The 55,418-nt window shown below is 71.9% G+C and carries 51 protein-coding genes and 1 riboswitch (1 of these 52 running past the window's edge); of the genes, 16 read left to right on the top strand and 35 right to left on the bottom strand.

Going from position 1 to position 55,418, the window contains the following annotated elements:
• The 4 genes from ACFQ7Q_RS09515 to ACFQ7Q_RS09500 form a co-directional block, all read right to left on the bottom strand.
• Positions 1 to 25: the 5' end (the start) of a DUF742 domain-containing protein gene (locus ACFQ7Q_RS09515; RefSeq protein WP_383551731.1), read on the bottom strand. The gene continues 353 nt to the left of window position 1, outside the view; the window shows 25 of its 378 coding nt (coding positions 1-25); its start codon is at positions 23 to 25; the stop codon falls past the left edge of the window.
• Positions 22 to 423 (bottom strand): roadblock/LC7 domain-containing protein, encoded by a 402-nt coding sequence (locus ACFQ7Q_RS09510; RefSeq protein WP_329113631.1) that lies wholly within the window; start codon positions 421 to 423, stop codon positions 22 to 24. The genes ACFQ7Q_RS09515 and ACFQ7Q_RS09510 overlap by 4 nt, the downstream gene beginning before the upstream one ends.
• A complete protein-coding gene (locus ACFQ7Q_RS09505) occupies positions 420 to 1,586 on the bottom strand; it encodes an ATP-binding protein (RefSeq protein ID WP_383551728.1) in 1,167 nt (388 codons plus the stop codon). Before ACFQ7Q_RS09505 ends, ACFQ7Q_RS09510 begins: the two co-directional genes overlap by 4 nt.
• Before the next feature lie 643 nt (positions 1,587 to 2,229).
• Entirely contained in the window at positions 2,230 to 3,459 is a 1,230-nt protein-coding gene (locus ACFQ7Q_RS09500) for an MBL fold metallo-hydrolase (protein ID WP_383551726.1), read from the bottom strand.
• 88 nt (positions 3,460 to 3,547) lie between these two features.
• Between ACFQ7Q_RS09500 and ACFQ7Q_RS09495 the strand changes: the two genes are divergently transcribed.
• Entirely contained in the window at positions 3,548 to 4,726 is a 1,179-nt protein-coding gene (locus ACFQ7Q_RS09495) for a Glu/Leu/Phe/Val dehydrogenase dimerization domain-containing protein (protein WP_383551725.1), read from the top strand.
• A gap of 76 nt (positions 4,727 to 4,802) precedes the next feature.
• A complete protein-coding gene (locus tag ACFQ7Q_RS09490; protein ID WP_383551723.1) occupies positions 4,803 to 5,432 on the top strand; it encodes a TetR/AcrR family transcriptional regulator in 630 nt (209 codons plus the stop codon).
• A gap of 47 nt (positions 5,433 to 5,479) precedes the next feature.
• Here ACFQ7Q_RS09490 and ACFQ7Q_RS09485 read toward each other — a convergent pair whose 3' ends face one another.
• On the bottom strand, positions 5,480 to 6,751 hold the full coding sequence (locus tag ACFQ7Q_RS09485) for a transglycosylase family protein (RefSeq protein ID WP_383551721.1): 1,272 nt from the start codon (positions 6,749 to 6,751) through the stop codon (positions 5,480 to 5,482).
• Positions 6,752 to 6,861: 110 nt separating this feature from the next.
• A complete protein-coding gene (locus ACFQ7Q_RS09480; protein WP_383551719.1) occupies positions 6,862 to 8,406 on the bottom strand; it encodes a hypothetical protein in 1,545 nt (514 codons plus the stop codon).
• Positions 8,407 to 8,742: 336 nt separating this feature from the next.
• On the opposite strand from ACFQ7Q_RS09480, the gene ACFQ7Q_RS09475 reads away from it, so the two are divergent.
• The 6 genes from ACFQ7Q_RS09475 (at position 8,743) to ACFQ7Q_RS09450 (ending at position 15,161) form a co-directional block, all read left to right on the top strand.
• Positions 8,743 to 9,840 carry a hypothetical protein gene (locus ACFQ7Q_RS09475; protein ID WP_383551717.1) on the top strand — a complete coding sequence of 366 codons (1,098 nt, stop codon included), beginning with the start codon at positions 8,743 to 8,745 and terminating at the stop codon, positions 9,838 to 9,840.
• 160 nt (positions 9,841 to 10,000) lie between these two features.
• Positions 10,001 to 10,960, top strand: coding sequence for an STM4015 family protein (locus ACFQ7Q_RS09470; RefSeq protein WP_383551715.1), 960 nt, complete (start codon positions 10,001 to 10,003; stop codon positions 10,958 to 10,960).
• Positions 10,957 to 12,123 carry an STM4014 family protein gene (locus ACFQ7Q_RS09465; RefSeq protein ID WP_383551713.1) on the top strand — a complete coding sequence of 389 codons (1,167 nt, stop codon included), beginning with the start codon at positions 10,957 to 10,959 and terminating at the stop codon, positions 12,121 to 12,123. Before ACFQ7Q_RS09470 ends, ACFQ7Q_RS09465 begins: the two co-directional genes overlap by 4 nt.
• A 20-nt stretch (positions 12,124 to 12,143) precedes the next feature.
• Complete coding sequence (locus ACFQ7Q_RS09460; RefSeq protein WP_383551837.1) at positions 12,144 to 12,965, top strand: STM4013/SEN3800 family hydrolase; 822 nt, start codon at positions 12,144 to 12,146, stop codon at positions 12,963 to 12,965.
• Positions 12,962 to 14,293, top strand: a complete 1,332-nt coding sequence (locus ACFQ7Q_RS09455) for an STM4012 family radical SAM protein (RefSeq protein ID WP_383551711.1) — start codon at positions 12,962 to 12,964, stop codon at positions 14,291 to 14,293. Before ACFQ7Q_RS09460 ends, ACFQ7Q_RS09455 begins: the two co-directional genes overlap by 4 nt.
• A gap of 13 nt (positions 14,294 to 14,306) precedes the next feature.
• On the top strand, positions 14,307 to 15,161 hold the full coding sequence (locus ACFQ7Q_RS09450; protein WP_383551709.1) for an STM4011 family radical SAM protein: 855 nt from the start codon (positions 14,307 to 14,309) through the stop codon (positions 15,159 to 15,161).
• On the opposite strand, the gene ACFQ7Q_RS09445 is transcribed toward ACFQ7Q_RS09450, so the two are convergent.
• Both ACFQ7Q_RS09445 and ACFQ7Q_RS09440 read right to left on the bottom strand, forming a co-directional pair.
• Positions 15,148 to 15,942: an SGNH/GDSL hydrolase family protein gene (locus ACFQ7Q_RS09445; protein ID WP_383551707.1), complete on the bottom strand. Its 795-nt coding sequence runs from the start codon at positions 15,940 to 15,942 to the stop codon at positions 15,148 to 15,150. The two genes, ACFQ7Q_RS09450 and ACFQ7Q_RS09445, sit on opposite strands and share 14 nt — an antisense overlap.
• Positions 15,943 to 16,105: 163 nt before the next feature.
• On the bottom strand, positions 16,106 to 17,065 hold the full coding sequence (locus ACFQ7Q_RS09440) for a peptidoglycan DD-metalloendopeptidase family protein (RefSeq protein ID WP_383551706.1): 960 nt from the start codon (positions 17,063 to 17,065) through the stop codon (positions 16,106 to 16,108).
• Between the two features lie 4 nt (positions 17,066 to 17,069).
• A riboswitch (cyclic di-AMP (ydaO/yuaA leader) is annotated at positions 17,070 to 17,258 on the bottom strand.
• A 350-nt stretch (positions 17,259 to 17,608) separates the two neighbouring features.
• Between ACFQ7Q_RS09440 and ACFQ7Q_RS09435 the strand changes: the two genes are divergently transcribed.
• Positions 17,609 to 18,421: a tyrosine-protein phosphatase gene (locus ACFQ7Q_RS09435; RefSeq protein WP_383551704.1), complete on the top strand. Its 813-nt coding sequence runs from the start codon at positions 17,609 to 17,611 to the stop codon at positions 18,419 to 18,421.
• A gap of 9 nt (positions 18,422 to 18,430) precedes the next feature.
• Here ACFQ7Q_RS09435 and ACFQ7Q_RS09430 read toward each other — a convergent pair whose 3' ends face one another.
• From ACFQ7Q_RS09430 to ACFQ7Q_RS09340, 19 genes are all read right to left on the bottom strand, one after another.
• Positions 18,431 to 18,586, bottom strand: coding sequence for a DUF6126 family protein (locus tag ACFQ7Q_RS09430; RefSeq protein WP_376435691.1), 156 nt, complete (start codon positions 18,584 to 18,586; stop codon positions 18,431 to 18,433).
• 20 nt (positions 18,587 to 18,606) lie between these two features.
• On the bottom strand, positions 18,607 to 19,245 hold the full coding sequence (locus ACFQ7Q_RS09425) for an XRE family transcriptional regulator (protein ID WP_383551702.1): 639 nt from the start codon (positions 19,243 to 19,245) through the stop codon (positions 18,607 to 18,609).
• Between the two features lie 75 nt (positions 19,246 to 19,320).
• Positions 19,321 to 20,706 carry an aspartate aminotransferase family protein gene (locus ACFQ7Q_RS09420; protein ID WP_383551700.1) on the bottom strand — a complete coding sequence of 462 codons (1,386 nt, stop codon included), beginning with the start codon at positions 20,704 to 20,706 and terminating at the stop codon, positions 19,321 to 19,323.
• Positions 20,703 to 22,616 carry a 1-deoxy-D-xylulose-5-phosphate synthase gene (gene dxs, locus ACFQ7Q_RS09415; protein WP_383551698.1) on the bottom strand — a complete coding sequence of 638 codons (1,914 nt, stop codon included), beginning with the start codon at positions 22,614 to 22,616 and terminating at the stop codon, positions 20,703 to 20,705. The genes ACFQ7Q_RS09420 and dxs overlap by 4 nt, the downstream gene beginning before the upstream one ends.
• Positions 22,617 to 22,698: 82 nt before the next feature.
• The gene (hpnH, locus tag ACFQ7Q_RS09410) at positions 22,699 to 23,721 is read right to left on the bottom strand and encodes an adenosyl-hopene transferase HpnH (RefSeq protein ID WP_383551696.1); all 1,023 of its coding nucleotides are present in this window, start codon (positions 23,719 to 23,721) and stop codon (positions 22,699 to 22,701) included.
• Positions 23,722 to 23,728: 7 nt separating this feature from the next.
• Positions 23,729 to 24,385: a 1-hydroxy-2-methyl-2-butenyl 4-diphosphate reductase gene (locus ACFQ7Q_RS09405; RefSeq protein WP_383551694.1), complete on the bottom strand. Its 657-nt coding sequence runs from the start codon at positions 24,383 to 24,385 to the stop codon at positions 23,729 to 23,731.
• Positions 24,385 to 26,367 (bottom strand): squalene--hopene cyclase, encoded by a 1,983-nt coding sequence (shc, locus tag ACFQ7Q_RS09400; RefSeq protein ID WP_383551692.1) that lies wholly within the window; start codon positions 26,365 to 26,367, stop codon positions 24,385 to 24,387. The genes ACFQ7Q_RS09405 and shc overlap by 1 nt, the downstream gene beginning before the upstream one ends.
• 107 nt (positions 26,368 to 26,474) lie before the next feature.
• Positions 26,475 to 27,575 carry a polyprenyl synthetase family protein gene (locus ACFQ7Q_RS09395; protein WP_383551690.1) on the bottom strand — a complete coding sequence of 367 codons (1,101 nt, stop codon included), beginning with the start codon at positions 27,573 to 27,575 and terminating at the stop codon, positions 26,475 to 26,477.
• Positions 27,572 to 29,014: a hydroxysqualene dehydroxylase HpnE gene (gene hpnE, locus ACFQ7Q_RS09390; protein WP_383551688.1), complete on the bottom strand. Its 1,443-nt coding sequence runs from the start codon at positions 29,012 to 29,014 to the stop codon at positions 27,572 to 27,574. The genes ACFQ7Q_RS09395 and hpnE overlap by 4 nt, the downstream gene beginning before the upstream one ends.
• 82 nt (positions 29,015 to 29,096) lie before the next feature.
• Positions 29,097 to 30,047, bottom strand: coding sequence for a presqualene diphosphate synthase HpnD (gene hpnD, locus ACFQ7Q_RS09385; protein ID WP_383551686.1), 951 nt, complete (start codon positions 30,045 to 30,047; stop codon positions 29,097 to 29,099).
• Positions 30,044 to 30,961: a squalene synthase HpnC gene (gene hpnC, locus ACFQ7Q_RS09380; protein WP_383551684.1), complete on the bottom strand. Its 918-nt coding sequence runs from the start codon at positions 30,959 to 30,961 to the stop codon at positions 30,044 to 30,046. Before hpnC ends, hpnD begins: the two co-directional genes overlap by 4 nt.
• 314 nt (positions 30,962 to 31,275) lie before the next feature.
• Complete coding sequence (locus ACFQ7Q_RS09375; protein ID WP_383551682.1) at positions 31,276 to 31,929, bottom strand: TetR/AcrR family transcriptional regulator; 654 nt, start codon at positions 31,927 to 31,929, stop codon at positions 31,276 to 31,278.
• Positions 31,930 to 32,046: 117 nt separating this feature from the next.
• Positions 32,047 to 32,832, bottom strand: a complete 786-nt coding sequence (locus ACFQ7Q_RS09370) for an ABC transporter ATP-binding protein (RefSeq protein ID WP_362355700.1) — start codon at positions 32,830 to 32,832, stop codon at positions 32,047 to 32,049.
• A complete protein-coding gene (locus tag ACFQ7Q_RS09365) occupies positions 32,825 to 33,754 on the bottom strand; it encodes an ABC transporter permease (protein ID WP_383551679.1) in 930 nt (309 codons plus the stop codon). The genes ACFQ7Q_RS09370 and ACFQ7Q_RS09365 overlap by 8 nt, the downstream gene beginning before the upstream one ends.
• Positions 33,755 to 33,803: 49 nt before the next feature.
• A complete protein-coding gene (locus ACFQ7Q_RS09360; protein ID WP_383551835.1) occupies positions 33,804 to 34,682 on the bottom strand; it encodes a glycosyltransferase family 2 protein in 879 nt (292 codons plus the stop codon).
• Positions 34,683 to 34,702: 20 nt separating this feature from the next.
• Positions 34,703 to 35,482, bottom strand: a complete 780-nt coding sequence (locus tag ACFQ7Q_RS09355; protein WP_383551677.1) for a CDP-alcohol phosphatidyltransferase family protein — start codon at positions 35,480 to 35,482, stop codon at positions 34,703 to 34,705.
• On the bottom strand, positions 35,460 to 36,521 hold the full coding sequence (locus ACFQ7Q_RS09350) for an iron-containing alcohol dehydrogenase family protein (RefSeq protein ID WP_383551675.1): 1,062 nt from the start codon (positions 36,519 to 36,521) through the stop codon (positions 35,460 to 35,462). Before ACFQ7Q_RS09350 ends, ACFQ7Q_RS09355 begins: the two co-directional genes overlap by 23 nt.
• A complete protein-coding gene (locus ACFQ7Q_RS09345) occupies positions 36,509 to 37,246 on the bottom strand; it encodes a sugar phosphate nucleotidyltransferase (RefSeq protein WP_383551673.1) in 738 nt (245 codons plus the stop codon). The genes ACFQ7Q_RS09350 and ACFQ7Q_RS09345 overlap by 13 nt, the downstream gene beginning before the upstream one ends.
• A complete protein-coding gene (locus ACFQ7Q_RS09340) occupies positions 37,243 to 39,063 on the bottom strand; it encodes a DUF5941 domain-containing protein (protein ID WP_383551833.1) in 1,821 nt (606 codons plus the stop codon). Before ACFQ7Q_RS09340 ends, ACFQ7Q_RS09345 begins: the two co-directional genes overlap by 4 nt.
• Positions 39,064 to 39,469: 406 nt before the next feature.
• Between ACFQ7Q_RS09340 and ACFQ7Q_RS09335 the strand changes: the two genes are divergently transcribed.
• The 3 genes from ACFQ7Q_RS09335 (at position 39,470) to idi (ending at position 42,616) form a co-directional block, all read left to right on the top strand.
• Positions 39,470 to 40,411: a cation diffusion facilitator family transporter gene (locus ACFQ7Q_RS09335; RefSeq protein ID WP_383551671.1), complete on the top strand. Its 942-nt coding sequence runs from the start codon at positions 39,470 to 39,472 to the stop codon at positions 40,409 to 40,411.
• Positions 40,412 to 40,616: 205 nt separating this feature from the next.
• Complete coding sequence (locus ACFQ7Q_RS09330) at positions 40,617 to 41,864, top strand: GNAT family N-acetyltransferase (RefSeq protein WP_383551669.1); 1,248 nt, start codon at positions 40,617 to 40,619, stop codon at positions 41,862 to 41,864.
• 143 nt (positions 41,865 to 42,007) lie between these two features.
• Positions 42,008 to 42,616 carry an isopentenyl-diphosphate Delta-isomerase gene (idi, locus tag ACFQ7Q_RS09325; RefSeq protein WP_383551667.1) on the top strand — a complete coding sequence of 203 codons (609 nt, stop codon included), beginning with the start codon at positions 42,008 to 42,010 and terminating at the stop codon, positions 42,614 to 42,616.
• Here idi and ACFQ7Q_RS09320 read toward each other — a convergent pair.
• Both ACFQ7Q_RS09320 and ACFQ7Q_RS09315 read right to left on the bottom strand, forming a co-directional pair.
• Positions 42,582 to 43,145 carry an ATP-binding protein gene (locus ACFQ7Q_RS09320; RefSeq protein WP_383551665.1) on the bottom strand — a complete coding sequence of 188 codons (564 nt, stop codon included), beginning with the start codon at positions 43,143 to 43,145 and terminating at the stop codon, positions 42,582 to 42,584. The genes idi and ACFQ7Q_RS09320 overlap by 35 nt on opposite strands.
• Positions 43,146 to 43,276: 131 nt before the next feature.
• A complete protein-coding gene (locus ACFQ7Q_RS09315; protein WP_383551663.1) occupies positions 43,277 to 43,960 on the bottom strand; it encodes an HdeD family acid-resistance protein in 684 nt (227 codons plus the stop codon).
• A 66-nt stretch (positions 43,961 to 44,026) separates the two neighbouring features.
• On the opposite strand from ACFQ7Q_RS09315, the gene ACFQ7Q_RS09310 reads away from it, so the two are divergent.
• The gene (locus ACFQ7Q_RS09310; protein WP_383551661.1) at positions 44,027 to 44,770 is read left to right on the top strand and encodes an enoyl-CoA hydratase/isomerase family protein; all 744 of its coding nucleotides are present in this window, start codon (positions 44,027 to 44,029) and stop codon (positions 44,768 to 44,770) included.
• A 7-nt stretch (positions 44,771 to 44,777) separates the two neighbouring features.
• Here ACFQ7Q_RS09310 and ACFQ7Q_RS09305 read toward each other — a convergent pair whose 3' ends face one another.
• Together ACFQ7Q_RS09305 and ACFQ7Q_RS09300 are read right to left on the bottom strand one after the other, a co-directional pair.
• The gene (locus ACFQ7Q_RS09305) at positions 44,778 to 45,422 is read right to left on the bottom strand and encodes a DJ-1/PfpI family protein (protein ID WP_383551659.1); all 645 of its coding nucleotides are present in this window, start codon (positions 45,420 to 45,422) and stop codon (positions 44,778 to 44,780) included.
• A 217-nt stretch (positions 45,423 to 45,639) separates the two neighbouring features.
• On the bottom strand, positions 45,640 to 46,611 hold the full coding sequence (locus tag ACFQ7Q_RS09300) for a GlxA family transcriptional regulator (RefSeq protein ID WP_383551657.1): 972 nt from the start codon (positions 46,609 to 46,611) through the stop codon (positions 45,640 to 45,642).
• A gap of 135 nt (positions 46,612 to 46,746) precedes the next feature.
• On the opposite strand from ACFQ7Q_RS09300, the gene ACFQ7Q_RS09295 reads away from it, so the two are divergent.
• Both ACFQ7Q_RS09295 and ACFQ7Q_RS09290 read left to right on the top strand, forming a co-directional pair.
• Positions 46,747 to 47,610, top strand: coding sequence for a hypothetical protein (locus tag ACFQ7Q_RS09295; protein WP_383551655.1), 864 nt, complete (start codon positions 46,747 to 46,749; stop codon positions 47,608 to 47,610).
• Positions 47,611 to 47,709: 99 nt separating this feature from the next.
• Positions 47,710 to 50,109, top strand: a complete 2,400-nt coding sequence (locus ACFQ7Q_RS09290; RefSeq protein ID WP_383551653.1) for a Tex family protein — start codon at positions 47,710 to 47,712, stop codon at positions 50,107 to 50,109.
• Positions 50,110 to 50,429: 320 nt separating this feature from the next.
• Here ACFQ7Q_RS09290 and ACFQ7Q_RS09285 read toward each other — a convergent pair whose 3' ends face one another.
• The 4 genes from ACFQ7Q_RS09285 to ACFQ7Q_RS09270 are packed head-to-tail and all read right to left on the bottom strand — an operon-like array spanning position 50,430 to position 54,294.
• On the bottom strand, positions 50,430 to 50,837 hold the full coding sequence (locus ACFQ7Q_RS09285; protein WP_383551651.1) for a hypothetical protein: 408 nt from the start codon (positions 50,835 to 50,837) through the stop codon (positions 50,430 to 50,432).
• The gene (locus tag ACFQ7Q_RS09280) at positions 50,834 to 51,562 is read right to left on the bottom strand and encodes a 2-phosphosulfolactate phosphatase (RefSeq protein ID WP_383551649.1); all 729 of its coding nucleotides are present in this window, start codon (positions 51,560 to 51,562) and stop codon (positions 50,834 to 50,836) included. Before ACFQ7Q_RS09280 ends, ACFQ7Q_RS09285 begins: the two co-directional genes overlap by 4 nt.
• The gene (locus tag ACFQ7Q_RS09275; protein ID WP_383551647.1) at positions 51,562 to 53,199 is read right to left on the bottom strand and encodes an ABC-F family ATP-binding cassette domain-containing protein; all 1,638 of its coding nucleotides are present in this window, start codon (positions 53,197 to 53,199) and stop codon (positions 51,562 to 51,564) included. The genes ACFQ7Q_RS09280 and ACFQ7Q_RS09275 overlap by 1 nt, the downstream gene beginning before the upstream one ends.
• A gap of 18 nt (positions 53,200 to 53,217) precedes the next feature.
• Positions 53,218 to 54,294, bottom strand: coding sequence for an oxidoreductase (locus tag ACFQ7Q_RS09270; protein WP_383551645.1), 1,077 nt, complete (start codon positions 54,292 to 54,294; stop codon positions 53,218 to 53,220).
• Positions 54,295 to 54,396: 102 nt separating this feature from the next.
• Between ACFQ7Q_RS09270 and ACFQ7Q_RS09265 the strand changes: the two genes are divergently transcribed.
• Complete coding sequence (locus ACFQ7Q_RS09265; RefSeq protein ID WP_383551643.1) at positions 54,397 to 55,353, top strand: NAD(P)/FAD-dependent oxidoreductase; 957 nt, start codon at positions 54,397 to 54,399, stop codon at positions 55,351 to 55,353.
• Positions 55,354 to 55,418: the final 65 nt, after the last annotated feature.

Below are 55,418 nucleotides of genomic sequence, written 5' to 3'. Positions count from 1 at the left end.
GCTCCAGCTCTCCGAAGCCGCTCATGAGCGGACGCCGAGGTTCTCGCGCGGCGGCGTCGTCAGGGCCTTGCCCAACTGCCCGACGAGCTGCTGCATCCGGAAGGTGATGTCCTGCATGTCGACGTCCGGCGAGGCCGAGACGCCGAGATACGCCCCCTCCCCCGCGGAGATCAGGAAGACCCAGCCCCCGTCGAACTCGACCAGCGTCTGCCGCCACCGCAGCTGACCGCCGTCGACGAAGAACCCGAGCGAGCGGCTGAGCGACTGGACGCCGCTCATCGCGGCGGCGACGGTGTCCGCGTTGTCCTTGTCGAAGTCCTTCGTCCGGGCCATCAGCAGACCGTCGGCGGAGACGAGGACCGCATGCAACGCCCCGGGTATCTCCAAGGCGCTGTCAAGCATCCATGACAGATCGTCGTTCACGAGATCTCATGCCCTTCGCTGCTCGCATCACGTGTGCTGCTGGTTCGATCCGCGGAGTCCGGGCGGGTGGCCCGGCCGGATTGCGTGCCTCGCTGGAAGGCCCCCATGATCGCTGCGGTCTCGGCTCCCGAGCGCGTCGCCGCGGGAGCGGTCGTGCTGCCCGGGACGATGGCCATCGGCCGCTTGCGGCGGCGCTTCGGCAGGCCGTCGGCGGTCGAGACGCCGGGCACGGCGGCTTCGGGGCCGCCCGGTTCCGCCGCGGAGACCGGGGGGACGGCCGGCGTCGGGGCCTTCTTCTCCGGCATGTTGGTGAGCAGCTCGTGCGGCAGGAGGAGAACGGCGCGGACACCTCCGTACGGAGAACTGGAGTCCACGGACACCTCGAAGCCGAAGCGCTCGCAGAGCACGCCGATCACCGCGAAGCCGAACTGCGGGGGGCTGCCGAGCCCCGAGACACCGGAGACGCGCTCACTCAGGAGGAGCTTCGTGGCCTTGGCCCGCTCCTCGTCGTTCATACCGACACCGGCGTCGTCGACGACGATGCAGATGCCCTTGGGCACGGTGCGGATGTTGATCTCGACCACGGTGTCCGGGCTGGAGTAGCTGGTGGCGTTGTCGAGGATCTCGGCGAGAGCCAGCGCCACCGGTTCGACGGAGCGACTGGTGATCGCGAAGTCCACCTGCGAAAGGATCTCCACGCGCCGGAAGTGGCGGATCCGGCCCTGGGCGCTGCGGACCACGTCGTAGACCGAGGCGACGTCACGCTGTCGCCCCAGCCAGCCGTCGCACAGCACCGCGATGGACTGGGCGCGCCGGCCGAACTGCGAGTTCGTGTGGTCGATCTCCAGGAGGTCCTGGAGGATCACGGACTCGCCGTACTTGCTCTGCAGTCCGGAGATGACCGACTGCTGTTCGGCGGCAAGGCCCTGCAGCGTCCGCATCGCGGACTTGAGGACCGACTTCGTCGCGTCCTGGGCCCGCTCCTTCTCGACCTCGACGGATTTCGAGAAGCTGCTCTCCAGCTCGGTGTAATGGGCCTTGATCTCTTCGATCTCACCCCGCAGAGCCCTTGTCCCCCTGCGCTGGCGGACAATGACGGCGACTGCGCCGATGACGGCGACGAGAAGGACCCAGAGCACTGGGTTCTGTGCGTAATGCGTCATAAGACTCTCTTCAGGCGACTGACGGCCAGCTGCTGAATTCCGTCAATGCGGGTGGACCGGCGGACCCGTCCGTGCCGGTCATTGCGCGGATGGTCACCGCGGTCGGAGATGTCGTCTTCGTCCATCCCCCGCCCCGCAAGCGCGATGATCGTATCACCGGGCAACGAACAGGTGACCGATCGTCAACAGGGGGGTGCCCGGTGGGCATTGAGTGCTTTCGACGGACCTAAGCGGAACGTGCAGGCCGGACGGCTCGGAGAGTTCACGGCCGGGCGGGGCGCGCATCGCGGAGAATTCACGAAGTTGTACGAGACGGCCGGGAATTGCCGTCGTACGGCGAGGTGCGTACGGGGTGCTTCGTGTCCCTTGGTGGGGGTCTGGCCGACGGGGGCGGGCGGGTCACCGCCCGCGGAACCGGACGGACGACCGACGGCCGGTGCGGGCAGACGGGTCCGGGCGCATCGAGGCGGTCGGGGCCGGCCGACGGAGGTCCGGGCCGATGGGGCTGGTCGGGGGCCGTCCGGGCGGTCGACGGCCTGGCGCGGGACCGGTCCGTCGGTCGCGGGACCGGGCCGGGCGGCCGGGAAATCGGCCGAACCGGCCCGGTGGCCACGAGTTCGTCAGGTCGGTACGTGCTCCGGGGTCAGCGCTCGCCCGCGAGGTCCAGGTCTCCGCGGGCCGCGGCGGCCGGAGCCTGACCCTTGGGGTGGCGCCAGGGGCGCGCGATCGGGACGGAGACGCCTCGCCACCACGGGTCGGCGGGGAGCTTTCCGGAAGGCTCGAAGGGCTCGCCCGGGCGGGGGGACGCGACGGCCTGGCCGGCCTCCGCTCCCGCGTCGGTCGTCCACTCGCCGGGCTCCGCCCAGGCGTGCGGGGCCAGGTTGAAGGTGCCCCAGTGGATCGGCAGCAGGACGCCGTGCGGGCGGCCGCCCTGGAGGTCGAGATGGGCCTGGACGCCCTCGGCGGGCGTCATGTGGATGTCGGGCCAGTACTCGGTCGAGTACGCCCCGATCTGGATCATGGTCGCGTCGAAGGGGCCGTGCGCGGCGCCGATCTCGGAGAAGCCGGGGAAGTAGCCGGTGTCACCGCTGTGGAAGATCCGGTGGTCGGGGCCCGAGACGACCCAGGACGCCCAGAGGGTGTGCTGGGTGTTGCGCAGACCGCGGCCGCAGAAGTGGCGCGCGGGGGTCGCGGTGAGCCGCAGCTCGCCGATCTCGGTGGACTCGTTCCAGTCGAGCTCGCGCAGACGCGACGGGGACACGCCCCAGCGCTCCAGATGGGCGCCGACCCCCAGCGGGACCGCGAAGACCGTGTCCGTGGAGGCCAGGGCCTTGATCGTGGGCAGATCGAGGTGGTCGTAGTGGTCGTGCGAGATCACGACGACGTCGACCGGGCCGAGCGCGGCGAGCGGCAGCGGCACGGGGTGCAGCCGCTTCGGCCCGGCGAAGGTGTAGGGCGAGCAGCGGTCGCCCCAGACCGGGTCGAAGAGCACCCGGTGACCGTCGATCTCGGCGAGGACGCTGGAGTGCCCCATCCAGGTGAGGCGGAGCCCCGACACCGGGGGTCTGGCGAGGTCGGCCAGGGTGGTGGCGTGGACGGGGATCGTGCCCGTGGGGGCTCGACGCGCCCGCGCCTCCTTCTGGAAGTAGATCTTGGCGAACTCTACGGTGGAACCGGAGGGCCGGGTCCGGGCGGCCACCGGGTTCTGGAAGACCCCGTCGGCGAAGTTCGGCGAGCGCCTGATGCGCTCCCAGCGCTCGCCCGCCGGGTCGGCGCCGAAGGCCTCGGGCCGCAGGGCGCGCAGGCGGGCCCGCAGCGAGTGGTCGGAGCCGGTGCCGGTCACGAGGCCTCCTGATGGTCGGTGTCGTTCCATTATGGGCAACCCGCGCCGCTTACGGCCGGGACGATGGGCGATACTGAATCGCTGTTCAGTAATGCTCGCCGAACCCCGGAGTGTTCCCATGGGCCCCGCACCCCTGCTGTCCGTCGGCTGGACCGACCACGTGACCGGCCGTCGCGGCCATCTGGTCGTGGACCGGCTGGTGCGCGGGGTGGCCAGCGGAGGGCTGCGGATGCGCGAGGGGTGTACGGCCGAGGAGGTCGCCGGACTCGCCAGGGGCATGACCATGAAGGAGGCCCTGCACTACGACCCGACCAGTCGGTACGTGCCGCTGGGCGGCGCCAAGGGCGGCATCGACTGCGACCCGCGCTCTCCCGAGGCGTACGGCGTGCTGGTCCGCTACCTGCGGGCGATGCGGCCGTACATCGAGCGCTTCTGGACCACAGGGGAGGATCTCGGACTGACGCAGGACCTGATCGACCGGGCGGCGGCGGAAGCCGGGCTCGTCTCCTCGATCCAGGCCGTGTACCCCCTCCTGGAGGACGAGGCGGCGGCTCGGCGGCGGCTGGCGGACGCCTTCGAGGTCGAGGTGGACGGGATCGGGCTCGACGAGCTCGTGGGCGGCTGCGGGGTCGCCGAGTCGGTCCTCGTGGCGCTCGACCGGGCCGACCGGCCGTACGCGGGCACGCGGGTCTCGATCCAGGGGCTGGGAACCATGGGCGGGGCCACCGCCCGCTTCCTGGAGCGCGCCGGACTCGTCGTGGTGGCGGTCGCCGATGTGAAGGGCACGATCGTCAACCCGGAGGGGCTCGACGTCGAGGCCCTCCTCGCGGCCCGCGACGGGCACGGGACCGTGGATCGCGCGGCGCTGCGGCCCGGAGACCGGGACGAGCCGGGCGACGCCTGGATGTCGGTCGACGCGGAGGTCCTGGTCCCGGCCGCCGTCTCGTACGCGATCGACGCCCGCGCCCAGGAGCGGATCCGGGCCCGGTGGGTCGTCGAGGCGGCCAATATGCCGGTCCTCCCCGAGGCGGAGGAGCTGCTCGCCGCGCGCGGGGTCGTGGTGCTCCCGGACGTCGTCGTCAATTCGGGCACGAACGCCTGGTGGTGGTGGACGCTCTTCGGCGACATCGGGGCGGACGCGGACGAGGCGTTCGCGTACACCCGACGGGCCATGCGGTCCCTGGTGGACCGGATGCTGGACCGCGCGGAGACGGACGGCGGCACGCCACGCGCGGCGGCGCATGCGCTGGTGGAGGAGCGGCTGCCGGAGATCGCCGAGCGCTACGGCTGGTACTGACGCCGCCGGCCGCCGCGGCGCGCCGCACCCGCGTAAATGATCATGCCCGTGTCATGTGCTGTGTAGGCTGACGGACGTGGCAAGAGTGCGCTTGAGCGTGGCGGAACGGCAGGAGGAACTGCTCCGTGCCGCCGTCGAGCAGATCGAGGTACGGGGCGTGGCGGCCGTCAGGATCGCCGACGTCGCCTCCGCGCTCGGCGTCAGCAACGCGTTGGTGCTCTACCACTTCTCGACCAAGGAGAAGCTCGTCGCAGCGGCCTTCGCCTACGCCGCCGAGGGCGACCTCGCCCATCTGCGCCGCCTCCTCGGGCGGCGTACCAGCGCCCTGCGCCGGCTGCGCGCGGCCGTCCGCTGGTACGCCCCGACCGGGACTGCCAAGGGCTGGCGGCTGTGGATCGAGGGCTGGGCGGCCTGCCTGCGGGAACCCGCGCTGCGCGAGGTCGCCGGGGCGCTCGACCAGCAGTGGAAGGCCGCCCTCACCCAGGTGATCGCCGAGGGCGCGGCGGACGGCGAGTTCCCCTGCCCGGACCCGGCCGCCGCGGCCTGGCGGCTGACGGCCTTCCTGGACGGGCTCGCGGTGCAGATGACCTCGTACGCCGGCTCGCTCTCACGCGCGGCCATGCTGGAGTGGGCCGACGCGGCGCTGGCCCGTGAGCTCGGCCTCCCCTCCGTGGACGGCTCCGGGGCGCCGCCCACTCGGCCCTAGCGGATCGTGCCTCTCGGCGCCCCGGCCCCGAGTCGGCCGCGCAAGCGTCAGCCGCTGGTGGTGAGGATGTGGGCGTCGCCGGTACCCGCCCCGGCGATGCCGACCTTGCGGGCGTTGGCCCCGATGGGGTTCCAGCCCTGCCAGGAACCGCCCGCGTGGAGCACGTTGTGATACACGGTGGTGCCGTTGGCGATGGCGAGCAGCTGGGCGCCGCCGTCCGGCGTACCGGTGAGAGCGATGTCCGAGGGCGAGGAGATGCCTGGCACCCTGGCCCACGCCTGCCAACCGCCGTTCGCCTGCCGCGTGGCGTGGTAGAGCCCGCCGTCGTTGCCGACGGCGATCAGCCGGGCCGCGCCGCCCGACAGACCCGCGACGGCGACGCCGGACGCGGCGAACCCGGCGGCACCTCCGTAGCCGGCGACGCCGCGCCAGCCCTGCCAGGACCCGTTCACGTACCGGATGTTGTGGTACACCATGCCGTCGTTGCCCACGATGGCGAGTTGGAGATCACCGTTGGGAAGCCCGGTGGCCGCGACCTTCTTGGCGCCCCAGTCCGTCACCGGTGCCCAGCCCTGCCAGGAACCGTTGGCGAAACGGGCGTTGTGGTACAGCTTGCCGTCGTTGCCGACGGCGATCAGCTGGGCGTCACCGTTCGGCATCCCCGCGATGGTCACCTCCCCCGCGGCGAACCGTGCGGCGCCGTCGTACCCGTCGACCGGTGCCCAGCCCTGCCAGGAACCGTTGGTGAAGCGGGCGTTGTGGTACAGGTTGCCGTCCGTGCCCACGCCGACGACCTGGACCGAGCCGTCAGGCGTGGTGGTGATCGACTGCCGGTTCCCCGCGAAGCGGGAGGCTCCGTCGTAACCGTCCAACGGCGCCAACGGGGTCCAGTGGCCCTGCGCCGTGCGGACGGCGTGATGGAAGTCGCCGCTGTCGGACGGGACGGCGGGCGGGTAGGGATCCGCGTGGTCGGCGCCCAGGCCGGCCGCCGGACCGCAGTTCGGCCAGGCACGCTCGCCCTGAACCGCCAGCACCCGCTCGGCCGTGAGGATCTGCTGCTTCTTCGTGGCCTGGTGAGCGTAGGCGGCGTACTGCGTGCCGCCGAACTCACGCCAGGTGGAAGCGCTGAACTGAAGGCCGCCGTAGTAGCCGTTGCCCGTGTTGATGGACCAGTTGCCGCCGCTCTCGCACTGGGCCACCTTGTCCCAGGTACTGACCGAGGCGGCCTCGGCGGTGGTACCCGCCAGGGCTGAGAGCAACAGTGCGCCGACGACGGGGACGGCGGACATGACGCGATGCAGGGAACGAGTTCGGGGCATGGGTGAACGGCTCCTGTCGACAGAGCGGTGAGGGAAGAGGGGAGAGGCCCGCGCACCGCCGGACGGCGGTGCGCGGGCATCCGGACCGGCGGTCCGGGCGGATGAGCGGATCAGCGGGCGGTGGCGAGCACCTGCGCCGTGCCGTCCGGCATTCCGGCGATCGCGACCCGCTGCGCGCCGAACCTGGCCGCGCCGCCGTACCCGGCCAGCGGAGCCAGACCCTGCCAATGGCCCGCCGGGGTGCGCACGTCGTGGTAGACGTGTCCGTCGTTGCCGATGGCGAGCACCTGGGAGGAGCCGTCGGGCAGACCGGCGATGGCGATGTCACTGGCCGCCAGGCGGGAGGCTCCGCCGAACCCGGCGAGCGGAGCGAACGCCGTCCAGGTGCCGTCCGCACGGCGGACGCGGTGGTAGGTGTATCCGTCGTTGCCGACCGCGAGGACCTGCGCGGAGCCGTCGCCGACTCCGGCGATGGCGACGCTGGTGGCGGACATCCGGCTCGTGCCGACGCCGTCGAGCGGGGCGAACCCGGACCAGGAGCCGGAGGCGTGGCGGACGTTGTGGTACACGTTCCTGTCGTTGCCGACGGCAAGGACGTGGGCGTCGCCGTTCGGGGTGGTACCGACGGCCACGTCGGCCGCCGCGAAACGCGTCGCCCCGTCGTAGCCGTCGAGCCAGGCGAAGCCCGTCCACGAACCGCTCTTGAGGCGGACGGTGTGGTAGACGTTGCCGTCGTTTCCGACCGCGAGGACATGGGAGGAGCCGTCGGGGGCACCGGCGATCGCGGCGTTGCTCGCCGCGAAGCGGGACGCGCCTCCGAATCCGTTGAGCGGGGCGAATCCGGTCCACGAGCCGCTGGTGTATCGGGAGTTGTGGTAGAGGTTGCCGTCCGTACCGATGCCGACGACCTGGGCCGATCCGTCGGGGGTGCCGCTGATGCCCACACCGTGGCCGTGGAAGTACGGAGCCCCGCCGAAGCCGTTCAGCGGGGCGAACCCGGTCCAGCTGCCGTCGGCGCGGCGGTACTCGTGGAAGAAGCGCCCCTGCCACGATTCCTGGGTGGGGCCGTCCGTGATCCGGTGGTAGCGGTACGCGAGCATGCCACGGGAGTTGAGCTCCGAACGGGACACGTTGCGCTGCCGGGTCGGCCCGCTGCGTCCGTACTCCTCCATGATGACGGCGGTCTGCCTGCTGCCGTCCGTCCACCCGACGAACAGCATCACGTGGGTGTCGATGTTGTTGAGCGCGTCGCCCGGGAGCAGCGCGTCAAGTCCGCTGAGACGCGTGGAGACACCGCGCAGCGTCCAGGTGTTGAGGCTCTCGGGGAGCTGCCAGGCCATCGAGACGAAGCCGGAGCAGTCCTGGCGGTAGCGACCGCCGGTCTGGCCGTCGTACCACCAACCCCACGGGCTCTCCAGTCCGTTGGGGCTGTACGGCACCCGCAGGTCGACCCAGACGCGGCCGCGCGCGAGGACCTGCTGGCGGGTGACGGGGTCGCCGAGGTCGCCGTTGCCGAGCGAACCGTTGGACGTGGGCCGGATCCACTGACCCGAGACCAGGGTGTCGGCGTGGGCCTGTGACGCGGCCGCGACGGGAACGACAGCGGCGGCCGCGACGGCGGTGGCACCGCGAAGGATTGAGCGCCTGCTGGGCATGAGTCTCCCCTTGAGGAATTGGCTGCATGACGGAAGGCGCCCTGGGTCTCACGGACCTCCGGGGCACCTGGAGCGCCGCGCCATCCTCATCGAAGGGTTGAGCGATTGTCAATCTATAGTGAAACTACAAGGCTTCACATTTCACGTTCTCCCACGTGAGAGATCTAAACTCGCCATCTTCCGTTCAATACACTGAACTCACAAGGGTGTCCGATCACCCCGGCGGATCAGCTGCCGCCGACTGTCAGCGGGAAGGGCGGGCCGCGCGGAGCGACCCGTCGGCAGCCCTCGCGGGTGCATCATCGAACGTGGGGAGACCATCGACGAGGAGCGGCGATGAGGCTGTCCTTCCTTGAGCCCCTCTACGCGGAGCCGGGGCCGTACGCCTCCGTGTATCTGGACACCTCCCGGGACGCCGAGCATCCCGAGCGGGCGATCGCCCTGCGCTGGCAGCGATTGCGCGAGAGCCTGTCCCGTCAGGGCGCGGACGGAACGCTGCTGGACGTGCTGGAGGAGGCGGTCGGCGCCGACGCGGAGGTGCCAGGCGTGCACGGGCAGGCGGTCTTCGCCGCCCACGGCATGCTCGTCCTGGACGGGGAGCTGCCCTCGCCGCCTGAGCGTGATTCCGCGCGCTACAGCACGCTGCCGGACGCGATGCCCCTGGTCACGCAGCATGTCCCGGAGATCCCGTACATGGCCGTGGTCGTCCACTACCGCGGTCTGCCGACGGCCGAGGCCCACGGCTGGGTGACGCTGGAGGCGGAGACCGGCACCTGGCCCGCCTCCACCGTCACACCGGGTGAGCGGCTGCACCGCAGGGTCCCCGTGGCGACCTGGCACCGCACCTCCCTGCGGCTCGGCCACCGGCTGGACGAACAGGCGCGGCGCGCCCATGCCGAGGCCGTCGTCGTGGGCGGGGACGAGTGGGCGTGCAACGTGCTCGTCCGCCGCCTGCCACGCACACTGCGGGACCGGGTCGTACGCGTGGGCGGCCGCACCCCCACCGAAACCGGACGGGCCCTGCTGGAGCCGCAGCTCGACACCGTCTTCCGCGGTCACATGGCCGCGCACGACTGGGAGCTGGTGCAGATCTTCATCGGCCGGCGCGCCGTCGGCGGGCCCACGACGGAGGGTCTTGCCGCCACCGTCGCCGCCCTGCAACGCGGCCAGGTCGCGGCGCTGCTCCTCAACCGACCGCCCGGTTCCTCACCGCGGCTCTGGGTAGGCCCGCACCCCACCCAGCTCGCCCTGACGGAGCCCGAGTTGCTCTCCTTCGGCGTGCGGGCCCCGCACGAGGAACGCGCCGACGAGGCCCTCGTCCGCGCCCTCGTCGGCACCGGTGCCGAGCTGGTCGCCGTGCCCGAGAGCGAACTGGCCCTGCACGACGGCGTGGGCGCCCTCCTGCGGTACGCCGACCCCGGAACCCCGTCCTGACGCCCCTCCGCGGTGGCCGCCCCGTGTCGACCACCGGTCCGACCTCACGGATGGGGACTGACAAGGGCCCCCGGACGCCCCCGGCGCGCGGAGTTGTCGGTGCCGCTTGGTACAACTGCTCGCGTCATCCGATCAACGCCGTCCGGTGTCTGGAGCACTCATGACCATTTCGGGATATCTGCAGGAGTTCCACGGCCTGCCCGTGTTCCACTTCCCGGATCGTGACACCGTCGTCGAACTGCCGGACGCCGCTTCCGTGGCCTGGCGCGTCTCCGGCCCGACCTACTGTGAAGCCGAGGACGAGCAGTGGGAGCAGGTCTTCGCCCGCTTCCTCGCGGACGTCGACACGGAGCGGGTCCGCGCGTTGATCGTCGGCGGCTGGGACGAGGCGTACGAGAACTCGTCCGCCGCGATCGTCGCCGCGATCGTCGCGGCCAAGGACAGGCTGCCCGGTCTCGAGGCTCTCTTCCTCGGCGACATGGGCTTCGAGGACTGCGAGATCTCCTGGATCCAGCAGTCCGATGTGACGCCGCTGCTCGCGGCCTACCCCGCCCTTCGGGAGTTCGGGGTGCGCGGCGGTTCGGAGCTCGCCTTCCCGGCGATCCGGCACTCCGGACTGCGCACGCTCGTGGTGGAGTCGGGCGGTCTCGGTGCCGACGTCGTCCGTGGCATCGCCGGGAGCGACCTGCCCGCGCTGGAGAAGCTGGACCTGTGGCTCGGCACGGACGCGTACGGCGGTGACTCCTCGGTCGCCGATCTGGAGCCGCTGCTCGCCGGCGCCCGCCTCCCCGCCCTGCGCCATCTGGGGCTGCGCAACAGCGTCATCCAGGACGAGATCGCCGCCGCCGTGGCGAGCGCCCCGGTGGTCGCCCGGCTGACCCGCCTCGACCTGTCGATGGGCACGCTCACGGACGAGGGCGCCGAGGCACTGCTCGCCGGGCAGCCGCTGACCCACCTCACCCACCTCGACCTCTTCCACCACTATCTGTCGGAGAAGACGATCGAGCGGATCGTCGACACCCTCACCCCGCACGGCGTGACCGTCGACGTCGACGACGCGCAGGATCCGGAGGACGACGGCGACGGCGAGATCTACCGGTACGTCGCGGTCGCCGAATGACGCACTCCCCGCCCCTCGCGCACCCCCGCCTCGTCGTCGTCGGCAACCCGGCCAACCGACGGGTCGCGTTCTTCCGCGACGCGGTGCGGGCCGCCGGGCTGCCAAAGGTGCGGGTCGAGCCCTGGCTCGACGTCCTGCGGGGCGGGGCACGGTTCCACCCGGGCGAGATCGTCCGGCTCGAATCGCCCGGCGAGGAGCCGGAGGTCGACCGGTTGCTGCGCGGCACGGACGACCCGACCCGGGTCGAGGGCACGGGCCGCTGGTACGAGTCGTTCACCGCGGCCACGACGGAGCTCGCCCGGAGCGTGGACGACGCCGGCGCGATCCTCGTCGACGACCCCGCCGAGCTGGCGGTGCTGTTCGACAAACGGCTCGCCCACGCCCGGCTGCGCGAAGCCGGAGTCCCGGTGCCGGAGTCGCCGACATCGGGGGCGGACGCCCCCGCCGTACGGGGCTGGGCGGACGTCCGCGCCCTGATGGCGGCGTCAGGGCTGCGCCGGGTCTTCGTGAAGCTCGCCCACGGCTCGTCCGCCTCGGGGGTCCTGGCCGTGGAGACGAACAGCGCCGGCCGGGTGCAGGCCACCACCTCCGTGGAACGCGCCCCGGACGGGCGACTCTTCAACTCCCTGCGGGTGCGCCGCTATACGAGGGAGCGCGAGGTCGCAGCCGTCGTGGACACGCTCGCCCCCGACGGGCTGCACCTGGAGCGCTGGTTGCCGAAGGCGGCGCAGGGGGGCCGGGTGGCCGATCTGCGCGTGGTGGTGATCGCCGGCCGGGCCACCCACGCCGTCGTACGGACCAGCCGCTCCCCCATGACCAATCTCCATCTGGGCGGCACCCGGGGCGACCTGGGCACCGTGCGCGCGGCGATCGCAGGCGCAGGCGGCCGGTGGGCGGACGCGCTCGGCGTGTGCGAGCGGGCCGCCGAAGCATTCCCCGGGACACAGTGCGTCGGCGTCGATCTGCTTCCGGCCGTCGGCTGGCGGCGCTTCGCCGTCGGCGAGGTCAACGCCTTCGGCGATCTCCTCCCCGGCCTCACCGGCCTCCCGGGCAGCGGCGCGGAGGGCCAGGACACCTACGCGGCCCAGGTCTCCGCACTCCTCCGCAAGAGTCCTTCTCGCACCACACGTACCACCCGCACCACAGGAACGAGCACCGCGTGAACCAGCCTCCCGCACCCGACATGAACGAGATCGTGGGCAGCCACGATCTCCTCCTGGTCACGCTCGACACCCTCCGTTACGACGTCGCGGCCGAGCTCGCCGCCGCCGGCCGCATCCCGAATCTGGCCCGGCACCTCCCCGGCGGCCGATGGGAGCGCCGGCACGCCCCCGGCAGCTTCACCTACGCCTCCCACCAGGCGATCTTCGCGGGCTTCCTGCCGACCCCGGACACCCAGGGCCCGCATCCCCGCCTCTTCGCCGCACGGTTCGCGGGCAGTGAGAGCACCGCCGGCGGCACCTTCGTCCACGACACCCCCGATCTGGTCTCCGGTCTGGCGAAGGAGGGATACCGCACCGCCTGTGTCGGCGGCGTCGGCTTCTTCAACGGCCAGGGCCCCCTCGGCTCCGTGCTGCCCGGTCTCTTCCACGAGAGCCACTGGGAGCCCGACTTCGGCGTCGCCTCCCCCACCTCCTTCGAGTCCCAGGTGACCCGAGCCGAGGAGATCGTCGCCGCGCTCCCGCACGAGGCGCGCCTCTTCCTCTTCGTCAACGTCTCCGCGCTGCACCAGCCCAACTGGTTCCATCTGCCCGGCGCGACCCGGGAGTCCGGCGACACCCGCGCCTCGCACGCGGCGGCGCTCGAGTACGTCGACCGGCACATCGGCCGGCTCTTCACCGCCATGAGCAGCCGTCGAAGCTGCTTCGCGATCGTCTGCTCCGACCACGGCACGGCCTACGGGGAGGACGGCTTCACCGGTCATCGCTTGGGCCACGAGGTCGTGTGGACCGTCCCGTACACCCACTTCTTCCTGGCCGGCCCGGAGCGGGAGGCCGTCGCATGACCGGGACCCCGCGTCCGTACGAGAGCTATGTCTACGCCTACCCGCACAAGACCGCGTACCGGAAGCTCCCCGACCCCACGCCCTCCCTCGCGGCTCTGTGGGCGGACGAGCCGAAGGACGCCCTCTCCCTCTATGCGCACATTCCGTTCTGCGAGGTCCGCTGCGGCTTCTGCAACCTCTTCACCCGGATCGGCGCCCCGGACGAACTGACCAGCCGCTATCTCGACGCGCTCGACCGGCAGGCGACAGCCGTACGGGAGGCGCTCGGCGACGCCGAGCCGGTCCGCTTCGCCACGGCCGCCTTCGGCGGCGGCACCCCCACCTTCCTCACCGCGGGCGAGCTGGAGCGGCTCTGCGACATCGCGGAGAAGCGGATGGGCGCGGATCTGCGGGCCGTCCCGCTCTCCGTGGAGACCTCGCCCTCGACGGCGACGGCCGACCGGCTCGCGGTCCTGTCCGAGCGGGGCGCCACCCGGCTGAGCATCGGGGTGCAGAGCTTCGTCGAGGCCGAGGCCCGCGCGGCCGTTCGTCCCCAGCGCCGCGCCGATGTCGAGGCCGCGCTCAGTCGCATCCGGGACACCGGCGTCCCCGTCCTCAACATCGATCTGATCTACGGCATCGACGGCCAGACCGAGGAGTCCTGGGTTCGTTCCCTCGACGCGGCACTCGCCTGGGCGCCCGAGGAGCTCTACCTCTATCCCCTCTACGTCCGTCCGCTCACCGGCCTCGGCCGGCTCTCCCCCACCGCGGACCGGGAGTGGGACGAGCAGCGTCTGCGGCTGTACCGCCACGGCCGGGACCATCTGCTCGCGCGGGGATACGAGCAGGAGTCGATGCGGATGTTCCGGCGCGCCGACGCCACGCCGCAGGGCGCCGACGACTACGCCTGCCAGACCGACGGGATGATCGGACTGGGCTGCGGGGCGCGCTCGTACACCTCCTCGCTGCACTACTCCTTCGACTACGCCGTCGACATGAGAGAGGTCCGCTCGATCATCGACGCCTACACCGGGACGGGGGACTTCACGCGCGCCCAGGTCGGCCGGTGGGTCGACGCGGACGAGGCGCGCCGTCGCCATCTGCTCCAGTCCCTCCTGCAGGCCCGGGGCATGTCCACGGCCGCCTACGAGGAGCGGTTCGGCACGTCTCCGATCGCGGACTTCCCGGCCGAACTGGGCCGGTTCGAGACGCTCGGCTGGCTGGATCCGACGGCGCCCGCCGGGCTGCTGCGGCTGTCGCCCGAGGGTCTGGCCCACTCGGACGCGCTCGGTCCCGCGCTCTTCTCGCCGGCCGTCCGGGCGGCGATGGCCGCCTACGAGCCGAAGTAACGGGGGTGACGGCATGGACCTGACGATCCTCTACCGGGGCCCTCTCGCCTCCTGCGACTACGACTGCCCCTACTGTCCCTTCGCCAAGCGCCGCGACAGCCGTGAGCAGCTGCGCGCCGACCGCGCCGCGCTGGAGCGCTTCTCCGCCTGGGCGGCCGGGCAGACCGGCGACCGGCTGAGGATTCTCTTCACCCCGTGGGGCGAGGGCCTGGTCCGGTCCTGGTACCGGCGCGCCCTCACCGAGCTGTCGCGCCTCCCGCACATCGAGCGGGTGGCGATCCAGACGAATCTCAGCTGTCGCACCGACTGGCTGGCCGAGGCCGATCCCGAGACCCTCGCGCTCTGGTGCACGTACCACCCGGGGCAGACGCCCTACGACCGCTTCCTCGCCAAGTGCCGTGACCTGGCCGCCCGGGGCACGCGTTTCAGCGTCGGGATCGTCGGCCTGCCCGATCACCGGGAGCACGCCCGGCGGCTGCGGGACGATCTCCCACCCGAGGTCTACCTCTGGGTGAACGCCGCCGAGGGGCACACGTACACCGATGGGGAGGCCGAGGGCTGGACGGCCCTCGACCCCCTCTTCCCGTACAGCCGTCGTCCGCACCCCTCGGCCGGTCTCCCCTGCCGGACCGGCGAGTCGGTGATCTCGGTGGACGGTGACGGGACGGTGCGACGCTGCCACTTCGTGAAGGCCGAGCTCGGCAACCTCTACGACGGTTCGTACCGCGCGGCCCTGCGGCCACGCGCCTGCCCCCTCGCCGTCTGCGACTGCCACATCGGATATGTCCATCTGGAGACGCTGCCGCTGTACGACGTGTTCGCGGGCGGCGTCCTGGAACGCGTCCCCGCCGCGCTCACAGAGGCATGAGGTCCGGCCGCTTGGCCTCCACGTAGTCCCCCGAGCTCTCACCCCGCAGCCGCCTGCCGATCCACGGCACGAGGTACTCCCTGGCCCAGTTGATGTCGTCGCGGCGCACCTCCAGCGTGCCGCGCGGCGGCAGCGGCGGCCACGGCTGGTCCGGGTCGGCCGGCACCTCCAGACCGAGGACCTGGGCGGCGCGCAGCGCGACCCGGGTGTGGCCCTCGGGCGAGAGGTGCAGCCGGTCGTCGTCCCAAGCCCGCCTGTCCTGCACCGACTTGAGCGACCACAGGTCCAGGACCGGGCAGCCGTAGCGGTCGGCGACGGCCCGGACATGGGCCGTGTAGGTGGCGATCTTGCCGCGCAGATGGCGCAGCACGGGTACGTCGCGGGTGTCGAAGCCGGTCGTCACCATGACCGTGCCGACGGCCGAGGTCAGATCGGCGACGGCGCGCTCGAAGCGCTCGGCGACGTCGTCCGGGTCGGTGCCCGGGCGGATGATGTCGTTGCCCCCCGCGCAGAAGGTCACCAGGTCGGGGGCGAGCTCCTTCGCCCTGGGGACCTGCTCCTCGACGATCTGGTCGAGGAGGCGGCCGCGTACGGCCAGGTTGGCGTATCGGAATGCGTCGTGCTCCGGCAGCTGGTCGGCGAGCAGGACCGCGAAACGGTCCGCCCATCCGACGTACTTCCCGTCGGGGCCGGGGTCTCCGACGCCCTCGGTGAAGCTGTCACCGATCGCCGCGTACGACCCGAATACGTCCATGTCTCTTGATCTCGAATCGTCTGCCACGGGAACTCATCTTTCCCTTATGGGTGTGACCTACGCGACCGTAAGGAGGGGTTGACGCCGGGTGAGATACGCCACCGGTCAAGATTCCGCCAAGCCGGAATACGGCGGTACGCGAAGGGGCCCGGCACACAGGTGCCGGGCCCCTTCGGATGCTGGGTGTACGTCAGATGCTGACGCCGTGCGAGCGCAGGTAGGCCAGCGGGTCGATGTCCGAGCCGTAGCTCGGTCCGGTGCGGATCTCGAAGTGCAGGTGCGGACCGGTGGAGTTGCCGGTCGAGCCGGAGAGACCTATCTCCTGGCCGCCGGTGACGGTCTGGCCGGCGGAGACGCCCAGGGAGGAGAGGTGGGCGTACTGCGAGAACGTGCCGTCGGCGTGCTGGATGACGACCTCGTTGCCGTACGAGCCGCTGTTGCCCGCGGAGTAGACGGTGCCCGCGCCGACGGCCTTGACCGAGGTGCCGGAGGAGGCGATGAAGTCGACACCGGTGTGGTAGCCGGAGGACCACATGGCGCCGGAGGCGCGGTACGGGGTGGAGATGCCGCCGCTGACCGGGGCGACCCAGCCGGAGGACGCGGCCTTGGCGGGGGCGGCCTGCGCCGGCGTGGACGCCGGGGCCTGGGTGGACTCGACCGTGCCGCGGTCGCTGCTGCGCGAGCTGCGCTCGCCCGAACCGGTGGAGGACTTCTCCGCCTTGGGCGCGGCCTTCGGGGCGGCCTTGGGCGCGGCGGCCTTGGCCGTCGACTTGGCGCCGAGGGTGAGCTTCATGCCGGGAAGGATCAGCGAGGGGTTCCCGCCGACGACCTGGCGGTTGTCCTCGTAGAGCTTCTTCCAGCCACCCGCCAGGTGGTGCTCGGAGGCGATCTTCGACAGGTAGTCGCCACGCACGACGGAGTACGTCTTCGGCTTGGCGGCCTTGTCGGCGGCCGGGGCCTTCGCGGGAGCGGCGGCGACGGCGGCGACGGCCTGCTCGGGCGTCACGGTCGGGGCGCCCTTGTCGGCGGCGTGGGCTCCGGTCGCACCGAGGAGCGGCAGGGCGACGACGGCGCCACCGGTGCCGGCGGCGACGAATCCGCGCGTGATCGGGTTGGCCTTGGGACGGCGATGCTTACCCTTTGCGGGCATGGCGAATTCCTCTCCGTCGCCTGCGAGGTGAGCTGTCGGGTTCGGACTGGAGATGTCCGGCCGCGTTCTCACGCGGCTTAACCCCAAGCCGTCCGGATCGACCGGTTCGGCGTACTTACCTGGGTCCCCCGCTCCTGCCTTACGTGGATGGGTGCGGATTCCGGGCGGTGGCAGGATTCGGCGGTCCGACCGGATTGACGGTGACCGTAGACGAGCGGGGTCGGCGCGAACAAGCCACCACTTTTCTCTCGCATTCAGGGCCGGGATATCCGCGCCGAATTCCGGTCACCCTCCGTGGAGGGCGGAACCTCGATCCCCTTTTCCGGTACGGAGTTTGCCCGGAACGATCAGGCACGGTCCGTCACTTTTATGACGCTGCTCACGCATGGGAACCCATCTCCCCTATTAACAGGGCGCGTTATGCCTAAGGGCCCAATTCGGACAGAACACCCATTCCCATGCCCCGGGGGTGTGCGCAGCCGACGCCACCCGGGATGATTGGCCGAGGAACCGATCTCGATCAGCCAACCTTCAGGAGCACTCGTGACGCAGCAGCTGCCTCAGGTCCCGTCGACCGAACCCGAGCTCACGGGGGTACGCAACTTCCGGGACGTGGGCGGCCTGCCGACCGTGAACGGCGGATCGGTGCGGTTCGGACGCCTCTTCCGCAGCGGCCACCTCGCGCACGCCACCGAGGAGGACGCGGCCTTCCTCTCCACCCTCGGACTGCACACGATCTTCGACTTCCGCAACCAGGCGGACCGGAAGGTCGAGGGCCCGGACGTCGATCTTCCGGGTGTACGAAATGTGAACATACCGCTCAACGACCCGGCCGACGGCAAGGAGTTCTGGAAGCTGGTCAGCACGGGCGAGCTGGAGCAGCTCCGCGCCATCCTGGGCGACGGCAAGGCGGCCGCCCGAATGTCTGATTCGTACCGGAAGATGATTGTCGAGCGGACCGCGGAGCACAGCCGCATCCTGCATGCGATGGCCGAGGACAGCGTTCCCGCGCTGATGCACTGCGCGGCCGGCAAGGACCGCGCGGGCCTGTCGATCGCCATCTCGCTGCTCGCGGTGGGCGTCGAGCGCGAGGCGATCGAGGCCGACTACGTGAAGTCGAACGACCCGCACCGCCGGTACAAGGTGCGCCGCAGCTCCACCGCCGCGGACGCCATGTCGCCCGAGGTGATGGAGCTGCTCAGCCCGCTCTTCGACGCGCGCGTCGAGTACCTGCGGGCCGCGTTCGAGACGATCGAGCAGAACTGGGGCACGGTCGAGAGCTACCTCACGGACGGCCTCACGCTCGCCCCCGAGACTCGGGAGCGGCTGCGCGAGCGGCTCGTCGCCGAGGCGTGACCCTGCCCGCTACTGGTTCTGCCCGCCGAGCATGAACAGCAGGTAGAGGAAACCGGCGAAGAGGTGCCCGGCCACCAGATAGGCGAAGAGCCGGAGCACAAGACCCTTGGGGAACTTGCCCCCGTCGCGCTCTTCACCGGTGACAGGTGCGGACTTCTCGGACATATCCGACCCTTCCGAAGGGCTCAGCGCAGATGCGGGGTTCCGTCGCCGAGGCACAGCTCGGCGGCGGGGCTCTGCATCAGCGTGTGGACGAAGAGCAGCTCGGCCCCGCCGCGGCCGGCGGCTCCGATGCGGTGCGGGGTGAGCGAGTCGAAGTGCGCGCTGTCCCCGGGATCCAGGACGTGCACGGTGTCGCCGAGTGCGAGGCGCACCTGACCTTCGAGGACGTGGAGCCATTCCTCCCCGGGATGGACGCGCACGATGTCGCTCCGGGTGGCGTACGGCACATGGACCCGAAGCGCCTGCATCGCACGACCGGGTCCGCCGGCCTGGCGGTAGATCCAGCCGTCGGCCTCGACGGGCTCTGACCGGCCCGCCCTGACGACCGGATCACGCTCCGGCGGAACCTCGCCCAGGAGCTCGGCGACCGTCGTACCGTAGATGCGGGCGAGAGCGAGCAGCATGGGCAGCGAGGGTTGCCTGCGGCCCGTCTCCAGCCGGGAGAGATGGGCCGGGGAGAGACCGGCCCGCTGGGCGGCGGCCTCCAGGGTCAGCCCGCGCCGTCGGCGCAGGGCTCGCAGCTGGGGCGCGACGTCCGGCAGGGCCTCGGGCGCGTCCGGTGCGGCGGGGTCCGGGGACGGCTCCCCGGGGAGGTGCTCCATGCCTCCATTCCGCCAGGATCTTTCCTCTGAGGCAAGTTTCTTGCCTCAGAGGCAAAACTCCGGCGGAGCGGGAGATCAGCGCTGCGCCACCGCCTGCTTGACCAGCGTCTTCCCGAAGTCCCACATCAGTCCGCCACCCCCATGGGCGTCGTCCATCGCGGCCGTGAACGCGGTCACGAAGCGGTCCACGTCCTCCTCGTCGATGATCAGCGGCGGGATCAGCTTGATCACCTCCAGATGGTCCCCCGACACCTGGGTGAGGATCCGGTGCCGCTGGAGCAGCGGGACGACGACCATCTGGGCGAAGAGCCCCTTGCGGGCCGCCTGCAGCATCGTCCACCGGCTGCGCAGCCCGAGCGAGGACGGCCGCCCGAACTCGATCCCGATCATCAGCCCGCGTCCGCGGATCTCCTTCAGCAGCTCGTAGCGCGGCACGAGCTCCTTCAGCCGCGAGGACAGCAGCTCGCCGATCCGGCGCACATGGGCCACCGTGCCCTCGTTCTCCATGACCGAGAGCACCGCGAGCCCGGCGGCCATGGCCTGCGCGTTGGAACCGAAGCTGGCCGAGTGGACGAGCACCCGGTCCATGGACGAGTAGACCTTCTTGAAGATCCAGTCCTTGCCGAGCGTCGCGCCGACCGGCACGTAGCCGCCGGAGAGCGCCTTGGCGACGCAGACCAGGTCCGGTTCGACACCGTCCTCGTGCTGGTACGCGTAGAAGTCCCCGGTCCTGCCGAGCCCCGTCTGTACCTCGTCGACGATCAGCAGCGCGCCACGTGCGTGCAGCAGCTCCTGCGCGGCGCGCAGGAAGCCGGGCGGCGCCTCGTGGACCCCCTTGCCCTGGATGGGTTCGACGACGAACGCGGCGACATCGCCCTTGCGCAGCTCCCGCTCCAGGGCGTCCAGGTCCCCCAGCTCGATCGCCGTGTCGGGCAGCAGCGGGGCGAAGCCGTCCCGGAAGCCGTCCTCTCCGTTGACCGAGAGGGAACCGGTGGTCAGCCCGTGGAAGGCGTGGGAGCAGTACAGGACCCTGGGCTTCCCGGTGGCGTACCGGGCGAACTTCAGCGCGGTCTCCACCGCCTCCGTGCCGCTGTTCCCGAAGAAGACGCGGTCCAGGTGCGGGCTGTGGGCGAGCAGCTTCTCGGCGAGCAGCCCGGGCAGGGGCTGGCAGTCGAAGCGGGTGAGGTCGGCGAGCGAGGCGTCCAGGACGTCGTGGAGGGCCTGACGGACGACGGGGTGGTGCCGCCCGAGGCCCATGACACCGAAACCGGCGAGCATGTCGAGGTGGTCGCCGCCGTCGGCGTCCCAGAAGTGGGCGCCCTCGGCCCGTACATAGACCTTGTCGAAGCCGATGGTGTGCAGCATCCGCGGAAGCTGGTGGTTGAGATACCGGGTGTGCAGCTCGTAGCGCTCGGCGCCGCGTTCGGCGAGCAGCGCCGCGAGGTCGAACTCCTTGGTCATCGCCCCTTCTTCCGGGTCAGTGCCGCGCTGATGTCCCCGGCGATCTCCACCGGGGTGAGGCCGAGATCCGCCAGCACCTCCCCGCGCTTGGCATGCGCGAGGAACTGCTCGGGGATTCCGTACGTCCGCAGGGGCACGTCGACGCCCGCGTCGCGCAGGGCCTGGCCCACCGCCGCCCCGACGCCTCCCGTACGACTGTTGTCCTCGACGACCGCGACCAGGCGGTGCAGTGCGGCGAGCGGGGCGAGGGCCTCGTCGACGGGCTTGACCCAGCGCGGGTCGACGACGGTGCACCGGATGCCGCGCCCGGCCAGCAGCTCGGCGGCCTGGAGGCAGACCTCCGCCATCACGCCGACGGTGACCAGCAGCACCTCCGCGTCCGGCTCCGAGGGTCGATCCCGGGCGGCGGGAGCCGGCCGCGGGGCGAGCAGGACGTCCATGGCGCCGATCCGCCCGACGGCCGGTACCGGAGCGCCCACGGTCTCCTTGGGGAACCGCAGCACGGTCGGGGCGTCGTCGACCTCGACGGCCTCGCGCAGCTGGGCCCGCAGCTGCTCGGCGTCGCGCGGGGCGGCGATCCGCAGGCCGGGCACGACCTGGAGGAGCGACAGGTCCCACATGCCGTTGTGGGAGGCGCCGTCCGTCCCGGTGACGCCGGCCCGGTCCAGCACGAAGGTGACACCGCACCTGTGCAGGGCGACGTCCATGAGCAGCTGGTCGAAGGCGCGGTTGAGGAAGGTCGCGTAGACGGCGACGACCGGGTGGAGGCCGCCGGCCGCGAGGCCCGCTGCCGAGACGACGGCGTGCTGCTCGGCGATGCCGACGTCCCAGACCCGGTCGGGGAAGCGCTCGGCGAACTTCGTCAGCCCGACGGGGTGCAGCATGGCGGCGGTGATCGTGACCACGTCCGGTCGCTCGGCCCCGATCTCGGCGATCGCGTCACCGAAGACGGAGGTCCAGGACGGGCCGCCGGACGGGGTCAGCGGCTCACAGGTGAGCGGGTCCATGGCGCCGACGGCGTGGAAGCGGTCGGCCTCGTCCTCCAGCGCCGGGCCGTAGCCGCGGCCCTTCTCGGTGAGGCAGTGGACGAGCACCGGCCCGTGGAAGCGCTGGGCGCGGCGCAGCGCGGACTCGACGGCTGCCACGTCGTGGCCGTCGACGGGGCCGACGTACTTCAGGCCGAGGTCCTCGAACATGCCCTGCGGCGCGAACGCGTCCTTGAACCCCTTCTTGGCACCGTGGAGCGAGCCGTACAACGGCTGGCCGATGACGGGTGTGTGCTGGAGGACGTCCTTGCCCCAGGCGAGGAAGCGCTCGTAGTCGTCGGTGGTCCGCAGGGCGGCCAGGTGGTGGGCGAGACCGCCGATCGTGGGCGCGTAGGAGCGTTCGTTGTCGTTGACGACGATGATCAGGGGCCGGTCCTTGGCGGCGGCGATGTTGTTGAGCGCCTCCCAGGCCATGCCGCCGGTGAGGGCTCCGTCGCCGATGACGGCGACCACGTGGTCCGGGCGGCCGGACACCTCGTTGGCCTTGGCGAGGCCGTCGGCCCAGCCGAGGACGGTCGAGGCGTGCGAGTTCTCGATGACGTCGTGCGGCGACTCCTCGCGCGAGGGATAGCCGGAGAGTCCGCCCTTGCCGCGCAGCTTGGAGAAGTCCTGGCGGCCGGTGAGCAGTTTGTGGACGTAGGTCTGGTGGCCGGTGTCCCACAGGATGCGGTCGGCGGGCGAGTCGAAGACCCGGTGCAGGGCGAGCGTGAGCTCCACCACGCCGAGGTTGGGGCCCAGATGGCCGCCGGTCCTGGCGACGGCGTGGATCAGGAACTGTCTGATCTCCTCGGCCAGTTCGTCGAGCTCGGCGTCGCCGAGCGGCCGGAGGTCCCGCGGCCCCCGAATGTTCTCCAGAATCGTCATGCTCGGCCCCCTTCGACCTGTCGACCCGGCGTCGTGCTGAGCGCTCGGGGAGTCCCGGACGGGGCTCCCCGAGCGCCTCTTCTCACCCTCGGTTGCCGGAGACGGTCTCGCGGGCCGCCCGCAGGGACTCCTTGAGCGAGCCCATGGTGGCGAGGACGGCGGTCGGCTCGTATCCGCAGTGCGCCATGCAGTTGGCGCAGCGCGGGTCCTTGCCGCGGCCGTACTTGTCCCAGTCGGTCTCCTCGATCAGCTCCCGGTACGTGGGGACGTAGCCGTCGCTCATCAGGTAGCAGGGGCGCTGCCAGCCGAAGAGCGAGTAGTTCGGGATCGCCCACGCGGTGCAGGGGAAGTCGGCCTTGCCCTCCAGGAAGTCCAGGAAGAGCGGCGAGTGGTTCAGCCGCCAGCGGCTGCGGTTGCCGCCGGCGAAGGCCTTCTTGAACAGCTCCCGGGTCTGCTCGACGCCGAGGAAGTGCTCCTGGTCGGGAGCCTTCTCGTAGGCGTACGCGGGCGAGATCATCATCTCGTCGACCTGGAGGTCGTCGTTGAGGTAGTTGAGCACCTCGATGATGGTCTGCGGGGTGTCGGTGTTGAAGAAGGTCGAGTTGGTGGTGACGCGGAAGCCGCGCCGCTTGGCCTCCTTGATCGCCGCCACGGCCTCGTCGAACACGCCTTCCTTGGCGACGGATTCGTCGTGGCGCTCGCGCAGCCCGTCGATGTGCACCGCGAAGGCGAAGTACGGGGAGGGGGTGAAGTTCTCCAGCTTCTTGCGCATCAGCATCGCGTTGGTGCAGAGGAAGACGTACTTCTTCTTCGCCACCAACTGGCGCACGATCTCGTCGATCTGAGGGTGCATCAAGGGCTCACCGCCCGCGATGGAGACCATCGGCGCCCCGGACTCCAGGACCGCGCCGACGGCCTGCGCGACCGGCATCCGCTGCTTGAGCACACCCGCCGGGTGCTGGATCTTTCCGCAGCCCTCGCACTTGAGGTTGCAGGCGAACAGTGGCTCCAGTTCGACGATCAGAGGGAACTTGTCGCGCTTGCGGAGCTTCTGTTCGAGGAGATAGGTCCCGACCCGGATGGACTGACGGAGCGGCATGGCCATAACTCGCTCACCTCCTGGGGAGCAGCAAAGAACGGTGCCATTCGAAGAATGCGGGAAGGACGGCATGAAGAACACGGAAAGCCGATATTCCACCGCGTACCGTGCCGATCCGGACCAGTTCATGTTCTGGAGCGTCCACGACCACCCGTACGGCCGCAACCGGGCGCGCTCCGGCGGCCAGCGCGGTGCCGAGCGTGGCGGCGGACTCCATGTCCACCGCGATGGCTCCGGTGGCCCGCAGCTCGGCCCGCTCGTGGCCGCGGACGACATGTCCGGAGCCGGTCAGCGGGCCGGTGTGGACCGTGCTGCCGGGCAGGGCCCGGGTCAGGGCCTTGACCAGCAGTTCCGTACCGGTGCAGGTGGTGGCGCCGTCGGGGCCTCGGGTCTCGTCGGCCACGATCAGGTCCCCGGGGTGCATCCCGGGGGCGAGACCGGCGCAGAAGCCCGAGGCGATGACGACGGCGTCCCGCCAGGGCTCGCGGTCGAGCGCCCGGGACACGGCGCGGCGGGCACGGTCGGGGCCCATTCCGGTGCGCACCACGGTGAACGGTCCGGGCGCGCCGGCCCGGTCACCGCTGCGCAGGGCGAGCTGCTCGATGCCGAGCGCGCATGCGATCAACAACGGCGGCACGCCACCGGACGAAGGCCCCGGCTCCTCGGCCATCACCCCTCCCGGGAGACGGCCGGTTCGCCGTTCACATAGCGCCCGAGCGCCGTGAGCGGGAACACCTGCCGGTAGAGGTGGTAGTTGATGGAGAAGTCCCAGGGGAAGCCGGTGCCGGTGAAGTACGGCTCGTCCCAGGACCCGTCCGTGCGCTGCGTCTCGGCCAGCCAGGCGATGCCGCGCTCCACGGCCTTGGAGTCGCGTCCGCCGGCGGCGAGCAGGGCGAGCAGCGCCCAGGCGGTCTGCGAGGCGGTCGAGGCGCCGTGCCCGATCCAGGGCTGCTCCGTGTACGAGCGCAGGTCCTCGCCCCAGCCGCCGTCCTCGTTCTGCACGGACTCCAGCCAGGCGACGGCGCGGCGGATCGCGGGGTGGGAGCGGGGCAGCCCGGCCGCGGTAAGCGCGGGGACCACCGAGCCCGTCCCGTACACGTAGTTGACGCCCCAGCGTCCGAACCAGGCGCCGTTCGGCTCCTGTTCGGCGAGCAGCCACTCGACTCCCCTGCGTGTACGGGGGTGCTGGGCCTTGCCCTCGTAGGCCAGCATCTCCACGACATGGGCGGTGACGTCGGCCGACGGCGGGTCGATGACCTCGCCGAAGTCGCAGAAGGGCAGCCGGTTGGGGAAGGGGCTGGTGTTGTCCGCGTCGAAGGCGGCCCAGGCCCCGTTCTTCGACTGCATCCCGGCGGTCCAGCGGGCGCCGCGGGCGATGGCCGCCTCGACCCCGGCGGGGTCGGGGTGCTTCACCCGGCGCAGGGCGAGGATGACCTCGGCGGTGTCGTCGATGTCCGGGTAGTTGTCGTTGTGGAACTCGAAGGCCCATCCACCCGGGGGCAGTCCCGGCCTGCGCACGGCCCAGTCACCGGGCTTGACGATCTCCTCGCCCAGCATCCAGTCGGCGGCCTTCACCAGCGCCGGATGGTCGGCCGGCAGCCCGGCGTCCGCGAGGGCGATGGTGGCGAGGCAGGTGTCCCAGACGGGCGACTGGCATGCCTCGATCATGCGTGCGCCGTCCTCGCGCCGCACGGCGAAGCGGTCGAGCGACTCGAGCCCGGCCCGCATGACGGGGTGCTCCAGGTCGTAGCCGAGCAGATGCAGGGCGATCACCGAGTAGACGGCCGGGGGCTGGATGCCGCCCCAGCAGCCGTCGTTCTCCTGGCGTTCGACGATCCAGCGGGCGGCGACGTTCATGGCCGCCTTGCGCAGTCGGCGCGGGGCCACCTTGCGGTAGACGTGCAGCCCCTTGTCGATCCGCTGGAAGGCGCCCTTCCAACTGGCCACGGAGGCCGACGGCTTCACCGGATTCGGCCGGGCCGGATCGGTGTGCAGCTCGTCCAGCGGGAAGGGCGCGGGGCGTACGGGCCGCTTCGCGGAGACCACGGTGAGCGGCACGATGGTCTGCCGGGCCCAGCAGCCGAAGTCGTAGATGTTGAGCGGGAACCACTTCGGCAGGAAGATCAGCTCGGGTGGCAGCTCGGGGAGGTCGTCCCACTTCCACCAGCCGAAGAGGGCGAGCCAGATCCGGGTGAAGACGCGGGCGGCGGCGATCCCGCCCCGGTCCCGGATCCAGGCGGAGGCGCGGGCCATGTGCGGGTCCTCGGGCAGGTCCCCGGCGAGGCGCAGCGCCACATACGCCTCGATGGTGGTGGAGAGCTCACCCGGCCCGCCGTGGAAGGTCGCCCAGGTACCGTCCTCGCGCTGCTCGCCCCGGATGAAGAGGGCGGCCGCGCGCGTGGTCTCGGCGTCCCGGATGCCGAGGAACTGACGCAGCAGGAGGTCCTCCGCGTCCATGGTGACGTTGGTCTCCAGGTCGCCCTTCCACCAGCCTTCGGCGTCCTGGCGTCCGAGCAGATGCTCGACGGAGCGTTCCGCCGCCCGTTTCGCGGCCTCTTCGAGGCCGGTCGCGAGCGCGGTGTCGACGGTGTCGCTGGCCGCGGCCGCCCGGGGTCCCACGGCCCCGGCGCTTCCGTCGGTCGTCGCTGTCATGGCTTCCCCTTCGTGCAGTCGAATACTTCTGCTTCCTCGGGTCTGCCGTCGGCCGATGCCCGGTGGCACCGGCCGGCGACTGCGCACTCATATCAGGGTGATGGTGATCATCTCTTCCGTACGACCACGAAGTCGGCGAGCGCGGTGAGCTGCGCCCTCACCCGCTCGGGCATGTCGACCTCGTGCAGGGCCTGGATGGCGATGGTGTGCTGACGGCGGGCCTCCTCGGAGGTCCACGCACGGCCGCCGGCCTCCTCGATGAGGGCCGCGCGGGTGGCGAACTCCTCCTCGGAGAAGGAGTCGAAGTCGGTGCTCTTGGCATCGGCGGCGAGCAGCTCGCCGAGCTTCTCGGACGCCGGTCCGCCGGCCGCCAGGGCGGCGACGACGGGCAGGGACTTCTTGCGCTGGCGCAGGTCGCTCCAGGTCTGCTTGCCGGTGGCCTCGGGGTCGCCCCAGATGCCGAGCAGGTCGTCGACGGCCTGGAAGGCGAGGCCGAGGTGGTAGCCGTACTCCTCCAGCTTGTCGGCGGTGCGGTCGTCGGCTCCGCCGAGGACCGCACCGATGGAGACCGCGCAGGCGAGCAGGGCGCCGGTCTTGTTGCCCTCCATCTCCAGGCACTCCTCGACGGTGACCCGGTCGCGGTGCTCGTAGGAGATGTCCTGGGCCTGCCCGTCGATGAGCTTGCGGCTGGCGGTGGTCAGCCGGCGGGTGGCGCGGCCGGCCTCGACGGTGCCGAGTTCCAGCAGCAGCTCGTTGGCCAGCGCGAAGAGGGCGTCGCCGACCAGGATCGCCTGCGCGGGACCGTGCACCTTCCAGACGGTGTCGCGGTGACGTCGCTGCTCGTCGCCGTCCATCAGGTCGTCGTGCAGCAGCGAGAAGTTGTGGACGAGCTCCACGGCGACGGCTCCGGGGACGCCGACCTCGGGAGCGACGCCGGCCGCCTCGGCCGACAGCAGGGCGAGCGCGGGCCGGACGGCCTTGCCGCTGTCCCCCTCCGTGGGGTTTCCCTGCGCGTCGATCCAGCCGAAGTGGTAGGCGGCCACGGTGTCCATGGGCGGTGCGAGCCGGTCGACGGCCGCCCGCAGGACGGGGGTGGACAGGGTCCGCCCCCGCTCCAGCAGAGCGGTCACGTCCGCGGTGTCGACGGCCGGTTTCACCGGGGGCACAGTCGGCACGGTCTCTCCTCTTGTTCCAGTACTCACACTCATACCGCCTCCTGCAGCGGATGTTCATGGCGGCGGCCGAGGGCGGAGAGCGCGGCGCCCGCGGCGCTGAAGCCGCTGCGAACGGCGCCCTCCATGGTCGCGGGCCAGCCGGTGGCGGTCCACGCGCCGGCCAGATACAGGCCGGGGGCGTGGGTGCGGGCGGCGGGGCGGAGCCGGCCGACGCCCGGTGTGGGGGCGAACGTCGCCGTCCGCTCCCTGGTGACGAAGAAGTCCCTGACCTCGGCGGTGCGGGCGGCGGGCAGCAGCCGCTCCAGCTCCGGGAGGTAGCGCTCGCGGAGCACGGAGACGGGCTCGTCGATCTCGCTCTGTGCGGCGGACTGGGAGACGGCCAGATACTGTCCTCCCGCCCGTCGCCCACCACCACCCACGTTCGAGGGCCCTTCGGGCCCGCCCCTCAGCAGGCCGGAGGAGTCGGTGCGGTCGAAGACCCACTGCACCGGGGAGCCGAGCGCGGTGAAGAACGGCTGCTTGAGCACCTTGCGGTCGTAGACGACGTGCACGTTGAGGATGGGCGCGGTGCCGATGTCGAGGAGCCGGTCGGGGTCGTCGAGGGCGCCCTCGGGCAGCAGCTCGCGGGTCTCTCGCTGCGGCACGGCGAGCACGACGGCGTCCGCCTCGATGGTCTCCCCCGGCACCTCGACGCTCCATCGGCCGTCGTCGGTACGGGAGATCCGATCGGCCTTGACCCGCAGTTCGGTGCGTACGCCGAGGGAGTCGAGGGCCTTGCGGGCGAGCGTGTCGTGGAGCTCGCCGAGGGGGACGTGCGCCCAGCCGATGTCGGCGGCGCCCGGCTCGGAGAGCAGGCCGGTCTTGAAGACCATCGCGGCCAGGCCCATGGAGGCGTGTGGCGCCGTGGCGTTGAGGGTGGCGACGCCGACCAGGTCCCACAGGGCCTCGACGGCGCGCGCGGACTGCCCGTGGCGGCCGAGCCAGGTGGCGAAGTCGATGCCGTCGAGGGCCGGGTCGGCGGGGTCGAGCGCCTTGAGCGCGAGCGCGGCGCGCCCGACGCTCGCCCGCTCCACGAGGGAGAGGTGCGGATAGGTCGCCAGGCTCTTGGCGAGGTGCAGCGGTACGGGCAGGGCGGTGCGGCGCAGCCGGCCGAGGCGGGGGCCGCGGGGGTGGCCGACGTCGAGGACGGGCACGTCCAGTCGGTCCTGGAGGGGCGCGAGGTGGGCGCCCTCGACCCGGTCGAGGAACCAGCGGTAGGCCGTGCAGCAGCGCAGATAGACGTGCTGCCCGTTGTCGACGGTGAGCTCGCCGCGCCGGAAGGAGAAGGCGAGGCCGCCGAGTCGCGGCCGGCCTTCGAGCAGCGTCACGCGCAGCCCGGCGTCCGCGAGCTGGAGTGCGGCGGTGATCCCGGCGAGGCCGCCGCCGACCACGACGGCGTGCGGTGCCCGCGGCATGGACTCGTCGGTGGTCATGCGCTCCCCCTTGCGGCCGTCGCAGTCAGGGACGCCGCCGCGCGGCGCCGGGTTGCCCGGTGCTCCGGCTCGTGGACACGCATCACGCGCGCCTCCTGATGGTCCGTCGGGAGATGTGGCGGGCGTCCAGGCCGGAGAGGCCGCGCACGGCGACGTACGCCTTCTCACGGCCGGGCAGCGAGACGCGGCCGCGCAGCACCGCCTCGGGGTCGCGCTCGATCCGGTCGAGCAGGCGCCGGTAGATCCCGGCCATGGCCGCGACACAGGCGCCGCTGCGCCGGTCGAGCATGGGCAGCAGCCGGTAGCCCTCGGCGAACAGGGCGCGGGCCCGCCGTACCTCGAAGTGCACCAGGCCGGTGAAGTCGGCCCCCTCGGGCGGGGTCTCGCTCGCGAAGCCGTCGCCGCAGCCGAACTTGGCCAGGTCGTCGGCGGGCAGGTAGGTGCGCCCGTTCCCGGCGTCCTCGCGCACGTCACGGAGGATGTTGGTGAGCTGGAGGGCGAGCCCGAGCGTGTCGGCGTACTCGGGGGCGCGTTCCACTCCCTGCGCGCCCGGCTGGGTGCCGAAGACACCGAGGGAGAGCCTGCCGATGGCCCCGGCGACGCAGCGGCAGTAGACCTTGAGGTCGTCCCAGGTCTCGTACGTCTCACCGCGTACGTCCATCAGGACCCCGTCGATGAGCTCGTCGAGGCCGCCGAGCGGGATCGGGAAGCGGCGGGAGGCGTCGGCGAGGGCCACGGCGACGGGGTCGGTGTCGTCGTCGTCGACCTCGTCCTTGCGGATCCGCTCCAGGAGCGCGCGGGTGGATTCGAGCCGGTCCCGCTTCGCCTCGGCCGCGAGGGTGCCGTCGCCGATGTCGTCGACGCGTCGCGAGAACGCGTACAGCGCCGACATGGCCTGCCGCTTCTCCGTCGGCAGCAGTCGGATGCCGTAGGCGAAGTTACGGGCCTGCTGTCCGGTGACGGCCTCGCAGTAGCTGTACGCGGCCTGTACCGGCGCCGACGTCTCCGTCTGTCCTTCCACGGTCCGGCTCACCCCTCTCTCCGCGCTCTGAGCAGGATCGATCCCGCTTCGCGCATCAGACTCGGCTTGGTGGGCTTGGGCGGCTTCGGCAGTACGTCGTACCCGCCTCCGGCGGCGGCGATCGCGTCGAGCGCGGCGAGTCCGCCGGCCGTGAAGCCGGCGAGCAGCAGGCGCAGCCTGCCGTGGACGCTGGCCACCAGCGGGGCTCCGTCGTTCAGCAGCTCGCGGGCGCGCTGCGCCTCGAAGGCGATGAGCGCGCGGACCGACGCGCCGGCGGTGGGCCGGGCGAGGTCGGCCTCGGTGACGTGGAAGGCCTTCATGTCCTCGGCCGGCAGGTAGATCCGGTCGCGGCCGAGGTCCTCGGCGACGTCCTGGAGGTGCTCGACGATCTGCAACGCGGTGCAGATGTCGTCGGAGTGGCGGATGCGCTCGGGGGTGGCGGTGCCGGTGATCCCGAGGACGAGCCGGCCGACGGGGTTCGCGGAGAGCTCGCAGTACGCGAGGAGGTCGTCGTACGTCTCGTAGCGGCGCACCAGCTGGTCCTGGCGGTTGGCCTGGATCAGGCCGAGGAAGGGCTCGGGCGTGAGACCGCAGCGGCGCACGGTCGGCTGGAGGGCCAGGAGCAGGGGGTGGCGCGGGACGGAGTCGAAGACCCGCAGCAGGTCGGCCTCGAAGGCGTCCAGCATCGCGAGCCGGTCCTCGGCACGCTCGGGGGCGACGCCGAGGTGGCGGGCGTCGGCTCCGCCGGGTGCGAGATCGCCGTCGCCGATGTCGTCGACGAGACGGGCGTAGCCGTAGACGGCCATGAGGTCGTCACGCCAGGCGCGCGGCAGGAAGAAGGGGGCCACGGGGAAGTTCTCGTCCGCGGCCTTGTCGAGCGTGGTGCGCGAGGAGGCGTCGTGGCGCACCTGCCGGGTTCCCGTCACTGGGGGCTGCCCGACGCGGGGACGGCGACACCCTCGTGGAGCTGGAGATTTTGCGTCATGGCCGTCACATCTCCTGTTCTACACTGCCGATCCAATCCATCCTATTTCGGACACGCCACCGGGCCTCCCCAGAGGCTCGCCGCCCGACGGCCGGGATGCCTAGGGGGTATCGCCCCACTTGCCACGAATCAGCACCGGTACAGCTTACGTTGTACAACGCCCACTGCCTCGTCGGGGTGCGACCCGCTTTGCGAAAACATCACCGGGCTCGCCAACCTTCCGGCGTGGCGCGGCAGTTCACGGATCCGTGACGTTCAGTCCGCGCGGGCGCCGGAGACGACCATGGCGAGGGTGGACTCGACGACGTCCGCGCGGCGCCGCTCCGGAAGGCGGCGCAGCGGGCCGTCGAGCAGCAGGAGTGACAGTCCGTGCACGGCCGACCACGCGGCGGCCTCGGCGGCGGGCCGGGCCTGCCGAGGGATGCGCCCGACCCGGGTGAGGGCCTGCAGGGCGTCCGTGAGCAGCGTGAACGCCCGGATCTCGGGTTCGGGCTCGGGTGCCCGGCCGGCGGGCGCCCACTCCTCGCCGCAGGGCGGCCGAGGGGTGCAGAACGCGGCCCGGTAGAGGCCGGGCTGGTCCAGGGCGAAGCCCACGTAGCCGCGGCCGAGAGCGGCGAGGCGCAGCTCGGCGGCGACGGTGGCGTCGTCGGCCCCGGGTGCCCGGTCGGCGGCGCGCTCCATGGACTCCGCGAGCGCGCGCTGGGCGTGCACCTTGACGGCCTTCAGGAGCTCCCCGCGGCCGTCGAAGTGCCGGTAGGCGGCGGTGGGCGAGACGCCGACCCGGCGGGCCGCCTCCCGCAGGACGACGCGGTCGGGACCGCCTTCGGTGGCCAGGTCGACGGCGGCGCAGATCAGCGCGTTGCGCAGATCGCCGTGGTGGTAGGACTTTCCCCCCGAGATCGCTGCCATGCGCTCATCCTGCCCGATGTTGACCGCATGAACATTCCAGGCGGGTGGCGCGACGCGCCGCGGAGAACGCGAAGGCCCCCGCCGGTCCGGCAGGGGCCCCGCGGCGCGGTGGTGGGACTACTTCCCGGTCTCGCGCTCGTACGCCTTGATGACCTCGTCGGTGGGCCCGTCCATGAGCAGCTCGCCCTTCTCCAGCCACAGCACACGGTCGCAGGTGTCCCTGATCGACTTGTTGCTGTGACTGACGAGGAAGACCGTGCCGGCCTCCTTGCGGAGCTCGCGGATGCGCTCCTCGGAGCGGATCTGGAACCGGCGGTCACCGGTCGCGAGCGCCTCGTCGATCATGAGCACGTCGTGGTTCTTGGCCGCCGCGATGGCGAATCGGAGCCGGGCGCCCATGCCGGAGGAGTACGTACGCATCGGGAGACTGATGAAGTCGCCCTTCTCGTTGATGCCCGAGAAGTCGACGATCCCCTGGTAGCGCTCGCGGATCTCTTCCTTGCTCATTCCCATGGCAAGGCCGCCGAGTATCACGTTGCGCTCGCCGGTCAGGTCGTTCATCAGCGCCGCGTTGACGCCGAGGAGCGAGGGCTGGCCGTCGGTGTAGACCTTGCCGCTCTCCGTGGGGAGCAGTCCCGCGATGGCGCGCAGCAGGGTCGACTTGCCGGAGCCGTTGCTGCCGATGAGGCCGATGGCCTCGCCGCGGTAGGCGGTGAAGGAGACGCCTCGTACGGCGTGCACCTTGCGGACTCCCCGGGAGACCTCGGCCTTGCCGCGGCCGAGGATCCGGCTGAGCGCCGCCGTGGCGCTGCCCTTGCCGCCGCCACCGGTGTTGACCCGGTAGACGATGTGGACCTCGTCGGCGATGACGGTGGGAACGCGTCCCTGGTCGATGTCAGCCACGGCCGTACCTCTCCTCGGCCTTCCAGAAGTAGACGAAGCCGCCGAGGCCCATCGCCACGGCCCAGCCCAGGGCGGCGATCCAGACGTGCGACGGCAGGTTGCCGGAGCCGTAGCCGTCGATCAGGGCGAAGCGGATCAGGTCCATGTAGATGGCGGCCGGGTTGTACATGAGGACGTCGGCGATCCAGGCCGGCTTGTCCGCGAGCATCACCGGGATCGAGAACATCACGCCGGACGCGTACATCCAGGTGCGCATGATGAACGGCATCAGCTGGGCGAGGTCGGGCGTCTTGGAGCCCATCCGCGCCATGATCATGGCGAGCCCGACATTGAACACGAACTGCAGGAGCAGGGCCGGGACCAGGAGGAGCCAGCTCAGCGACGGGTAGCTGCCGAAGGCGATCGCGACGGCCGCCAGCACGATCATCGAGAACAGCAGCTGCTGGAGCTGCTGGAGCGCGAAGGAGATGGGCAGCGTGGCGCGCGGGAAGTGCAGCGCCCGGACGAGTCCGAGGTTGCCGGAGATCGCCCGCACGCCCGCCATCACCGAGCTCTGCGTGAAGGTGAACACGAAGATCCCCGTCACCAGGAAGGGGATGTAGACCGCGGTCGTCATGCCCTGGCCGGCGTCCAGGATCAGCCCGAAGATCAGGTAGTAGACCATCGCGTTGAGCAGCGGGGTCGCCACCTGCCACAGCTGGCCAAGCTTCGCCTGGCTGTACTGCGCCGTCAGCTTCGCCTGGGAGAAGGCCAGGATGAAGTGGCGCCGCCCCCACAGCTGACGGACGTACTCCAGGATGCCGGGCCGGGCGCCGCTGACCGCGAGACCGTACTTGGCCGCCAGTTCGGCCGGGGTCAGGCCGTCATCGGCAGAGGGCGGGGCGCTCGTCGCGACCGCACCGTCGTGGGTTGTGTCACTCACAAGTCGAAACTTTCGTATCCAGATGCGCGGCAAGTCGGGTACCACGTTGTCACACGACGGGCGGGCGTCCCAGTCGGGTCAGCCGCCACACCGTACGCCATCTCATGGGCCGTCGCGGTCCGCACGGAACGCGCCAGCCTTCCCGGAATCCGCCGATCCACGCCTTGAGGGCGGGGAGGGAGGGGCGGCGCGCCAGAGTCAGCAGCAGCCAGACACCGAGATAGACCGGAACGAGGGGTGCGGGGAGGTTGCGCCGAGCCAGCCACACCCGGTTGCGGGCCACGTTGAAGTGGTAGGACGCGTGCCGGGAGGGTGGTGTGGTGGGGTGCAGCAGCACCATGTCGGAACGGTAGTCGATCATCCAGTCGGCGTCGAGCGCCCGCCAGGCGAGATCGGTCTCCTCATGGGCGTAGAAGAACTCGCCCGGCAGGTCGCCGACTTCGGCGAGGACCTTCGTACGGACCGCGTTGGCGCCGCCGAGGAAGGTGGTCACGCGCGAGGACCGCATCGGGTCGGACGCGCGCAGCCGCGGGACGTGCCGGCGCTGGGTGAGGCCCGTCTCAGGGTCCGCGATCCGGAAGCTGATGATGCCCAGCCGGGGGTCGGCGGTGAACGCCTGGCGGACCAGCTCGGCGGTGTCCTCGTGGGCGAGCAGACCGTCGTCGTCCAGGAAGAGCAGTGCGTCGACGGGGCCGCAGGGTCCACCGGGCCCGAAGGCCTCGATGCCGACGTTGCGGCCGCCGGGGATGCCCAGGTTCTCGGGCAGGTCGATGGTGTGGACGCCGTCGGGCACACCCGTCACCGGGGCGCCGTTGCCGACCACGACGACCTCGACCGGGTCGCCCTCCTGCTTGGCGACCGAGTCGAGGAGCGCGCGCAGATCGTCGGGGCGGTTGCCCATGGTGATGATGACGGCGCCCAGCTTCATCGGCGTACTCACGCTTGTCCTCACTTCAGCCGGCTCGACGCCAGGATCGACACCAGGTGCAGCACCGTCTGCAGCAGCGCGATGCCGGCCAGCACGGCGACGCCCAGCCGCGAGAAGAACAGGTCGCCCCTGACCGAGTCCACGATCGCGAGGACCAGGATCAGCAGGGATGCCTCGATGCCGAGGACCAGCCGGTGGAACTTGAGCGCGGCGGCGGCCCTGCGGGCCAGCGCCACGCCGGACGAGCGCGGCTCGGACGCCGCCTCCTTCACCGGCGGCAGCCCGCCCTGGTGCCGGGCGACACCGACCAGGTCGGTCTCGGCCTTGATCAGGATGGCGCCGAGGGCGGCGAGGGTGCCGAGGAAGGCCCACAGCCAGTCGATCCGCCCGGAGCCCCACAGGTCGGCGGCGCGCAGGCCGAAGCCGACGAGGACCGCCGCGTCGCAGAGGTAGGCCCCGACCCGGTCGAGGTACACGCCACCGAGCGAGAACTGCTGCTTCCAGCGGGCCACCTCACCGTCGACACAGTCGAGCAGCAGGTAGAGCTGGACCATGACCACACCGAGCACGGCGCCCCAGATCCCGGGGATCAGCAGCGCCGGGGCGGCGAGGACGCCGGCCAGCGTCATCACGTACGTGAGCTGGTTCGGCGTGATCCGGGTCTTCACCAGGTGCCGGGTGATCCGCAGCGAGATCTCCCGCATGTACAGGCGGCCCGCCCAGTGTTCGCCGCTCCGCCGGTCCTTCACACCCGCGGGGTGAACGACCGGGCGGAGCTCAGCTACCGATGGCTTTGGCATAGTCGGCGTACGCGTCCCTGATCTGGTCGGTGGACAGGTCGAGGTGCTCGAGGATGGTGTAGCGGCCGGGACGGGTCTGCGGCGCGAAGGTGACGGCCTCGACGAACTCGTCGACGCTGAAGCCCATCTCGCCGGGCGTCACGGGCAGGCCGTGCCGGCGCAGCGTCTCGACCATGCCCAGCGAACCGTCCGCGGCACCGCGCAGGTGCATCGCGAAGGCCGCGCCCAGTCCGCACTGCTCGCCGTGGCTGGCCGCACGCTGGGGGAAGAGCAGGTCGAAGGCGTGGCTGATCTCATGGCAGGCGCCCGAGGAGGGCCGGCTGTCGCCGCTGATCGACATGGCGATCCCGGACATCACCAGGCCCTCGGAGAGGGTGACGAGGAAGTCGTCGTCCCCGACGCCGCCGGGGTGGCGCAGGACCGCCTCGCCGGCGCTGCGGGCCATCGCCGCGGCCAGGCCGTCGACCGGCTCGCCGGTCTCCCGGTGCGAGAGCTCCCAGTCCGCGATGGCGGAGAGGTTGGAGATCGCGTCGCCGATGCCGGAACGGACGTAGCGCACCGGGGCGTCCCGGATCACGTCGAGGTCGATGACCAGCGCGATCGGGGTCGGCACACCGTAGGAGCCGCGCCCGTTGTCGTTGTCCAGGGTGGAGATCGGCGAGCAGATGCCGTCGTGCGACAGGTTCGTGGCGATGGCGACCAGCGGCAGGCCGACCCGGGCCGCCGCGTACTTGGTCACATCGATGATCTTGCCGCCGCCGAGGGCCACCACCGCGTCGTAGCGCTTGCCGCGCATGGCGTCGGCGAGCTTGACCGCCGCGTCGATGGTGCCGCCCTCGACCGGGTACCAGTCGGCGCCGGGCAGCTCGGGAGCGAACTGCTCACGCAGCTTCAGACCCGAGCCGCCGCTGATCGCCACGGCGATCCGGCCGTTGCTGGAGATCCGCTGGTCCGCCAGGAGGCCGGCGAGATCGTCCAGCGCTCCCCGGCGGATGTCGACGACGACCGGCGAGGGGATCAGCCGGGTCAGTACTGGCACGCGATCTCACGGCCCTTCGCGAGGTCGTCGTGGTTGTCGATCTCGACCCACTTGACGTCGCCGATGGGAGCCACGTCGATGGTGAAGCCGTCGTCGACGAGCTTCTGGTAGCCGTCCTCGTAGTAGAGGTCGGGGTCGCGCTCGAAGGTGGCCTTGAGGGCGTCGGCGAGCGCCTCGGCGGCCTCGGGCTCGATGAGGGTGACACCGATGTACTCACCGGTGGCGGTGGCCGGGTCCATCAGCTTGGTGATCTTCTGGACGCCCTTGCCCTCGGCGGTGATGACCTTCATCTCCTCGTCGGCCAGGTTCTTCACCGTGTCGAGGGCGAGGATGATCTTCTGGCCGTCGCCGCGTGCGGCGAGCAGCGTCTTCTCGACCGAGACGGGGTGGACGGTGTCGCCGTTGGCGAGGATCACACCGCGCTTGAGGACGTCACGGGCGCACCACAGGGAGTAGGCGTTGTTCCACTCCTCGGCCTTGTCGTTGTCGATCAGCGTGATCGAGACGCCGTACGTGGCCTCCAGGGCCTCCTTGCGTGCGTACACGGCCTCCTTGCGGTAGCCGACGACGATGGCGACCTCGGTGAGGCCGACCTCCGCGAAGTTCTTCAGCGTGAGGTCGAGGACGGTGGTGTCACCGTCGACAGGCACGAGGGCCTTCGGAAGCGTGTCGGTGTAGGGGCGCAGACGCCGTCCGGCACCGGCTGCCAGTACGAGGCCAATCATGCTGTTTCTCCTTCGTCGTGTACGGCGGGTGCTCCGGAGGACACCCAGAAGCGGATGGACTCCACGAGCACCACGAGCGCGACGGTGACCGCCAGAGCGGTGAGCGCCAGGGTGAAGTCGTTGCCACGGCTCGCCAGCAGGGCGGCGAGGACGGTCACCAGCAACGTGCGGCCCTCGTGACCGCCGATCGTGCGCACCAGCCACGCGGGCGGCGCGCCGGTGCCGCCGCGGATGCGGTACACCGTGTCGTAGTGATGGTAGGCGACGGCGGCAACCAGTCCGTAGGCCGCGGGCAAGGCCCCGTTCACCTCGGAGCGGGCCGCGAGGATCAGGATGGTGCCGTACTCGGCGGCCCTGAACAGGGGCGGTACGAGCCAGTCGAGCGGGCCCTTGAGGGGCCGGGAGACGGCGACGCCGGAGCAGAGGACATACATCACAGCGGCGAGGACGACCCAGGGGCTGCCGACCTCCCGGGAAGCGGCCTGGGTCACCAGGACGGCGGCGCCGAAGGCCGCGAGCAGCGGAGCGGCCCAGGTCCTCGGCGCGCCTCCGGGGGTCCCTGCCCAGAGCTGGGCGAGCGGTCCCGAGTCGGTCAGGTCGAACAGCGCCCGCGCGGCCCGGTCCGTCCGCTTCGCCTTGCGGGTCAGCGAGCGCAGCACCCGGCCGGCGGTGGTGTAGCAGGCCCCGAAGGCACAGCCGATGATCAGGGCCCAGAAGACGATCCGCGGGGTGGTGACGGCGGTCAGGACCGCGATCATGGCCCAGCGCTCACCGATCGGCAGGATGATCATCCGGCGCACCCAGACGGTCCAGCCGACGCTGTCCAGGCGGTTGGAGAGGGCCGCGGTGGGGCTCGTATTGGCCGTGGCGTCGTGGTTGGCCTCGTTGAACGAGAAGTCCACGACGTGGCGGCAGGTCATCAGGACCATCGCGCCCAGCGCGAGCGCCCAGACGTCGTCGCCGTTCCGCGCGGCCCCGAGGGCGAGGCCCGCGTAGAAGGCGTACTCCTTGGCGCGGTCGAAGGTGGCGTCCAGCCAGGCGCCCATCGTCGAGTACTGCAGGGAGTAGCGGGCGAGCTGCCCGTCGGTGCAGTCCAGGACGAAGGAGACCAGGAGCAGGACGCCTGCGGCGATGTAGCCGCCGCGCTCGCCCGTGGCGGCGCAGCCGGCCGCGATCAGGGCCGTGAGCAGCGAGGCCGTGGTGACCTGGTTGGGGGTCAGTCCGCGCCGCGCGCACCAGCGGGCGATGTAGCGCGAGTACGGGCTGATGAAGAAAGTGGTGAAGAAGCCGTCGTGGGCCTTCACCGCGGAGCGGAGCCGTACGGCCTCGTCGTCGACGTCCGCGACGGCGCTGCGGGCCGTGTGCCGGCTCTCCGCGTCGGTCGGTACGGCGGCCACGAGCGAGCCGAGCTCGGGGCGGTGCACGGCGACGCCCTCGGCGTCGAGCGCGGCGGCGAGGGTGTCGGGCAGCGCCTCGCCCTCGGCGACGACGGGCCCGTGGTCGGCGCCCGGCACCGGCGCGGACACGTCGGTCAGCACGCGGGCGAGGGCCGGTCGGACCTCGCTCTGCGCGGTGAGCGCGCCGGGTACGGCGGAGGCGGGGAACCGGGGGTCGGTGAGGCCGAGCCGCAGCGCGTGGAGGTGTCCGACGAAGCGGGGGTCGACGACGGCGACCCGCTCGTCGGCCGGTACGGCGGCGAGCAGTGCACCGGCGTCACGCGGGTCGGAGGCGACCTTGACGTCGAAGCCCAGCGACCGCAGATCGCCGTCGAGCGACGATCCGGGTACCGGCGGACCGGTGAGGATGGCGGTCGACAGGACGAACTCACTCCTTGGAGCTGACGGGCGGGCCGGCGGGGCCCATGACACGGCCCCGGGCACGGCGGTACGGCCCGGCATCGGGCGGCAGCACGTCGGCTGAGGCTATCGGATGAACGAAAGCGGGAGTTCATCGAGGCTTTGCGGTGCGGACTCCCCCGGGCCCACTCGAATCCTCGCGAGCGCGCCCCGTCCTGCGGAGATCATCATGGGCGATCGACACCCCGCCCCACAAACCGCGCTCCGCGGCCACCCGAGGCGGCTGCCGCACCCCACCCCGAGCTGCGCACATAACCGCAGGTCAGACGATATGACAACGGTGTTCAGTACCGTGTTGCACATACCCCCCACCCGTAGTTCACTTGCGACTCGGGGCAACAAGACGACACGACCGGGAGGCCTTGTCATGGGGGCTGGACACGACCACGGACACAGCCACGGCGGACAGCCGCCCACGGGGACCGCTGCCGCGGCCTACCGGGGCCGGCTGCGGATCGCGCTGGCGATCACACTGTCCGTGATGGTGATCGAGACCGTCGGCGGCATCGCCTCGAACTCGCTGGCGCTGATCGCCGACGCGGCCCACATGGCGACCGACGCGGTCGGCCTGGCGATGGCGCTGCTCGCGATCCACTTCGCCAACCGGCCGCCCACCGAGAACCGCACCTTCGGCTTCGCCCGGGCCGAGATCCTGGCCGCGCTGGCCAACTGCCTGCTGCTGCTCGGCGTCGGCGGCTACGTGCTCTACGAGGCGATCCAGCGGTTCGTCGAACCGACCGAGACCCGGGGCGGCATGACCATCGCGTTCGCGCTGATCGGTCTGGTCGCCAACATGATCTCGCTCTCCCTGCTCGTCCGGGGCCAGAAGGAGAGCCTGAACGTACGCGGCGCCTATCTCGAGGTGCTCGCGGACGCCCTCGGCTCGGTGACGGTGCTGATCTCCGCGGGCATCATCCTCGCGACCGGCTGGCAGTACGCCGACCCGATCGCCTCGATCCTGATCGGCCTGATGATCGTGCCGCGCACGCTCAAGCTGCTGCGGGAGACCCTCGACGTCCTCCTGGAGTCCGCTCCCAAGGGCGTCGACATGGCGGAGGTACGCGCACACATCCTGGCGCTGCCTGGCGTCGAGGACGTCCACGATCTGCACGCCTGGACGATCACCTCGGGGATGCCGGTGCTCTCCGCACACGTGGTGGTGGACCAGGGCGCGCTGGACTCGGTGGGCCACGAGAAGATGCTGCACGACCTCCAGGGCTGCCTGGGCTCCCACTTCGACGTGGAGCACTGCACCTTCCAGCTGGAGCCGGCGGGTCACGCCGAGCACGAGGCGAAACTCTGCCTGTGACCTCGGGAGCGCCTGCTACCGTTGATCGACAGACGTGAGGTGAGAGAGGAGCTGAGGTTGATGACCGTCGCGATGGAGGCTGCCCAGTGCGGCAGCGCCCGGTCCGGCTTCAGCTCCCGGGTCTCCGGCTGACCTGATCTCCCGGTTCTCCGAACCGGTTCGTCACGTCGTCGGCCGGGGCCCCCTCACACAAGGGTTTCCCACGTTGTCCGACAACGATCTCCACACCGCTTTCTTCGCCCTGCACCACGGTCTTCCGCGGCAGGGTCCGGGCTCCGACTCCACCACCCGTCGCCTGCTCGCGCTCTCCGGTCCGCTCCCCGAGCGGCCCCGTGTGCTCGATCTCGGCTGCGGCCCCGGCCGCTCCGCGCTGCTCCTGGCCGCCGAGGCCGGCGCCGAGGTGACGGCCGTGGACCTGCACGAGCCCTTCCTCGACGGGCTGCGACGGACCGCCGACGCCCGCGGGCTCGGCGACTCCGTCCGTACGCTCGTCGCCGACATGGGCGCGCTCCCGTTCCCCGACGGATCCTTCGATCTGGTCTGGGCCGAGAGCTCGGCCTACGTCATCGGCTTCGACACCGCGCTGCGCGAGTGGCGCCGGCTGCTGGCTCCCGGCGGGACCCTCGTCCTCACCGAGTGCGAGTGGACGGTGGACGCACCGAGCCGGGAGGCCCGCGCCTTCTGGGACGGGCACTACCCGCTCCGTACCACCGTCGCCAACACCGCGGCGGCGACCGAGGCCGGCTATCACGTCCTCGGGGTCGTCCCCCAGCCCGAGAGCGACTGGGACGAGTACTACGGCCCGCTCTCGGCGCGGGCCGATGCCGCCGACCCGGCGGCTCCCGGGATGGCCGAGGCCCTCGCCTCGACCCGGGAGGAACTCGCCATGCGCCGTGACCACGGCGGCGAGTACGGCTACACCGGCTTCGTCCTGCGGCCCGCCGACCCCCGGTGGCGTACGCGGGAGGAGACGGCCGCCGACATCCCGCGCGTACGGGAGATCAACGCGGCCGCCTTCGCCACCGCGGACGAGGCCGCGCTGGTCGACGCCCTGCGGGAGGACTCCGGCGCCTGGCTGCCCGGCCTCTCGTACGTCGCCGAGGCGCCCGACGGCACGGTGGCGGGATACGCGCTCGTCACCCGCTGCCACGTCGACGGCGCTCCGGCGGCCGCGCTCGCCCCGGTCGCCGTCGATCCGGCGTACCAGCGGGAGGGTGCCGGCGAGGCCGTGGTCCGGGCCGTGCTCGACGCCGCGCGGCGGCGCGGGGAGCGGCTCGTGCTGGTGCTCGGCCACCCGGAGTACTACCCGCGATTCGGCTTCGTACGGGCGTCTGAATATGGGATCAAGCCAGGTTTCGAGGTTCCGGACGAGGCGATGATGGCGCTGGTCCTCGACGGTTCCGCCCCGGTCACCCGGGGCATGATCCATTATCCGACGGCCTTCGGCGTCTGACGCGTCACCCGCTCCCGCCCCACCGGGTGTACTCCGGTGTGGTGGGAGCGGGCCATGTCCGGCCTCCGAAGTACGGACAAGCCGCTTTTGTGCGGCAGACTGAGGGGGCCCCACCGGGCCGAGGATCGAAGCGAAGGATGGGTATGCCGACCACACCAGCCACCGCCGCACACAGCTCGCCGAACGGCGTCTCTTCGGGCGGCGTCCCGGCGTCGATCATGCTCGAGCTGGTCGACGAGGACGGCACCACCATCGGTACGGCCGAGAAGCTCGCGGCCCACCAGGCACCCGGGCAGCTGCACCGCGCCTTCTCCGTCTTCCTGTTCGACGAGTCCGGCCGGCTGCTGCTCCAGCGCCGCGCGCTGGGCAAGTACCACTCCCCCGGTGTCTGGTCGAACACCTGCTGCGGCCACCCGTACCCCGGCGAGGCGCCGTTCGCGGCCGCCGCCCGGCGCACGTACGAGGAGCTGGGCATCTCGCCCTCGCTGCTCGCCGAGGCGGGCACCGTCCGCTACAACCACCCGGACCCGGCGTCGGGCCTGGTGGAGCAGGAGTACAACCACCTCTTCGTCGGCATGGTGCAGGCCGATCTGCGGCCGGACCCGGAGGAGGTCGAGGAGACCGCCTTCGTGACGGCGGAGGAGCTCGCGAAGCGGCACGCGACCGCGCCGTTCTCCGCCTGGTTCATGACGGTCCTGGACGCGGCCCGTCCGGCCGTCAGGGAGCTGACGGGTCCGTCCGGGGGCTGGTGATCCCGGGCAGGATCGGGGTGCCGGGCGCCGTCGCGGGCGCCCGGGATCCGATCGCAGGCGCCGCCGCGGGCCCCGGCACCTGCGGTGCGAGGGGCAGGGCGGCCCAGATGATCTTGCCGCCGCTCGCGGTGTGCTCCACGTCGCATGCCCCGCCGGACTCCAGCGCGATCTCCCGCACCAGGAGCAGCCCGCGGCCGCCCGTCTGCCCGTAGTCCGCCTCCAGCGCCTTGGGGCGGTACGGATGATTGTCCTCGACGGACACCCTGATCCACTCCGCGCCGATCGCCACCTCCACCGCCACTTCGGGGGACAGCAACGCCGCGTGCTTGACGGCGTTGGTGACCAGCTCCGAGACGATCAGGAGCAGGCCCTGGACCGTGTCGTCGTGAGCCGGCACCCCTTGACGGATCAGCAGGTCCCGAACGGCATGCCGGGCCTGCGGAACGGAGACGTCGACCGCGGGAGCGGTGAAGCGCCAGACCCCTTCGTAGGACGGTGGCCGTGCGGGGACGCTCCCCCGGCTCTCCATAGTCCGGCTCCCACCCTCGTGCTCGATTGTCGCCACGGGATCGAGTCTTGGTAATCCGTAGGTCCGGACCGGCCTACTGACCAGAAGTCGACACTTATCGACCGACTTCTGATCGGGTGAGTATGCCAACGTCAGTTGTTCGACTGCTCCTGATCTTCTTCTGACGACTTCGGAGGCATCTCCTCCGCGGCGGGCGGAGACGTCCGCGGAGGGACATGTGACGGGGCCTGCGAAGAGGCCGCCTCGGGCGCGACCATACCGACGATCCGCCGGCCTCCGACACCGATGGCGATGAGGCCGAGCCCGTCGAAGAGCAGGGCGAGCGAGAAGAAGACCCCGAGGACGTAGCGGCTGCTGTCGGGCCAGTCGAAGAGCACCAGCAGGCCGAGCAGGATCCCGAAGGCCCCCTGGAGGAGCGTCCAGCCCATCTGCGGTCCGCGCACCACCACACTGCCCACCAACCGGAACACCCCGCCGGTCAGGAAGAGCAGCGCCGCGAACATGGTCAGCGCCTCCGCCGAGCCCTCCGGATGACGGATGACGACGACACCGGCCGCGATGTTCAGGGCGGCCACCACCACGGCGAGCCAGAAGTAGCTGGTGCCCCGGGACTCGATGGCGTGCAGCAGACCCACGACACCGCCGATGAGCAGGAGCCAGCCGAAGAGGAGCATCGAGGTGAGAGTGGCGAGGCCGGTGTAGAACAGACCGACGATCCCGGCGAGGGCGAGCAGGAATCCGAGGAAGGTGAGCCAGCCGAAACTGCGGCGCAGCTTCCTGCCCTCGCGTACGGCGTCGTGGGAACCCTGGGCCATGCGGCGCCTCCTCCTCGCACCCCCTTCTTGATCGTACGGTCGGGGTGCCCGGATAGCATCCGGCGCATGGAGCCGCAGCTGAGTGTCAGCGTCGTCGACGAGGTCGCCACCGTCGTCATCTCGAACCCCGCCAAGCGCAACGCGATGACGGCCGCGATGTGGCGGTCCCTGCCCGGGCTCCTCGCCCCGCTCGCGACCGACCCCGAGGTCCGCGTCCTGGTCCTCACCGGTCAGGGCGAGACCTTCTGCGCCGGTGCGGACATCTCGACGCTGCGGGAGCCGGGCGACGAGCAGCAGTCGCTCGCGGTACGGGCCGAGGAGGCGCTCGCCTCCTTCCCGAAGCCGACGCTCGCCGCGGTCCGCGGCTACTGCGTGGGCGGCGGCAGCCAGCTCGCGGCCGCCTGCGACCTGCGGTTCGCGGAGGAAGGCGCGCGGTTCGGGGTCACGCCGTCGAAGCTCGGCATCGTCTACCCGTCCTCCTCGACGCGCCGACTGGCCTCGCTGGTGGGGCCTTCTGCCGCCAAGTACCTGCTCTTCTCAGGCGAGTTGATCGACGCGGAGCGGGCGCTGCGCACCGGCCTGGTGGACGAGGTGCTCCCGGCCGGAGGACTGGACAAGCGGGTGGGCGAGTTCACCCGCGTCCTGGCCTCGCGCTCGCTGCTGACGCAGGCGGCCGCGAAGGAGTTCGCCGACGGCCGCACCGACCGGGACGCGCACTGGGCGGAGGAGGCGCGCGGCAGCGGCGACACCGCGGAGGGGGTCGCCGCCTTCCTGGAGCGCCGGGCGCCCCGCTTCACCTACGGGGTCTGACCAGGAGTCAGCCCTCCTGGGCCAGAACCCTCTCGGCCTCTCCACGCCAGCGCGCGACGATCCCGGCCGGCGCCTTCTCCGGCGAACCCGCGTCGTAGGGCGGCTGCGGGTCGTACTCCGTCAGGAGCTGGATCGTCTGAGCGACCTCGTCACCGGCGATCCGGCCGATCAGGTGGAGCGCCATGTCGATGCCCGAGGACACTCCGGCGGCGGTGACGTACTTCCCGTCGAAGACGACCCGCTCGCCGGTGGGCTCGGCCCCGAACGGCTTCAGCTCGTCGAGCGCGAGCCAGTGGGCGGTGGCCCGGCGGCCGTCGAGCAGGCCCGCGCCGGCGAGGATCAGCGAGCCGGTGCACACGGAGGTGGTCCAGGTGCTGGTGGCGTCGGCCGTACGGGCCCAGGCGAGGATCTCGGGGTCGTGCATCGCCTCGCGGGAGCCCGGCCCGCCGGGGACCAGCACGATGTCCGGGTTCGGGACGTCCGCGAGGGTCTTGTCGGCGACGAGGGCGAGGCTTCCCTGGTCGCCCCGGACCGGGCCGGCCTCCTTGGCGACGAAGACGGTCTCGGCTCCGGGGAGCCGGGCGAGCAGCTCGTAGGGGCCGACGGCGTCGAGCGTGGTGAAGCGGTCGTAGAGCAGGACGGCGATCTGCATGGTGTTCCCCTCGGTGGTCGGTGGTCGGTGGTCGGTGGTTCGTAGTCGGTGGTTCGTAGTCGGTGGCCAGTAGTGGTTCGGTGATCGGTGGTCGGTGATCGTGCGCCGGTCGGTTCGGCGATCGGTGGTTCGGCGGTCGTGCGCCGGTCGGGTCGGTGGGAGGCGGGTCGGTGCGTACGCGTCGGTCACGTGCGGGGGTTTCTGTGCGTCCGTCGCTTCAGCGCGTCGGTGACACGGGTGCGTGGAAGCGGCGGCGGTACTCGGCCGGGGCCGTGTCGAGCGCCTTGACGAAGGCGCGGCGCATGGCCTCGGGGGTGCCGTAGCCGGCTGCCCGGGCGACCTCCTGGACCCCCACGGCGGTCTCTTCCAGGAGCCTGCGCGCGTGCTCGAGCCGGACCCGGTCCACGTACCTGCCCGGAGTCGTGCCGGTCTCCGACTGGAAGGCACGGGCGAAGTGGCGCGGCGACAACCGGGCGCGGGCCGCCAGCGCCTCGACGGAGAGGTCCTCTTCGGGGTGCTCGGTGATCCACTGCTGGAGGTCCCGCAGGGGCGCCCGGCGGGCGGTCTGGGCAGCGAGCTGGGCGCTGAACTGCGCCTGGTTGCCCGGGCGGCGCAGAAAGACGACCAGATGGCGGGCGACGGTCAGCGCCGTGTCGCGGCCCAGGTCCTCCTCGACCAGCGCGAGGGCGAGGTCGATGCCCGCGGTCACGCCGGCCGAGGTGGAGATCCTGCCGTCGCGGACGAAGATGGGCTCCGCCTCCACCTCGACCTCGGGGTAGCAGCGGGCGAGGTGGTCGCATGCGACCCAATGGGTGGTGGCCCGGTGGCCGTCGAGGAGCCCGGCCTCGGCGAGCAGCAGGGCACCGGTGCAGACGGAGACCAGCCGCTCGGCATGCGGGGCGTTCTCGCGCAGCCAGTCGATCAGCCGTGGGTCGGCGTGACGGGTGCCCTCGCCGCCGGGGACGAGCAGGGTGTGCGGGCGGTCCGCGTCGGCGAGCGTCGTGTCCGGGAGCATCCGCAGGCCGCTCTGGGTGCGGACCGGACCCCCGTCGAGCGAGGCGGTCCGGATCGGGTACGCGGCGTCACCGCCGGCGGCGCGTCCGGCCCCGGCGAACACCTCCACCGGCCCGGTGACATCCAGGCTCTGCACGTCGTCGAAGAGGACGACGAGCACGGGTCGCTTCGTCATGCGTTCCATCCTTGGCCGGGCGCGTGATGTCCGCAATGACGAAGACCCCACCTTTCCTGCCATGCGCACGGGCGACCGCGACCGGCGTCCACCCCGGACTTCCGGTCGTACCGACCAGTCGGTAACGTGCCGTCCATGACCTCTCTGCCGCCCCGCGCGGGCCGCCGCTGCCACCACGTGCTCAACCCGATGCACTCCACGGTGTACTTCTCACCGGACCTGGACACCGAGTTCCGAGCCCTCGGCTTCGAGGACACGTCGGCCATGCGGCTCGCCTCGCGCAGCGCCGCGATGGGCGCCGTGGGCGCCGGAACCGTCGCCGCGGCCTTCTACAACTACAACGTCGAGCTGCTGGCCCGGCACCTTCCCGCCGTCTGGGAGATCGCCTCGCCGACGGACGTGGTGGCCGCGCGCCTGCGCGCCGTGGACACCACGATGCGCAGGCTCCTCGGTGAGGAGGCCGTCGCGTCGGCCGAGATGGCGGAGGCCGCCGAGCTCGCCCTGCGCGCCACCGAGGGCTGCACCCGGCATGCCCGGCCGCTCTACTCGGCCCACGCCGACCTGCCGGTCCCGGAGGAGGCGCACCTGCGCTACTGGCATGCCGCGACGCTGCTGCGCGAGCACCGGGGCGACGGCCACCTCGCGGCCCTCCTGAGCGTGGGCCTCGACCCGCTGGAGGCGATGGTCAGCCACACCGCCACGGGCATGGGCATGAACCCGCGCTGGGCCCTGGGCGCCCGGGGCTGGCGGCGCGCCGACTGGGACGCCGCGGCCGAGCGGCTCCGCGAGCGCGGGCTGCTGGACGCGGACGGCGAGCTCACCGCCGAGGGGGTGGCTCTGCGCGACGCGGTGGAGGAGCACACCGACCGCCTGGACGCCGCGCCGTACGAGCACCTGGGCGCGGCGGGCGTCGAGCGCCTGACGGAGCTGGGCAAGGGCTTCCGTAACGCGGCGTTCCTGGCGGGGGCCTTCCCGGCGGACCTCGGCGACAAGGGCTGACGGAACCGCCGCGCGGGCGGGGCGGGTGCGGCGATCCGGTCGGCGACCCGGCACAATGCAGTCGCAAGCTTGAGGCGCGAGAAGGCGAGTCGGGACACCGTGACGACGTCCATCGAAGGCAGGATCGCCGAGGAACTCGGCGTACGCGAGCGACAGGTGAGGGCGGCCGTCGAGCTGCTCGACGGCGGGTCGACCGTGCCGTTCATCGCGCGCTACCGCAAGGAAGCGACCGAGATGCTCGACGACGCGCAGCTGCGCACCCTCGAGGAGCGGCTGCGCTATCTGCGGGAGCTGGAGGACCGGCGGACCGCCATCCTCGAGTCCGTACGGGAGCAGGGCAAGCTGACGGCCGAGGTGGAGGCCCAGATCCGGGCCGCCGACACCAAGGCGCGGCTCGAGGACATCTACCTCCCCTTCAAGCCCAAGCGGCGCACGAAGGCGCAGATCGCCCGTGAGGCCGGTCTGGAGCCGCTGGCGGACGGGCTCCTCGCCGATCCGTCGGTGGAGCCGGCGGCAGCCGCCGCGGCCTTCGTCGACGCCGACAAGGGCGTAGCCGACCCGGCCGCCGCGCTGGAGGGCGCCCGCGCGATCCTCACCGAGAAGTTCTCCGAGGACGCCGACCTCATCGGCGAGCTGCGCGAGCGGATGTGGGGCCGGGGACGGCTTGCCGCCAAGGTGCGCGAGGGCAAGGAGGAGGCGGGCGCGAAGTTCGCCGACTACTTCGACTTCGCCGAGCCGTTCACGGCGCTCCCCTCGCACCGGATCCTCGCGATGCTGCGCGGCGAGAAGGAGGACGTCCTCACGCTGGAGCTGGAGCCGGAGGAGCCGTCCGAGACGCCCGGCCCGACCGCGTACGAGGGCATGGTCGCCTCCCGCTTCGGGGTGGCCGAGCGAGGCCGTCCTGGCGACAAGTGGCTTCAGGACACGGTCCGTTGGGCCTGGCGGACCCGGATCCTGGTCCACCTCGGGATCGATCTGAGGCTTCGGCTGCGGACGGCGGCGGAGGACGAGGCGGTACGGGTCTTCGCGGCGAACCTGCGCGACCTGCTGCTCGCCGCGCCGGCCGGCACGCGCGCCACCCTGGGCCTGGACCCCGGATTCCGTACCGGTGTGAAGGTCGCCGTGGTCGACGCGACGGGCAAGGTCGTCGCCACCGACACGATCTACCCGCACGTCCCCGCGAACAAGTGGGACGAGTCGCTGGCGAAGCTGGCGCGGCTCGCGAAGGAGCACGCGGTCGAGCTGGTCGCCATCGGCAACGGCACGGCCTCCCGCGAGACGGACAAGCTCGCGGCCGAGCTCATCGCCAAGCACCCGGACCTGAAGCTCACCAAGGTCATGGTGTCCGAGGCCGGCGCCTCGGTGTACTCGGCCTCCGCGTTCGCGTCGCAGGAACTGCCCGAGCTGGACGTGTCGTTGCGCGGTGCCGTCTCGATCGCGCGGCGGCTCCAGGACCCGCTGGCCGAGCTGGTGAAGATCGACCCGAAGTCGATCGGGGTCGGGCAGTACCAGCACGACCTGTCCGAGGTGAAGCTCTCGCGTTCCCTGGACGCCGTGGTCGAGGACTGTGTGAACGGCGTCGGTGTCGACGTCAACACCGCGTCCGCGCCGCTGCTTTCGCGGGTGTCGGGGATCGGCGCGGGTCTGGCCGAGAACATCGTGGCGCACCGGGACGCCAATGGTCCCTTCCGGTCGCGGAAGGCGCTCAAGGACGTGGCGCGGCTCGGACCGAAGGCGTACGAGCAGTGCGCGGGCTTCCTGCGGATCCGGGGCGGCGACGACCCGCTGGACGGGTCCTCGGTGCACCCGGAGGCGTACCCGGTGGTGCGGCGCATGGTGAAGACGACGGGCGGCGAGGTCGCGTCGCTGATCGGCAACACGGGTGTGCTGCGGTCGCTGCGGGCGAACGACTTCGTCGACGAGACCTTCGGTCTGCCGACGGTCACGGACATCCTGCGCGAGCTGGAGAAGCCCGGGCGGGACCCGCGGCCGGCGTTCAAGACGGCGACGTTCAAGGAGGGCGTCGAGAAGCTCGGCGACCTGGTGTCGGGGATGGTCCTGGAGGGCGTGGTCACGAACGTGGCGGCGTTCGGGGCGTTCGTGGACATCGGTGTGCACCAGGACGGCCTGGTGCACGTCTCGGCGATGTCGAAGACGTTCGTGAAGGACCCGCGGGACGTGGTGAAGCCGGGTGACGTGGTCCGGGTGAAGGTCCTGGACGTCGACATCCCGCGCAAGCGGATCTCGCTGACGCTGCGGCTCGACGACGAGGCGACCGCGGAGACGGCCGGCGGGGGTGCCCCGAAGCGCGAGCGCGGTGAGCGCGGCGAGCGCGGTGGCCGCCCGCCGCAGCAGCGCCGTGGCGCGGGCGGCGGTGGCGGTGGTGGCGACCGGGGTCGCTCCCAGGCCCCGGCCCCGTCGAACAGCGCGATGGCGGACGCCCTGCGCAAGGCGGGCCTCCTGAACGAGGGCGGCGGCGGCAAGCGACGCGGCCGCTGACACCGGACGGGCCCGGCCTCACGGCCGGGCCCGTTCTCGCACAGGCACCGCGCCGCCCGTCCAGGCACACGCGGCGCTCACCAGCGGTACCAGCGCGCGTTGCCGCGATGGCCGGGAGCCGGCCGGGATGACGCGCGGTCGGCGACTGCCGTGCCGCGCGGGCCGGCGGCCTGCCGCGGGAACCGGCCGGACGACGCGCCGTCGGCGACTGCCGGGACCGCGGGACACCTACGCCGCCAGGGCGCAGGCGGCGCTCACCAGCGGTATCGGCGCGCGGCCGGCGGCCTGCCGGGATCGCGGTTCCCCACGCCCCCGGGGTGCTACGCGTTCGGGAGGAAGCGGAGGGCCCATTCGGCGCGGTTGGCTACCGTCAGGTCGTCGTCCTCCGTCAGCGGCTGGAGCAGGGCGCGGGAGCGTGCCGGGTCGGCCTGGACCAGGTCGACGATCTCCGCCGCCAGGGAGTCCTGGTCGTCGCCGAGGTCGACGGAGGAGGCCCGCAGCAGCGCCGGCAGGGCGTCCGGGCCGCCGATCGCGGCGAGGACGCCGCCCAGCAGCTCGCGGGCGTAGGCGTTCCGCTCGACGAGGGCGCGGTCCAGTTCGGACTGGAGCCGCGGCAGGAGCGCGGCGTCGCCCGAGGCGGCGATCTCGTCCGCGAGGTCGATCGTCTCGTCGACGTCGGCGTCGAGGTCGTCCAGCATCTCGGTGAGCCGGGTCAGCAGGTCGGTCATGGTGCCTCCAGGAATGCGCCGTCCGTCAGGACGGGGACGGTCTCCGAGGTGTCGACCTCGGCGGCCACCGCCACATCCTGCGGATAGCCGTACTCGTACAGTTCACGCCCCGAATCGCAGCGGTGCAGCTCCGCCACGGGATCCTCCGTCGCCTCCCAGAGCGTCGCCGCCGCCCGCGCCTCGGGCGTGAGGGCGTACGAGCCGAGGGCGCAGAGGGCCGACAGCACTCCGCCCGCGCCGAGGAGGTCCTCCAGGGCCGGCCGCAGGGAGCCGTCGGGCCACCGTTCGCCCGAGGCGACGACGGCGAGCGGGAGGGACTCGGAGCCGTACCCGTGCCGGGCGAGCCAGCGGGCGACGGCCGTGCGGTTGCGGAACGAGGCGGCGACCACGGTCGTGTCCCCGGCCCCGGCGGAGATCGTGGAGCCGTTCGGGGACGGCAGGACCAGGCGCGGGGTCGGCGGGGCCGCCCGCAGGGCTGCCGGGGACAGGGTCCACGGCGTCTCCGGCGACGCCTCGCCGCGGCCGACGGCCAGCGCCGCGTCCCGTTCGGTCGCGTAGGTCGCCGCCGTCTCGTCCCTCCAGCGGTACGGGAGGACGGCGGTACCGGCCTCCACCGCGACACCGACCGACGTCGTGAAGGAGAGCACGTCGACGACGACCAGGCATGCCGCGTCCCGGGCGAGGACGGCCGCCTCCGTGGGGCCCCAGCCGAACGCGACACCCATCAGAGCTCGGTCACCTTGCCGTCCGCGACCTCGATACGACGGGTGGTGCGGACCGCGTCCAGCATGCGTCGGTCGTGGGTCACCAGGAGGAGCGTGCCGGTGTAGGAGTCGAGGGCGGACTCCAGCTGTTCGATGGCGACCAGGTCCAGGTGGTTCGTCGGCTCGTCGAGGACGAGCAGGTTGACGCCCCGGCCCTGGAGCAGGGCGAGCGCGGCCCGGGTCCGCTCCCCGGGGGAGAGCGTGGTGGCGGGGCGCAGGACGTGGTCGGCCTTGAGGCCGAACTTCGCCAGCAGGGTCCGCACCTCCGCGGGCTCGGTCTCGGGGACGGCCGCGCAGAACGCGTCGAGCAGCGACTCGGAGCCGTGGAAGAGCTTCCGCGCCTGGTCGACCTCACCGACCACGACACCCGAGCCGAGCACCGCGTCCCCCGCGTCGAGCGGGATCCGGCCGAGGAGCGCGGCGAGCAGCGTCGACTTGCCGGCGCCGTTCGCGCCGGTGATGGCGACGCGGTCGGCCCAGTCGATCTGGAGGGTGGCGGGCCCGAAGCGGAAGTCGCCGCGCCGGACCTCGGCCTCGCGCAGGGTCGCCACGACCGAGCCGGAGCGCGGGGCGGCGGCGATCTCCATCCGCAGCTCCCACTCCTTGCGGGGCTCTTCGACGACGTCGAGCCGCTCGATCATCCGCTGCGTCTGCCGGGCCTTCGCGGCCTGCTTCTCACTGGCCTCGCTGCGGGCGTTGCGGCCGAGCTTGTCGCCGTCCGTGGCCTTGCGGCGCGCGTTCTTCACGCCCTTGTCCATCCAGGACCGCTGCATGTGGCCGCGTGCTTCGAGGGCGGCCTTCCTGCCCGCGTACTCCTCGTAGTCCTCGCGGGCGTGCCGCCGGGCGGTGTCCCGCTCCTCCAGGTACGCCTCGTAGCCGCCGCCGTAGAGGGTGATCTGCTGCTGCGCGAGGTCGAGTTCGAGGACCTTGGTCACCGTGCGGGTGAGGAACTCGCGGTCGTGGCTGATGACGACCGTGCCGGCGCGCAGCCCCTGCACGAACGCTTCGAGCCGCTCGAGGCCGTCGAGATCGAGGTCGTTGGTGGGCTCGTCGAGCAGGAAGACGTCGTAGCGGGAGAGGAGGAGGGAGGCCAGGCCCGCGCGGGCGGCCTGGCCGCCGGAGAGGGAGGTCATCGGCTGGTCGAGGCCGACGGTCAGGCCGAGCGAGTCGGCGACCTCCTCGGCGCGCTCGTCCAGGTCCGCGCCGCCGAGGTCGAGCCAGCGCTCCAGGCTGACGGCGTACGCGTCGTCGGCGCCGGGCGTCCCGTCGACGAGGCCCTGGGTGGCCTCGTCCATGGCGGCCTGTGCCGCGGCCACACCCGTGCGGCGGGCCAGGAACTCCCGTACCGTCTCGCCCTCGCGCCGCTCCGGCTCCTGCGGGAGGTGGCCGACGGTGGCCGTGGGCGGGGAGAGCTTCAGCTCACCGTCCTCGGGGGTGTCGAGCCCGGCGAGCAGCCGCAGCAGGGTCGACTTGCCGGCGCCGTTGACACCGACGAGGCCGATGACGTCGCCGGGGGCGACGACGAGGTCGAGGCCGGCGAAGAGGGAGCGTTCGCCGTGGCCGGCGGCGAGGTCCTTGGCGACGAGGGTTGCAGTCATCAGGAGATGAATCCTAGGTCAGGCCCGCCGGTGGGTCCGTAGGGGTCGGTGCCCGGCCGGCCAGCGGACGACCGGGGCCACCAGCTCGCTGCCGGTGGTGCGTGCCACCACGAAGGACTGCCCCTTGATCGCCTTGGCGTCGAGCGGGATCCGGTGGGTGCCGGGCTCCAGCACGTCGTCGAGGAGCAGCTTCTCGTGGGTGCGGTAGAGGCGGTCGAGGCGGTAGGCCACGAGCTGGACGCCGACCGCGGAGCTGACCTCGACGGTGGCCTCGGCCGCCGTGGCGGCCAGGGCGGTGACGCGCCGCCGCTCCGGCGGGGTGGGGTCGAGGGCGGTGACGATCTGGGCGACGAGGACGGGGATGACGGGGGCGAGTCCGTCGACGTACGCCACGTCGGCGCCGGCGCGGCCGAAGGATGCGCGGATCCGGGCCCGTACCTCGTCGGTGACGGCCCGGCCGAAGGCGACGGCGCCGTAGCCGCGCAGCTCGTCGTCGGTGACCCCGTCGGTGTCCTGGACGATGTCGGCGCCGATTCCGATGGTGCGCAGGGCGGCGGCGAGCTTGCCGAGGACGGCCGCTCGGGCGCCGATGAGGAGGACACGGCGGTGGGACGGCGCGGCCGTGTCGTCCTCGTCGTCGCGAAGGAGCCGCTCCAGCTCGGCGCGGTACAGGTCGCCGCGGAAGCGGTACGGGCCGATCCCCTGGTAGCCGTTGAAGTCGAGGTCGGCGCTGTCGTCGGTCTGCCAGGCGAAGTCGCGCCACACGATGTCCTCGCCGTCGCGCTCGATGACGGCGGTGACCGCCCCGCATCCGAGGTCGTCGCACTCGGGGCAGCCGTAGATCACATGGCGACCGCCCTCCAGCGGCGCCTCGGCCTCGAGGAGGAGCCCTCGGACGCTGTCGGTCAGGATCGCGGGCGGGATATCGGAGGCGAGGGGCGAGACGGCGTCGAGGTCGGCGAGGCGGAAGAGCAGCGGCCGCCCGTCGACGACGAAGTCCAGGAAGTCCCGGTGCATGCGGTGGCTGCCGCCCGGGGAGACGGCACCGGTGCGTATCGCGGGGGCGAGGGCGAAGGACGCGTACTCGACAGACATGTTCGGAAGTATTCCCCGGCGCCGGGCAATCCGTGCATGGTCCGTCGACCCTGGCCTTTCGGCGCGGGGTCCGTCCGCACGTGGTCCGGGTACCTTCCGCTCATGAGCGAACAGATGATCGTGGTCGGTGGCGGCGTCATCGGTCTGACGACGGCTCTGACCCTGGCGGAGCGCGGGCTGCGGGTGCGGGTCTGGTCGCGGGACACGGCGGCCGGCACGACGTCCGCGGTGGCGGGCGCGCTGTGGTGGCCGTACCGGATCGAGCCGGAGGCGGAGACCGGTGCCTGGGCGCTGGACTCGCTGAGGATGTACGAGAAGCTGGCGGACGATCCTGGGCGCACGGGTGTCCGGCTGGTGCCCGGTGTGCACGCCGACACGGTCCTCGGGAAGCTGGGCGACTGGGCGCGGGAGGTCTCCGGGCTGCGGCAGTTGGCGGCCGGGGAGGTGCCGGGGCCGTACGAGGTGGGGCTGGCGGCGCGACTGCCGCTGATCGACATGCCGGTCCATCTGGAGTGGCTGCGGTCCCGGTTCGAGGCGGCGGGCGGGGTGGTGGAGCGGCGGACGGTGACCGGGTTCGCCGAAGTGGCGGAGCGGGGGCGTGTGGTGGTCGACTGCGCGGGGCTCGGTGCGCGGGAGCTCGCCCCGGACGCGCGACTGCGGCCGGTGCGCGGGCAGTTGGTGCTGGTGGAGAACCCGGGGATCGAGGAGTGGTTCACGGCGGCCGACTCGGCGTCGAGCGAAACGACGTACTTCTTCCCGCAGCCGGGGCGGCTGGTCCTGGGCGGGACCGCGCAGGAGGGTGACGAGCGGCTCGCCCCGGATCCCGCGACCGCGGCGGCGATCGTGGCGCGGTGCGCGCGGGTACGGCCCGAGATCGCGGGCGCCCGGGCGCTGGGTCACCGGGTCGGGCTGCGGCCGGCCCGGTCGGGCGGGGTGCGGCTCGCCGTGGAGCGGTTGCCGGGCGGCGGGCGGCTCGTCCACAACTACGGGCACGGAGGCGCGGGGGTGACGGTCGCCTGGGGCTGTGCCCGGAGAGCGGCCGATCTGGCCGTCGGCTGACGACCGGTGAGCTCCGGTGAGCCGCGGAAAGGCCGAGGCTCCTGCTCGATCGGACGATCGAGCAG

The organism is Streptomyces sp. NPDC056527 (assembly GCF_042794475.1).
In the GTDB taxonomy this organism is placed as follows: Bacteria; Actinomycetota; Actinomycetes; order Streptomycetales; family Streptomycetaceae; genus Streptomyces.
Note: the sequence above shows the minus strand (reverse complement) of the source record. Positions and strands in the feature narration are given on the sequence as shown.

Bases quoted from the DNA above. Each gene is read 5' to 3' on its own strand.
- ACFQ7Q_RS09505 (WP_383551728.1), bottom strand. From the start codon at position 1,586: ATGACGCATTACGCACAGAACCCAGTGCTCTGGGTCCTTCTCGTCGCC.
- ACFQ7Q_RS09500 (WP_383551726.1), bottom strand. From the start codon at position 3,459: ATGGAACGACACCGACCATCAGGAGGCCTCGTGACCGGCACCGGCTCC.
- ACFQ7Q_RS09495 (WP_383551725.1), top strand. From the start codon at position 3,548: ATGGGCCCCGCACCCCTGCTGTCCGTCGGCTGGACCGACCACGTGACC.
- ACFQ7Q_RS09485 (WP_383551721.1), bottom strand. From the start codon at position 6,751: ATGCCCCGAACTCGTTCCCTGCATCGCGTCATGTCCGCCGTCCCCGTC.
- ACFQ7Q_RS09480 (WP_383551719.1), bottom strand. From the start codon at position 8,406: ATGCCCAGCAGGCGCTCAATCCTTCGCGGTGCCACCGCCGTCGCGGCC.
- ACFQ7Q_RS09475 (WP_383551717.1), top strand. From the start codon at position 8,743: ATGAGGCTGTCCTTCCTTGAGCCCCTCTACGCGGAGCCGGGGCCGTAC.
- ACFQ7Q_RS09470 (WP_383551715.1), top strand. From the start codon at position 10,001: ATGACCATTTCGGGATATCTGCAGGAGTTCCACGGCCTGCCCGTGTTC.
- ACFQ7Q_RS09465 (WP_383551713.1), top strand. From the start codon at position 10,957: ATGACGCACTCCCCGCCCCTCGCGCACCCCCGCCTCGTCGTCGTCGGC.
- ACFQ7Q_RS09460 (WP_383551837.1), top strand. From the start codon at position 12,144: ATGAACGAGATCGTGGGCAGCCACGATCTCCTCCTGGTCACGCTCGAC.
- ACFQ7Q_RS09455 (WP_383551711.1), top strand. From the start codon at position 12,962: ATGACCGGGACCCCGCGTCCGTACGAGAGCTATGTCTACGCCTACCCG.
- ACFQ7Q_RS09450 (WP_383551709.1), top strand. From the start codon at position 14,307: ATGGACCTGACGATCCTCTACCGGGGCCCTCTCGCCTCCTGCGACTAC.
- ACFQ7Q_RS09440 (WP_383551706.1), bottom strand. From the start codon at position 17,065: ATGCCCGCAAAGGGTAAGCATCGCCGTCCCAAGGCCAACCCGATCACG.
- ACFQ7Q_RS09430 (WP_376435691.1), bottom strand. From the start codon at position 18,586: ATGTCCGAGAAGTCCGCACCTGTCACCGGTGAAGAGCGCGACGGGGGC.
- ACFQ7Q_RS09425 (WP_383551702.1), bottom strand. From the start codon at position 19,245: ATGGAGCACCTCCCCGGGGAGCCGTCCCCGGACCCCGCCGCACCGGAC.
- ACFQ7Q_RS09420 (WP_383551700.1), bottom strand. From the start codon at position 20,706: ATGACCAAGGAGTTCGACCTCGCGGCGCTGCTCGCCGAACGCGGCGCC.
- dxs (WP_383551698.1), bottom strand. From the start codon at position 22,616: ATGACGATTCTGGAGAACATTCGGGGGCCGCGGGACCTCCGGCCGCTC.
- hpnH (WP_383551696.1), bottom strand. From the start codon at position 23,721: ATGGCCATGCCGCTCCGTCAGTCCATCCGGGTCGGGACCTATCTCCTC.
- ACFQ7Q_RS09405 (WP_383551694.1), bottom strand. From the start codon at position 24,385: ATGGCCGAGGAGCCGGGGCCTTCGTCCGGTGGCGTGCCGCCGTTGTTG.
- shc (WP_383551692.1), bottom strand. From the start codon at position 26,367: ATGACAGCGACGACCGACGGAAGCGCCGGGGCCGTGGGACCCCGGGCG.
- ACFQ7Q_RS09395 (WP_383551690.1), bottom strand. From the start codon at position 27,575: ATGAGTGTGAGTACTGGAACAAGAGGAGAGACCGTGCCGACTGTGCCC.
- hpnE (WP_383551688.1), bottom strand. From the start codon at position 29,014: ATGACCACCGACGAGTCCATGCCGCGGGCACCGCACGCCGTCGTGGTC.
- ACFQ7Q_RS09375 (WP_383551682.1), bottom strand. From the start codon at position 31,929: ATGGCAGCGATCTCGGGGGGAAAGTCCTACCACCACGGCGATCTGCGC.
- ACFQ7Q_RS09360 (WP_383551835.1), bottom strand. From the start codon at position 34,682: ATGAAGCTGGGCGCCGTCATCATCACCATGGGCAACCGCCCCGACGAT.
- ACFQ7Q_RS09355 (WP_383551677.1), bottom strand. From the start codon at position 35,482: ATGCCAAAGCCATCGGTAGCTGAGCTCCGCCCGGTCGTTCACCCCGCG.
- ACFQ7Q_RS09345 (WP_383551673.1), bottom strand. From the start codon at position 37,246: ATGATTGGCCTCGTACTGGCAGCCGGTGCCGGACGGCGTCTGCGCCCC.
- ACFQ7Q_RS09335 (WP_383551671.1), top strand. From the start codon at position 39,470: ATGGGGGCTGGACACGACCACGGACACAGCCACGGCGGACAGCCGCCC.
- idi (WP_383551667.1), top strand. From the start codon at position 42,008: ATGCCGACCACACCAGCCACCGCCGCACACAGCTCGCCGAACGGCGTC.
- ACFQ7Q_RS09320 (WP_383551665.1), bottom strand. From the start codon at position 43,145: ATGGAGAGCCGGGGGAGCGTCCCCGCACGGCCACCGTCCTACGAAGGG.
- ACFQ7Q_RS09315 (WP_383551663.1), bottom strand. From the start codon at position 43,960: ATGGCCCAGGGTTCCCACGACGCCGTACGCGAGGGCAGGAAGCTGCGC.
- ACFQ7Q_RS09310 (WP_383551661.1), top strand. From the start codon at position 44,027: ATGGAGCCGCAGCTGAGTGTCAGCGTCGTCGACGAGGTCGCCACCGTC.
- ACFQ7Q_RS09305 (WP_383551659.1), bottom strand. From the start codon at position 45,422: ATGCAGATCGCCGTCCTGCTCTACGACCGCTTCACCACGCTCGACGCC.
- ACFQ7Q_RS09300 (WP_383551657.1), bottom strand. From the start codon at position 46,611: ATGACGAAGCGACCCGTGCTCGTCGTCCTCTTCGACGACGTGCAGAGC.
- ACFQ7Q_RS09295 (WP_383551655.1), top strand. From the start codon at position 46,747: ATGACCTCTCTGCCGCCCCGCGCGGGCCGCCGCTGCCACCACGTGCTC.
- ACFQ7Q_RS09285 (WP_383551651.1), bottom strand. From the start codon at position 50,837: ATGACCGACCTGCTGACCCGGCTCACCGAGATGCTGGACGACCTCGAC.
- ACFQ7Q_RS09280 (WP_383551649.1), bottom strand. From the start codon at position 51,562: ATGGGTGTCGCGTTCGGCTGGGGCCCCACGGAGGCGGCCGTCCTCGCC.
- ACFQ7Q_RS09275 (WP_383551647.1), bottom strand. From the start codon at position 53,199: ATGACTGCAACCCTCGTCGCCAAGGACCTCGCCGCCGGCCACGGCGAA.
- ACFQ7Q_RS09270 (WP_383551645.1), bottom strand. From the start codon at position 54,294: ATGTCTGTCGAGTACGCGTCCTTCGCCCTCGCCCCCGCGATACGCACC.
- ACFQ7Q_RS09265 (WP_383551643.1), top strand. From the start codon at position 54,397: ATGAGCGAACAGATGATCGTGGTCGGTGGCGGCGTCATCGGTCTGACG.